Annotated in this window: 49 protein-coding genes (1 of these 49 running past the window's edge); 19 read left to right on the top strand and 30 right to left on the bottom strand. The window is 65.2% G+C overall.

All coding sequences use genetic code 11. The features are described 5' to 3' along the window. The 3 genes from U4Y90_RS18990 to U4Y90_RS18980 form a co-directional block, all read right to left on the bottom strand. Window positions 1-1,105 carry the 5' portion of an MFS transporter gene (locus U4Y90_RS18990; RefSeq protein ID WP_321796777.1) on the bottom strand. The gene continues 176 nt to the left of window position 1, outside the view, so 1,105 of the gene's 1,281 nt are visible here — the first part of the coding sequence; its start codon is at window positions 1,103-1,105; its stop codon lies off the left edge, out of view. A gap of 82 nt (window positions 1,106-1,187) precedes the next feature. Continuing rightward, the gene (locus U4Y90_RS18985) at window positions 1,188-2,039 is read right to left on the bottom strand and encodes an amidohydrolase family protein (protein WP_321796775.1); all 852 of its coding nucleotides are present in this window, start codon (window positions 2,037-2,039) and stop codon (window positions 1,188-1,190) included. Window positions 2,040-2,068: 29 nt separating this feature from the next. Beyond that, window positions 2,069-3,046 carry an ABC transporter substrate-binding protein gene (locus U4Y90_RS18980; protein ID WP_321796774.1) on the bottom strand — a complete coding sequence of 326 codons (978 nt, stop codon included), beginning with the start codon at window positions 3,044-3,046 and terminating at the stop codon, window positions 2,069-2,071. A 300-nt stretch (window positions 3,047-3,346) separates the two neighbouring features. On the opposite strand from U4Y90_RS18980, the gene U4Y90_RS18975 reads away from it, so the two are divergent. Then, window positions 3,347-3,793, top strand: a complete 447-nt coding sequence (locus U4Y90_RS18975; RefSeq protein ID WP_321796773.1) for a universal stress protein — start codon at window positions 3,347-3,349, stop codon at window positions 3,791-3,793. A gap of 17 nt (window positions 3,794-3,810) precedes the next feature. Here U4Y90_RS18975 and U4Y90_RS18970 read toward each other — a convergent pair whose 3' ends face one another. The 3 genes from U4Y90_RS18970 to U4Y90_RS18960 all read right to left on the bottom strand — a co-directional run bounded on the left by U4Y90_RS18970 (window position 3,811) and on the right by U4Y90_RS18960 (window position 7,381). After that, complete coding sequence (locus U4Y90_RS18970) at window positions 3,811-5,268, bottom strand: NAD-dependent succinate-semialdehyde dehydrogenase (RefSeq protein ID WP_321796772.1); 1,458 nt, start codon at window positions 5,266-5,268, stop codon at window positions 3,811-3,813. Between the two features lie 149 nt (window positions 5,269-5,417). Then, the gene (locus U4Y90_RS18965) at window positions 5,418-7,079 is read right to left on the bottom strand and encodes a cation acetate symporter (protein ID WP_321796770.1); all 1,662 of its coding nucleotides are present in this window, start codon (window positions 7,077-7,079) and stop codon (window positions 5,418-5,420) included. Beyond that, a complete protein-coding gene (locus tag U4Y90_RS18960; RefSeq protein ID WP_321796769.1) occupies window positions 7,076-7,381 on the bottom strand; it encodes a DUF485 domain-containing protein in 306 nt (101 codons plus the stop codon). The genes U4Y90_RS18965 and U4Y90_RS18960 overlap by 4 nt, the downstream gene beginning before the upstream one ends. 821 nt (window positions 7,382-8,202) lie before the next feature. Here U4Y90_RS18960 and U4Y90_RS18955 point away from each other — a divergent pair. From U4Y90_RS18955 to U4Y90_RS18915, 9 genes are all read left to right on the top strand, one after another. Continuing rightward, the gene (locus U4Y90_RS18955) at window positions 8,203-9,474 is read left to right on the top strand and encodes an efflux RND transporter periplasmic adaptor subunit (RefSeq protein WP_321796767.1); all 1,272 of its coding nucleotides are present in this window, start codon (window positions 8,203-8,205) and stop codon (window positions 9,472-9,474) included. A gap of 49 nt (window positions 9,475-9,523) precedes the next feature. Then, the gene (locus U4Y90_RS18950) at window positions 9,524-12,742 is read left to right on the top strand and encodes a multidrug efflux RND transporter permease subunit (protein ID WP_321796765.1); all 3,219 of its coding nucleotides are present in this window, start codon (window positions 9,524-9,526) and stop codon (window positions 12,740-12,742) included. A gap of 1 nt (window position 12,743) precedes the next feature. Further along, window positions 12,744-14,237 carry an efflux transporter outer membrane subunit gene (locus U4Y90_RS18945; RefSeq protein WP_321796763.1) on the top strand — a complete coding sequence of 498 codons (1,494 nt, stop codon included), beginning with the start codon at window positions 12,744-12,746 and terminating at the stop codon, window positions 14,235-14,237. Then, complete coding sequence (locus tag U4Y90_RS18940; protein WP_321796762.1) at window positions 14,234-15,520, top strand: paraquat-inducible protein A; 1,287 nt, start codon at window positions 14,234-14,236, stop codon at window positions 15,518-15,520. Before U4Y90_RS18945 ends, U4Y90_RS18940 begins: the two co-directional genes overlap by 4 nt. Continuing rightward, complete coding sequence (locus tag U4Y90_RS18935; RefSeq protein WP_321796760.1) at window positions 15,517-17,118, top strand: intermembrane transport protein PqiB; 1,602 nt, start codon at window positions 15,517-15,519, stop codon at window positions 17,116-17,118. Before U4Y90_RS18940 ends, U4Y90_RS18935 begins: the two co-directional genes overlap by 4 nt. After that, window positions 17,118-17,699, top strand: a complete 582-nt coding sequence (locus tag U4Y90_RS18930; protein ID WP_321796759.1) for a PqiC family protein — start codon at window positions 17,118-17,120, stop codon at window positions 17,697-17,699. Before U4Y90_RS18935 ends, U4Y90_RS18930 begins: the two co-directional genes overlap by 1 nt. A gap of 197 nt (window positions 17,700-17,896) precedes the next feature. After that, the gene (locus tag U4Y90_RS18925) at window positions 17,897-18,370 is read left to right on the top strand and encodes a type VI secretion system tube protein Hcp (protein ID WP_321796757.1); all 474 of its coding nucleotides are present in this window, start codon (window positions 17,897-17,899) and stop codon (window positions 18,368-18,370) included. Window positions 18,371-18,380: 10 nt separating this feature from the next. Next, window positions 18,381-18,818 carry an STM2901 family protein gene (locus tag U4Y90_RS18920; RefSeq protein WP_321796755.1) on the top strand — a complete coding sequence of 146 codons (438 nt, stop codon included), beginning with the start codon at window positions 18,381-18,383 and terminating at the stop codon, window positions 18,816-18,818. Next, the gene (locus tag U4Y90_RS18915) at window positions 18,811-19,218 is read left to right on the top strand and encodes a DUF1493 family protein (RefSeq protein ID WP_321796753.1); all 408 of its coding nucleotides are present in this window, start codon (window positions 18,811-18,813) and stop codon (window positions 19,216-19,218) included. The genes U4Y90_RS18920 and U4Y90_RS18915 overlap by 8 nt, the downstream gene beginning before the upstream one ends. A gap of 47 nt (window positions 19,219-19,265) precedes the next feature. Here the strand turns inward: U4Y90_RS18915 and U4Y90_RS18910 are convergent, their stop codons facing one another. From U4Y90_RS18910 to U4Y90_RS18870, 9 genes are all read right to left on the bottom strand, one after another. Beyond that, window positions 19,266-20,267 (bottom strand): hypothetical protein, encoded by a 1,002-nt coding sequence (locus U4Y90_RS18910; protein ID WP_321796752.1) that lies wholly within the window; start codon window positions 20,265-20,267, stop codon window positions 19,266-19,268. 2 nt (window positions 20,268-20,269) lie between these two features. Further along, window positions 20,270-21,052 carry an enoyl-ACP reductase FabI gene (gene fabI, locus U4Y90_RS18905; RefSeq protein WP_321796750.1) on the bottom strand — a complete coding sequence of 261 codons (783 nt, stop codon included), beginning with the start codon at window positions 21,050-21,052 and terminating at the stop codon, window positions 20,270-20,272. Then, window positions 21,049-22,251 (bottom strand): acetate/propionate family kinase, encoded by a 1,203-nt coding sequence (locus U4Y90_RS18900; protein WP_321796748.1) that lies wholly within the window; start codon window positions 22,249-22,251, stop codon window positions 21,049-21,051. Before U4Y90_RS18900 ends, fabI begins: the two co-directional genes overlap by 4 nt. Before the next feature lie 4 nt (window positions 22,252-22,255). Next, the gene (locus U4Y90_RS18895) at window positions 22,256-23,194 is read right to left on the bottom strand and encodes a phosphate acetyltransferase (protein WP_321796747.1); all 939 of its coding nucleotides are present in this window, start codon (window positions 23,192-23,194) and stop codon (window positions 22,256-22,258) included. Window positions 23,195-23,233: 39 nt separating this feature from the next. Continuing rightward, the gene (locus U4Y90_RS18890; protein ID WP_321796745.1) at window positions 23,234-25,558 is read right to left on the bottom strand and encodes a DUF3141 domain-containing protein; all 2,325 of its coding nucleotides are present in this window, start codon (window positions 25,556-25,558) and stop codon (window positions 23,234-23,236) included. A gap of 147 nt (window positions 25,559-25,705) precedes the next feature. After that, a complete protein-coding gene (locus U4Y90_RS18885) occupies window positions 25,706-27,400 on the bottom strand; it encodes a SulP family inorganic anion transporter (protein ID WP_321796744.1) in 1,695 nt (564 codons plus the stop codon). Between the two features lie 25 nt (window positions 27,401-27,425). Next, on the bottom strand, window positions 27,426-28,259 hold the full coding sequence (gene ppk2, locus U4Y90_RS18880; RefSeq protein WP_321796743.1) for a polyphosphate kinase 2: 834 nt from the start codon (window positions 28,257-28,259) through the stop codon (window positions 27,426-27,428). 95 nt (window positions 28,260-28,354) lie between these two features. After that, entirely contained in the window at window positions 28,355-28,612 is a 258-nt protein-coding gene (locus U4Y90_RS18875; protein ID WP_321796742.1) for an RNA-binding protein, read from the bottom strand. 60 nt (window positions 28,613-28,672) lie between these two features. Further along, the gene (locus U4Y90_RS18870) at window positions 28,673-28,885 is read right to left on the bottom strand and encodes a DUF2964 family protein (RefSeq protein WP_321796741.1); all 213 of its coding nucleotides are present in this window, start codon (window positions 28,883-28,885) and stop codon (window positions 28,673-28,675) included. Window positions 28,886-29,160: 275 nt separating this feature from the next. On the opposite strand from U4Y90_RS18870, the gene U4Y90_RS18865 reads away from it, so the two are divergent. Next, entirely contained in the window at window positions 29,161-30,087 is a 927-nt protein-coding gene (locus U4Y90_RS18865) for a hypothetical protein (RefSeq protein WP_321796929.1), read from the top strand. Window positions 30,088-30,094: 7 nt separating this feature from the next. Here the strand turns inward: U4Y90_RS18865 and U4Y90_RS18860 are convergent, their stop codons facing one another. From U4Y90_RS18860 to U4Y90_RS18810, 11 genes are all read right to left on the bottom strand, one after another. After that, window positions 30,095-30,478, bottom strand: a complete 384-nt coding sequence (locus U4Y90_RS18860) for an RT0821/Lpp0805 family surface protein (RefSeq protein ID WP_321796740.1) — start codon at window positions 30,476-30,478, stop codon at window positions 30,095-30,097. Window positions 30,479-30,490: 12 nt separating this feature from the next. Then, window positions 30,491-31,003 (bottom strand): hypothetical protein, encoded by a 513-nt coding sequence (locus U4Y90_RS18855; RefSeq protein ID WP_321796739.1) that lies wholly within the window; start codon window positions 31,001-31,003, stop codon window positions 30,491-30,493. A gap of 33 nt (window positions 31,004-31,036) precedes the next feature. Beyond that, on the bottom strand, window positions 31,037-31,624 hold the full coding sequence (locus U4Y90_RS18850; protein WP_321796737.1) for a hypothetical protein: 588 nt from the start codon (window positions 31,622-31,624) through the stop codon (window positions 31,037-31,039). 36 nt (window positions 31,625-31,660) lie between these two features. Continuing rightward, entirely contained in the window at window positions 31,661-32,134 is a 474-nt protein-coding gene (locus tag U4Y90_RS18845; RefSeq protein ID WP_321796735.1) for a glycine zipper family protein, read from the bottom strand. Window positions 32,135-32,212: 78 nt separating this feature from the next. Beyond that, a complete protein-coding gene (locus tag U4Y90_RS18840; protein ID WP_321796733.1) occupies window positions 32,213-33,127 on the bottom strand; it encodes a DUF2950 domain-containing protein in 915 nt (304 codons plus the stop codon). Between the two features lie 10 nt (window positions 33,128-33,137). Further along, window positions 33,138-34,349: a DUF3300 domain-containing protein gene (locus U4Y90_RS18835; protein ID WP_321796732.1), complete on the bottom strand. Its 1,212-nt coding sequence runs from the start codon at window positions 34,347-34,349 to the stop codon at window positions 33,138-33,140. A gap of 276 nt (window positions 34,350-34,625) precedes the next feature. Next, window positions 34,626-35,297, bottom strand: a complete 672-nt coding sequence (locus U4Y90_RS18830) for a VIT1/CCC1 transporter family protein (protein WP_321796731.1) — start codon at window positions 35,295-35,297, stop codon at window positions 34,626-34,628. A 10-nt stretch (window positions 35,298-35,307) separates the two neighbouring features. Beyond that, the gene (locus tag U4Y90_RS18825; protein WP_321796729.1) at window positions 35,308-36,303 is read right to left on the bottom strand and encodes a 2-hydroxyacid dehydrogenase; all 996 of its coding nucleotides are present in this window, start codon (window positions 36,301-36,303) and stop codon (window positions 35,308-35,310) included. Window positions 36,304-36,345: 42 nt separating this feature from the next. Next, window positions 36,346-37,935, bottom strand: coding sequence for an aspartate:alanine exchanger family transporter (locus U4Y90_RS18820; protein ID WP_321796728.1), 1,590 nt, complete (start codon window positions 37,933-37,935; stop codon window positions 36,346-36,348). A gap of 89 nt (window positions 37,936-38,024) precedes the next feature. After that, window positions 38,025-40,118, bottom strand: coding sequence for a glycogen debranching protein GlgX (glgX, locus tag U4Y90_RS18815; RefSeq protein ID WP_321796727.1), 2,094 nt, complete (start codon window positions 40,116-40,118; stop codon window positions 38,025-38,027). After that, window positions 40,105-42,603: a glycogen/starch/alpha-glucan phosphorylase gene (locus U4Y90_RS18810; RefSeq protein WP_321796726.1), complete on the bottom strand. Its 2,499-nt coding sequence runs from the start codon at window positions 42,601-42,603 to the stop codon at window positions 40,105-40,107. The genes glgX and U4Y90_RS18810 overlap by 14 nt, the downstream gene beginning before the upstream one ends. A gap of 245 nt (window positions 42,604-42,848) precedes the next feature. On the opposite strand from U4Y90_RS18810, the gene U4Y90_RS18805 reads away from it, so the two are divergent. The 3 genes from U4Y90_RS18805 to U4Y90_RS18795 all read left to right on the top strand — a co-directional run bounded on the left by U4Y90_RS18805 (window position 42,849) and on the right by U4Y90_RS18795 (window position 46,995). Further along, window positions 42,849-43,886: an amino acid ABC transporter substrate-binding protein gene (locus tag U4Y90_RS18805; protein WP_321796725.1), complete on the top strand. Its 1,038-nt coding sequence runs from the start codon at window positions 42,849-42,851 to the stop codon at window positions 43,884-43,886. A gap of 18 nt (window positions 43,887-43,904) precedes the next feature. Next, the gene (locus U4Y90_RS18800) at window positions 43,905-45,245 is read left to right on the top strand and encodes an SLC13 family permease (protein ID WP_321796724.1); all 1,341 of its coding nucleotides are present in this window, start codon (window positions 43,905-43,907) and stop codon (window positions 45,243-45,245) included. Window positions 45,246-45,339: 94 nt separating this feature from the next. Next, the gene (locus U4Y90_RS18795; RefSeq protein WP_321796927.1) at window positions 45,340-46,995 is read left to right on the top strand and encodes a SulP family inorganic anion transporter; all 1,656 of its coding nucleotides are present in this window, start codon (window positions 45,340-45,342) and stop codon (window positions 46,993-46,995) included. Between the two features lie 37 nt (window positions 46,996-47,032). Here U4Y90_RS18795 and U4Y90_RS18790 read toward each other — a convergent pair whose 3' ends face one another. Continuing rightward, the gene (locus tag U4Y90_RS18790) at window positions 47,033-49,708 is read right to left on the bottom strand and encodes a LuxR C-terminal-related transcriptional regulator (protein ID WP_321796723.1); all 2,676 of its coding nucleotides are present in this window, start codon (window positions 49,706-49,708) and stop codon (window positions 47,033-47,035) included. Between the two features lie 138 nt (window positions 49,709-49,846). Here U4Y90_RS18790 and U4Y90_RS18785 point away from each other — a divergent pair, with 138 nt between their 5' ends. The 3 genes from U4Y90_RS18785 to U4Y90_RS18775 are packed head-to-tail and all read left to right on the top strand — an operon-like array spanning window position 49,847 to window position 52,476. Next, window positions 49,847-50,605 (top strand): universal stress protein, encoded by a 759-nt coding sequence (locus U4Y90_RS18785; RefSeq protein WP_321796722.1) that lies wholly within the window; start codon window positions 49,847-49,849, stop codon window positions 50,603-50,605. 32 nt (window positions 50,606-50,637) lie between these two features. Next, complete coding sequence (locus U4Y90_RS18780) at window positions 50,638-51,618, top strand: quinone oxidoreductase (RefSeq protein ID WP_321796721.1); 981 nt, start codon at window positions 50,638-50,640, stop codon at window positions 51,616-51,618. Window positions 51,619-51,627: 9 nt separating this feature from the next. Beyond that, the gene (locus U4Y90_RS18775; RefSeq protein ID WP_321796720.1) at window positions 51,628-52,476 is read left to right on the top strand and encodes a TauD/TfdA dioxygenase family protein; all 849 of its coding nucleotides are present in this window, start codon (window positions 51,628-51,630) and stop codon (window positions 52,474-52,476) included. A 9-nt stretch (window positions 52,477-52,485) separates the two neighbouring features. Here U4Y90_RS18775 and U4Y90_RS18770 read toward each other — a convergent pair whose 3' ends face one another. Together U4Y90_RS18770 and U4Y90_RS18765 are read right to left on the bottom strand one after the other, a co-directional pair. Then, window positions 52,486-53,718: a Zn-dependent hydrolase gene (locus U4Y90_RS18770; protein WP_321796719.1), complete on the bottom strand. Its 1,233-nt coding sequence runs from the start codon at window positions 53,716-53,718 to the stop codon at window positions 52,486-52,488. 40 nt (window positions 53,719-53,758) lie between these two features. After that, window positions 53,759-54,706: a GlxA family transcriptional regulator gene (locus U4Y90_RS18765; RefSeq protein WP_321796718.1), complete on the bottom strand. Its 948-nt coding sequence runs from the start codon at window positions 54,704-54,706 to the stop codon at window positions 53,759-53,761. Window positions 54,707-54,835: 129 nt separating this feature from the next. On the opposite strand from U4Y90_RS18765, the gene U4Y90_RS18760 reads away from it, so the two are divergent. Together U4Y90_RS18760 and U4Y90_RS18755 are read left to right on the top strand one after the other, a co-directional pair. Continuing rightward, the gene (locus U4Y90_RS18760; protein WP_321796717.1) at window positions 54,836-55,630 is read left to right on the top strand and encodes an SDR family oxidoreductase; all 795 of its coding nucleotides are present in this window, start codon (window positions 54,836-54,838) and stop codon (window positions 55,628-55,630) included. 30 nt (window positions 55,631-55,660) lie between these two features. Next, the gene (locus tag U4Y90_RS18755; RefSeq protein ID WP_321796716.1) at window positions 55,661-56,422 is read left to right on the top strand and encodes an SDR family oxidoreductase; all 762 of its coding nucleotides are present in this window, start codon (window positions 55,661-55,663) and stop codon (window positions 56,420-56,422) included. Here the strand turns inward: U4Y90_RS18755 and U4Y90_RS18750 are convergent. Then, window positions 56,382-57,620, bottom strand: coding sequence for an MFS transporter (locus U4Y90_RS18750; protein WP_321796715.1), 1,239 nt, complete (start codon window positions 57,618-57,620; stop codon window positions 56,382-56,384). The genes U4Y90_RS18755 and U4Y90_RS18750 overlap by 41 nt on opposite strands. Window positions 57,621-57,671: the final 51 nt, after the last annotated feature.

The following is a 57,671-nucleotide window of genomic DNA, read 5'->3' as shown; positions in this document are numbered from 1 at the left end:
CCGCGAGACTCGTCGCGACCTGCTGCACGCCGGTGACGAGACCGATTGCCTGCTTCGGGATCAGCGTGAGGCGCGACAGCACGAGATTGTTCGCCGTGACGAGGCCGAGCAGCGAAAGCGACAGCACGTTCCAGAACAGCGCCATTTCGAGCGTCTGCGCATGAGCGCCGAGCAGAACCGTGCATCCGCCGATAAAGCCCGCGATCGTGAATGCCTTGCGCACGAGAATCGGATCGTGTCCGCGCGCGATGATCCGGTCCGCGGCCCATCCCGCGATAGCCGCGACGATCGCTATTCCCGCGAAGCTGAAGAACGTGAAGATGCCGGAACTCGATATCGACAAGCTGCGTTGCTCGACCAGATAAGCGGGCATCCACGTCATGCAATAGAACGTGAAATAGCCGTAACAGAAGTTGGTGGTCATGCCGCCCCACACGACCGGACTCGACAGAATGCTCGCGAGGCTGACGGTCCGCGCGCTGCGATCCTTCGCCGCGCGCTCGGTCTTCGACGGCAGATCGTTCTTCACCATCAGCAGCCAGGGCGCGAGCCAGATCAGGCCGGCGAGCCCCGTCGCGACGAACATCATCTGCCACGAATAGTTGACGATGAACCACGCACCGACAGGCGCGCCGAGCGCGGGGCCGAACTTGTTGCCCATCGCGAGAATGCCGACGGCGAGACCGTTCTGGCTTTCATCGAAGTTATTGCGAATCCAGCGATAACTCGCCGGAATCACGATAGCCTCCGCCATGCCGATGATGAGCCGCATCACGACGAGCGCCGAGAGCGCGGTGACGGCGCCCATCAACGCGGTGGCGATGCACCACGCCGCGAAGCTGATCGCGTAGGGCCACTTGACGCCGTAACGGTCGGCAACCCAGCCCATCGGCACCTGAAAGACGCCATACGACCAGAAGAAGGCCGCGTTGATCCAGCCGCGATCGATATCCGTCAGCGCGAAATGGCGGATGAAGTTGACGTCCGCCAGCGTCGACGAGATGCTGGTCCGATCGACGAACGAAATCAACACGCCGATCGCGAGGAGCGCGAGCACGGCCCAGCGGCCCGCGTCCCCTTGTCGTGCCGGTTTGCTTGTCTCCATGTGCTTCTTTCTCTTATGTTCGATTGATCGTCGCGCAGACCGCATTCGATGTTGATGCAGCCCGCGCGGACACGGCGCGGCCTCAGGCCAGGGCCGGATACAACTGCTGCGCGGTCTTGCCGAAAATCCATGCGCGGTCTTCTGCGCTCAGCGATGCGAGGCCCGCTTGCGCAGTCGCGAGAATGTCCGCGAGCGTGCCGGGCGAGGTCGGATAGTTCGAGCCCCACGCCATGCGTTGCGCGCCGAATGCATCCACCACGGCCGGAAAGAACGTCTCGGCGCTGGCATTCTCCTTCTTCACGTCGTCGAAAATTCGCGGCGTGAGTTTCAGATAGATATTGTCGAACGAAGCCAGATCGAAGAGTCCCTGCGCCTTCGCATACGGCATGCCATCGGCGACGTCGGGCCGCGCGAGATGATCGAGCACGATCGCCACGCTGGGGAAGCGCTTCGCAAGCCGCGTCACTTGCGGCAGGCCGGTCGGGCCAGTCTGAATGCACATCGGCAAACCGAGCTCGCCGCACAATTCCCACGCGGGAAACGAACGCTCGTCGTCGAGCTCGCTCGGATCGAACGCCTTGGTGCTGCCGCCGGTGAAGAGGCGCAAGCCCGCGAGCCCGAGTCCGACCCATTCGCGAATGCGTTTCGGCGCATCGGCTTGCAGCACGTCGACGGAGCCGATGGCAACCAGACGGTCGGCATACTGCGCGCAGCCATCGATCACATAGTTGTTATCGAAACCATAGGTCGTCGACGAATGCACCACGGCGGCTTTCGCGACGCCTGCCTGATTCATCGCGTCGATCAGGGTCTCGACGGTCGTCGGCCTCTCCTTCGACCACTCCGAGCGCTTGCCGAACAGCGGCGCCGGCGGATAGCGCGTTTCATCGTCGGAAACGATATGCGGGTGGATATCGATGATGTGCTCGATCATGCGTGTCTCCGTCGTCTTCTCTCGTTCGATCAGCGGGCGAGCGGGTCCACGAACAACTCGTCGACGGACAGGCGGCGCGGCGTGAGGCCCTGCTCGAACGCGGTGGCTTCGAGCGTTTCGATGGTCTTCAGGTTCTCGGCGAGACCGTAGGGCAGCGGATCGTAGCCGACGATCTTGCGCAGCGCGAGATACTTCTTGTCGCTCGGGCTGGTCGCATCGCCCGAATCGAGGCGTTGCAGCCATGCCTGTTTCGCGCGATCGAAGGCGTCGTAAATGGACTTCGCGACCCACGGATGCTCGGCCAGCACCGCGTCCTTCACGACGATCGTGCCGTGCATCGGGTAAACGCCGGTGCGCGCGTAGTAATCGGCTTCGAGTTCGGCTGCATCGGGCAGCAGATCGGGATAATCGGCCTCCACTTCCTGCCAGCCGCCCGTGGGCGCGCCGGTGCGTCCGATGCCCGCCGCCGCCGCGAAACCCGCCGCGAGCTCGCCTTTGGCCATCATGTCCGCGAGCGAGCTGCCAGCGGGTGCGTGGATCACGTTCGACGGCAGCTTCAGTTGCGTCACATGCTCCTCGTCATCGACGACCCAGGTCACTTTCGACGCATCGAGCCCGAACTCGTCGATGAGCACCTGACGCGTCCACACGCCCGTGGTGACGGAGTAAGCGCGCACGCCCACCTTCCTGCCTTCGAGATCCTTCGGCGTCTCGATGCCCGCGTCCGGGCGCACGAGCAGGCCGCCATGATGAAAACGTCGCACGACGAAGATCGGCAGCCCGACGAAGGGCGCACCATGAGCGCGCGCGATGATGTAGGTCGTCGGCGCGAGCTCGCAGACATCGAACTCGACATCGCGCACCATGCGGCGAAACGCGCCGATCTGCGGCTTGACAGTGATGAACTCGGCCTCCACGCCTTCGATGGGAATGGAGCCGTCGCGGATCGCCGACGTATGCGGATGTTCGGCGATGGCGATCTTGAGCGGGACTTTCCTGGTCAACATCCTCTCCTGTGGCTTGTTCGCCGGCGCTGATTCCGAAGCGGTTTCAGCGTCGGGCGAATTGTCTCGATGGGACAGAGAATAGAAGAGGACGCCGCGCGCGTCCCTATACAAAAGTCAGTTTCGATGGCACTTTTTTCTGGTTCGCGACCGATGCCCGGAAGCTTTCTACTGTGCCCGCGAGGGCATCGAAAAAATCCCGGCGGACATGATTTTTGTGCAGGGTATTCGGGCGCTCGCCTATACTTGAAAGGTCGTTTCGCGACTTTCTTTCATGTCCCCAGAGAACCGGAGGACGTCATCATGTTCAACCATCTGCTGGTCCCCACAGACGGCTCCGCGCTATCCGAAGCGGCGGTGCGCACGGCGGTCGCGCTCGCGAAAGAGAACAACGCGCGCATCACCGGTCTGTATATGGTGCGGCCCTTTCATATGACCGTTTATAGCGCCGAGATGGTTGGCGCGGATCAGGACGAGGCGCAGGCCGCCGATCAGGCGCGCGCCCGGCAGTATCTGGAGAATCTCAGGGATATCGCCGCGCAAGCGGGCGTGGCGTGCGATACGGAAGCGCCCACCGGAACGCATCCTTATGAGGCGATTCTCGATGCGGCGAAGACGCGGCATTGCGATCTCATCGTGATGGCCTCGCATGGGCACGGCGGGATTCGCGGGCTATTGCTCGGGAGTGAAACGCAGAAGGTGCTGACGCATAGCCATTTGCCGATTCTGGTGGTGAGGCCGCCGGAGTGAGCGGCCCGACCGCGCCCCTACCGCTCCAGATTCCCGAAGCAGACATACTTCGCTTCCAGATACTCCTCCACGCCCGACGACGCCCCTTCGCGTCCCATCCCCGATTCCTTGATGCCGCCGAACGGCGCGACCTCGTTGAACACGAGGCTGTCGTTCACGCCGACGACGCCGCATTCGAGCGCCTCCATCACCCTGAACGCGCGGCTGATATCCGCCGTGTAGAAGTAAGCCGCGAGGCCGGTGCGCGTGTCGTTCGCGAGCGTGATGACATCGTCCTCGTCCCTGAATTGCAGCACGCTCGCGATCGGCCCGAGCACTTCGTCGCCGCACACGCTCATCGACGGATCGACGCCCGTCAGCACCGTCGGCCTGAAGAAGTTCGATCCCGGCGCGACGCGCGAGCCGCCCGCCGCCACCTTCGCGCCGAGTCTGACCGCTTCGTCGACGAGGCTTTCGAGGCGCGTCACCGCGTCGTCGCCGATGAGCGGTCCGATCTGCGCGCCCTCGTCCAGACCGTCGCTCACCTTGAGCAACGCGACCTTCGAGACGAGCTTCGCGACGAAGCGTTCGTAGACGTCCTCATGCACGAAGAAGCGATTCGCGCACATCGCCGCCTGGCCCGAGTGACGAAAACGCGCATCGAGCGCGCCCTTCACGGCGAGGTCGATGTCCGCATCGCCGAACACGATGAACGGACAGTTCGCACCCAGTTCGAGCGACATCTTCTTCACCGTCGATGCGCACAGGCTCATCAGCCGCTTGCCCTCGTCGATGGAGCCGGTGAACGACACTTTGCGCACGTCGGCGCTCGCGAGCAGCGTGGTCCGGATCGGCTCGCCCTCGCCCGTCAGCACGGACAGCACGCCGCGCGGCAATCCCGCGTTCTCGCCGAGCACGCACAGCGCGAGCGCGGAGAAAGGCGTCTGCGGATCGGGATGATGAATGACGGTGCAGCCCGCCGCGAGCGCCGCGCCGACGCGTCGCGCGACCATCGACGAGGGAAAGGTCCATGACGTGATGGCGCCGCACACGCCGATCGGCTGATGCAGCACGCGGATGCGCTGATTGCGCCGCGGCGCGGGAATGTTGTCGCCGTAGATGCGGCGCGCTTCCTCCGCGAACCAGTCGAGATAGTTCGCGGCTTGCGTGATCTCGGAGCGCGCTTCGTGCAGCGGCTTGCCCTGCTCGTTGCACAGGATGATGGCGAGATCGTCGCGATGAAGTTCGACGAGACGCCCCCACTCTCTCAGCACCGACGCACGTTCGCGGCTGCTCCAGCTACGCCAGTCCTGCAGGGCCGCGTTCGCGCATTCGATGGCCTCGGTCACCTGCTCTGCCGTGACCTGCGGAACCGAGCCGATGATCTCGCCCGTGGCGGGATTGGTGACGGACACGCGCGGCAGCGAAGTACTATCGACCCATGCGCCGCCGATATAGGCCGACTGCTCGAAAAGACTCGGGCACTGCAATTCCATGGCTCGCTCCAATGCGTTTGGCGCTTCGTGCATTCAGGTGCATCGAGCTTAACGCATTTCCTGCCCGCCATTCCGGCATGTGCGGCATTTCCGGTATACGAATGCCGGCGGCGCCGCCACGATGCGCGCGCCGCCGCTTCGACATCACCTCAATGGCTCGCGCCCTCCACCGCGCCGATGCCCGTCTCGGAGCGCACCATCTGCGCTTCGAAGCCTGCCTTGTCGATGCGCGCGCGCGCCGATCTGTCGGTCACCGAGAAGAGCCAGATGCCGATGAAGCCGATCGCCATCGAGAACAGCGCGGGCGATGCATACGGGAACGGCGCATTCGCGTAGTGGAACACGTCGACCCACACGGCCTTCGAGAGGATCGTCATCACGACCGCCGAAAGCAGGCCGAGAAAGCCGCCGATCGCCGCGCCACGCGTCGTGCAGCCGCGCCACAGGACCGACATGAAGAGCACCGGAAAGTTGGCCGACGCCGCCACCGCGAACGCGAGCGACACCATGAACGCGATGTTCTGCTTCTCGAACACGATGCCGAGCACGACCGCGACGATGCCGAGCACGATCGTCGTCATGCGCGACACACGCAGTTCGCTCGCGCTCGATGCCTTGCCCTTCTTGAACACGGTTGCATAGAGATCGTGCGACACCGCCGATGCGCCCGCGAGCGTCAGACCCGCGACCACCGCGAGAATGGTCGCGAACGCAACCGCCGAGATGAAGCCGAGGAACACATTGCCGCCCACCGCGCTCGCCAGATGCACTGCCGCCATGTTCGTGCCGCCGAGCAGCTTGCCGCCCGCATCCTTGAACATCGGATTGGTGCTCACCAGTACGATCGCGCCGAAGCCGATGATGAACGTGAGAATGTAGAAATAGCCGATCCACGTCGTCGCCCAGAACACCGACTTGCGCGCCTCCTTCGCATTGGGCACGGTGAAGAAGCGCATCAGGATGTGCGGCAATCCGGCCGTGCCGAACATCAGCGCGATGCCGAACGAGATCGCCGAGATCGGGTCCTTGATGAAGTTGCCCGGGCCCATGATCGACGCCTTCTTCTCGTGCACGTCGACGGCCTTCGCGAACAGCGCCTCGGGGCTGAAGTGGAATTGCCACAGGACCATGAACGCCATGAACGAAGCGCCCGCGAGCAGCAGACACGCCTTGATGATCTGCACCCACGTCGTCGCGGTCATGCCGCCGAAGAGCACGTACACCATCATCAGCGCGCCGACGATCACCACCGCGATCCAGTATTCGAGCCCGAACAGCAGCTTGATGAGCTGGCCCGCGCCGACCATCTGCGCGATCAGATAGAACGCGACGACGACGAGCGTGCCCGATGCGGCGAACGCGCGAATCGGCGTCTGCTTGAAGCGATAGGCGGCGACATCGGCGAAGGTGAAGCGGCCGAGGTTGCGCAAGCGCTCCGCCATCAGAAACGTGATGATCGGCCAGCCGACGAGAAAGCCGATCGAATAGATCAGGCCGTCATAGCCGTTGCTATAGACCGCCGCCGAAATGCCGAGAAACGAGGCCGCCGACATGAAGTCGCCCGCGATCGCGAGACCGTTCTGAAAGCCGGTGATGCCGCCGCCCGCCGTGTAGAACTCCGCGGCCGAACGGGTTTTCTTCGCCGCCCATTTGGTGATGAAGAGCGTCGCGATCACGAACGCGATGAACATGCAGATCGCCGTCCAGTTGGTCGCCTGCTTCACCGCCTGTCCGAGATCGCCGCCCGCGGCGAAAGCACTGGCGGACGTGGCGAAGAGCGCGCCTGGCGCGAGGAAACGTTGCGGCTTCATGCGGCCTCCCGCTTGATCTTGTCGGTGAGTTCGTCGTACGTGCTGTTGGCATGGCGCACGTAGAGGCCCGTGATGACGACCGTGAAGACGATCACGAACAGGCCGATCGGCATGCCCCAGGTCATCACGCCGGCGCCCATCTTCGCGGCGAGAACGTCCTTGTTGAACGCGATGAGCAGCACGTAGCCGTAATAGACGACGAGCACGAGCGCCGTCAGCGTCCAGCCGAGCTTCGAGCGTTTTCGCACCAGTTCGCCGTACGCGGCGCTCGACTTGATTTTCTCAACGATCCTGAGATCCATATCCGTCTCCTGCATGAATGTCTCTTCTCCGGGTGCAAAGGCGCGCGCATCCGGCGCTGCGCGCGAACGATCAGCGATGCGTATGAACAGGGGAATCCCCGGACGGGGATGTCATGCGATGCTTTCGCGCAGGTCGTTCGAGGCGAGTTGTCTTTCCGATGCGCTGGAGACTAAGGTAAAAGCGTGCGCTTACCCGTTTCTTACGTGACGTATTTTCTTTTGACGGGGTTTACGCGGAGCATCGCGCGGCGCCAGGCGCCCGGCAGGCGATCGATCGTTCGCCCGGGCAGCGGGCACTTGTAAGCTGCGCGCGCCGCGCACGGAAACGCAAAGCGTCGAATTTTTCTTCAACGTTTCATAAACCGGCACGATGAGCCGGCGGCTTGCCAAGCTATCCAAAGCGTCCCCGCCGCCGGCGATTCGTCAGCCATCAAGGCGTTTCAGTAACCACTACGCCTTCCTGTCCCCGTGTTCAGTCAAAATGGCAATAAACGCTATGGCGTTTTCAGCCGTATTCAGCTATTAGTAGACACGTCACGCACGTCACGCTACACAGTGGCGAACCATGAGCATCTCTGGCTATAACTCGATCGCCAAAACCGGAGGCAGCTACGACACATCACAAGCACCAGGCTCGCGTTCGTTGACATCGCCATAAAGTCCAGTCCCGCGCGATTTCATCGCATGGCGAAGGCTTCCCGGGGAGCGCGCTTTCCAGGCACGCTTTCGCTTGAACGCACACCGCGAGCATTGTCGTGGCGAGGCGCCTCGCGGGCGCGCTCGCTCATCTACGATCGGCCATCCCAACGGGGGAGGCGCCTATGGCGTTCGTGTCGGAACAGGTATTGGACTGCTGTTCGCTCGCTCAACCGTCGCGCTTCACGCGCGCGCTGCGTCTCGTTGCGGTCGCCGCGATCGCGTCGCTGTCGCTCGTCGCGTGCAAGAAGCCAGCGCCCGAAACGCAGAAGCCCGCCGTCGATGTCACCGTCGTGACCGTCACGGCGCAATCGACGCCCGTCGACTTCGAATTCACCGCGCAGACGCAGAGTTCGCGCGAGGTGGAAATCCGCGCGCGGGTCGACGGCTTCCTGGAAAAGCGGATGTACACCGAAGGCTCGCTCGTCTCGGCGAACCAGGTGATGTTCATCATGGACAAACGCCCGTTCGAAGCGGCGCTGCAAACGGCCAAAGGCTCGCTCGCGCAGCAGCAGGCGCGCCTGCTCGTCACTCAGCAGAATCTCGCGCGCGTGAAGCCGCTCGCCGCGATGAACGCGTTGAGCAAGAAGGATCTCGACGACGCCGTCGGCAACGAGAAAAGCGCGCAGGCCGCCGTCATCGCCGCGAAAGGCGAAGTGCAGACCGCCGAGCTGAACCTGAGCTACACGACGATCCGCTCGCCGCTCAAAGGCCTCTCCAGCTTCGCGCGCGTGCAGGAAGGCAGCTACGTGACGCCCACGCAAGGCGGCCTGCTCACCTCCGTCTATCAGCTCGACCCGATGTGGGTGAACTTCAGCATCTCGGAGAATGAGCTGCTGACCTATCGCGAGCAGATCAAGAAAGGCCAGTTGCACTTTCCGCCTGACAACAAGTTCGATGTGACCGTCATACAGGCGGACGGCTCAGTGTTTCCACAGACCGGGCGCATCGACTTCACGAATCCGGCCTTCAGCACGGAGACGGGCACCTTCCTCGTGCGCGCGGTGTTCGCGAATCCGCAAGGCACGCTGCGCCCCGGTCAGTTCGTCAAGGCGCGCGTCGCGGGCGCGGTGCGGCCCAACGCGATTCTCGTGCCGCAGCGCGCCGTGCTGCAAGGCGCGAAGAGCCATTACGTGTGGGTGCTCGACGAGCAGTCGAAGCCGCACCAGCGCGTGATCGAAGTCGGCGAATGGCATGGCGACGACTGGTTCATCACGAGCGGCCTGAAAGCGGGCGAGCGCGTCATCGTCGACGGGGCGATACGGGTCGGCGCGGATTCGCAAGTTCGCGTCGTCGCCGCGCCCGCTGCGCCCGCCGCGGGCGGCGCGCCGGCGTCCGGCGCGCAGGAGGCTTCGCTCGGACAGACGAAGAACGCAAGCGGCGGGACCGAAAAGTGAAGTGATTTGATCTGACGACTATCGCAAGCGCGTCGCGCGGAAGAGGCCAATGAACATTTCACATTTCTGCATTGACCGTCCGATTTTCGCGTCGGTCATATCGATCATCATTACGCTGGGCGGCGCGCTGACGATGCTCGCGCTGCCCACCGCGCAATATCCCGACATCACGCCGCCGCAGATCACGATCTCCGCGACCTATCCCGGCGCGAGCGCCGACGTGGTCGCGAACAACGTCGCCGCGCCGATCGAGCAGCAGGTCAACGGCGCGGACAACATGATCTACATGAGCTCGTCGAGCTCGTCGACCGGCAATCTGACGATCAACGCCTACTTCCAGATCGGCACGAACCCGGAGCTCGCGCAGGTCGACGTGCAGAACCGCGTGAACCTCGCATTGCCGCAATTGCCACAGTCGGTGACGAATCAGGGCGTGCAGGTGCAGAAGAAGTCGCAGGCGTTCATGATGGTGATCGCCATCTATTCGCCCGACGAGCGTTACGACGCGACGTATATCGCGAACTACGCGAACGTCTATGTCCTCGACGCGCTCAAGCGCATTCCCGGCGCGAACCAGTCCGCGATCTTCGGCACGCCCGATTACGCGATGCGCATCTGGCTCAAGCCCGATCGCATGGCGCAGCTCGGCATCACCGCCGCCGACGTGCAGCGCGCCGTCGCCAACCAGAACCAGCAATTCGCGGTCGGACGCCTCGGACAGTCGCCGACGGGCGCGCCGGTCGAACAATCCTTCGCGGTGACGACATCCGGGCGCCTCACCGAACCCTCCGAATTCGAAAACATCATCATTCGCGCGCAGTCGGGCGGCGCGGCGATCGTGCGCCTGAAAGACGTGGGACGCGCCGAGCTCGGGCAGAAGGACTATTCGATCCGCAGCCGCTTCCAGGGCAAGTCGGCGACCGTGCTCGCCGTCTATCAGCAGCCGGGCGCGAACGCGCTCGACGTGGCGAAGCAGGTGCGCGCGACGCTCGCGGAAATGAAGAAGACGTTCCCGCAAGGCATCGACTACGAGGTCGCGATGGACACGACGGAGTTCACGCGCGCGTCCATCTCCGACGTGGTGCACACGTTCTTCGAAGCGGTCGTGCTGGTGGTGATCGTCGTGTTCGTGTTCCTGCAAAGCCTGCGCGCGACGCTGATTCCGGTGCTCGCGGTGCCGGTGTCCATCGTCGGCACGTTCATGGGCATGGAAGCGCTCGGCTTCTCCATCAACATGCTGACGCTGTTCGGCATGGTGCTCGCGATCGGGATTGTCGTGGACGACGCGATCGTCGTGATCGAGAACGTCGAGCGCAACATGACCGTGCACAAGCTCGATCCGAAGACCGCGGCCAAGAAAGCGATGGACGAAGTGGCCGGGCCGGTCGTGGCCATCGTGCTCGTGCTGTGCGCGGTGTTCGTGCCGGTCGCGTTCCTCGGCGGCATCACCGGGCAGATGTACAAGCAGTTCGCCATCACCATCGCGATATCGGTGGTGATCTCGGGCATCGTCGCGCTGACCTTGTCGCCCGCCCTCGCCTCCTTGCTGCTGAAGCCGGGGCATCACGAGAAAAAAGGTTTCTTCCGCTGGTTCGACAACCAGTTCGCGCGCATGACGCGCGGCTATACGCGCGCGGTGCGGCTCGTCATCAAGCGCTTCGTGATCGCGCTCTTGCTGTTCGTCGGCATGATCGCGCTCGCCGTCGTGATGATGAGAGACATTCCGACAGCGTTTCTGCCGCCCGAGGATCAGGGCTATCTGCTCGGCGCGGTGATCATGCCCGATGCCGCGTCGCTCGACCGCACCGGCGCGGTATCCGACCGCGTCACCGAATACTTCATGAAGCAGCCGGCGGTCGGCAGCATCACCACGGTCGATGGTTTCAGCATTCTCGATAGCCAGAACAAGAACAATTCGTCCACTTTCTTCGTCGGCTTCAAGAGCTTCGAGGAGCGCTACAAGTCGGCGAATATCCGCACGCAGAACGCGCGCGCGGTGCTCATCGACGCCTACAAGAATCTGTCGCAGATCAGGCAGGGCATCGTCGTGCCGCTCAATCCGCCGTCGATTCCCGGTCTCGGCACGACGGGCGGCACCGAGATCTGGATTCAGAGCAAGGGCGATGCGACGATCGCGCAGTTCGCCGGTGTCGTCGACGACTTCGTCGCCAAGGCGAAAGCGCGGCCCGAGCTGACGGGCGTGACGAATACGTTCAACGCGTCGTCGCAGCAACTGCTCGCCGATGTCGACCGCGACAAGGCCGAAACGCTCGGCGTGCCTGTCGAGGACGTCTATAGCGCGATGCAGACGATGTTCGGCTCGCTGTATGTGTCGCAGTTCAACCGTTCGAGCCGGCTCTGGCAGGTGATCCTGCAGGCCGAGCCGCAGTATCGGCTGAAGCCGGACGACCTCACGCAGATCTTCGTGAAGAGCAAGTCCGGCGAGATGGTGCCGCTCAAGGCGGTCGTCAACACCCACTACGTGACCGGGCCGGACCTGATCACGCGGTTCAACAACTTCCCGGCGGTGAAGATCACGGCGAACGCCGCGCCCGGCTATGCATCGGGCCAGGTGATAGCGGCGCTGGAGGACATCGCGAAGGATTTGCCGTCCGATTACGGCATCGGCTGGAGCGGCGAGGCGTATGAGGCGAAACAGTCGGGCAGCAGTTCGGCGCTCGTCTTCGTGTTCGGCCTCGTGATGGTCTTCCTGATCCTCGCCGCGCAATACGAGAAGTGGAGCCTGCCGTTCGGCGTGCTGATGGCGGTGCCGTTCGCGATCTTCGGCGCGCTGCTCGCGATCCTGCTGCGCGGGCTTAACAACGACGTGTACTTCCAGATCGGCCTCACGATGCTCGTCGCGCTCGCCGCGAAGAACGCGATTCTCATCTTCGAGTTCGCCGTGCTGAACCGCGAGGCGGGCGCATCCGTCTACGACGCCGCCATGACCGCCGCCGAAGAGCGCCTGCGCCCGATCGTGATGACTTCTCTCGCGTTCATTCTCGGCTGCGTGCCGCTCGCGATCGCGACGGGCGCGTCGGCGAACAGCCGCCATTCGATCGGCACCGGCGTGATCGGCGGGATGCTCGGCGCGACGGTGATCGCCGTGTTCTTCATCCCGATGTTCTTCTGGGGACTGGAAACGATGTCCTCGCGCTCGAAGAAAAAGAAGGGCGACGAAGCGGCCGCCGCCGATGCGAAGCCGCCCCAGAACGCCTCGGGAAGCGGCCCGAATGCCTCGCCGTCCGCTCCGGACAAGGGAGAATGACATGCGGCGCGCCAGGCTCGTTCTTTCTGCTTCAGGCGTCGCCGCCGCGCTGACGCTGTCCGGCTGCCTGCTCGGCCCGAACTATTCGCGCCAGCCGGTCGACACCCCGGCGACCTATCGCTTCGCCGCGACCGAAGTCGCCGACACCGCGAATACCGAGTGGTGGCAGCAGTTCCAGGACCCGGTCCTCGACCAGTTGATCTCGACCGCGCTCGCCAACAACAAGGACGTGAAGATCGCGGCGGCGCGCGTCGATCAGTTCATGGGCCAGTTCGTCACGACGCGTTCCGCGCTGTTCCCGCAGCTATCGGCGGGCGCGGCGGCGTCGCGGCAGCGCGCTTCGGCCGCGGGACCGCAGCCGCTCAACGGCTTCGGGCCGGTGTACAACGACTTCCAGGCGTCGGTCTCGGCGTCGTGGGAGCTGGATCTGTTCGGCCGCAACCGGCGGCTGACCGAGGCGGCCCGCGCGAACCTGCTGTCGAGCGAGGAAGGACGGCGCGCGACGATCCTGTCGCTGGTGGCGTCGGTGGCGTCGTCGTATCTGAATTTGCGCAGCCTCGACAAGCAGCTCGAAATCGCCAAGGCGACGACGGAAAGCCGCGCCGAGTCGGTGCACGTCTTCACCTTGCGCTTCGAAGGCGGCGAAGTCTCGCAGATGGAGCTCGCGCAAAGCCAGTCCGAATACGAAGCCTCGCTCGCGACGATTCCGCAGCTCGAAACGCAGATCGCGCAGCAGGAAGACGCCCTCTCGGTGCTGCTCGGCGCGAATCCGGGGCCGATCGTGCGCGGCCGCACGCTCGGCGAGCTCGCGACGCCCGTCATTCCCTCCGGTCTGCCTTCCGACCTGCTTGAGCGGCGGCCCGATTTGCTGCAGGCGGAACAGGATCTGGTGGCGGCCAATGCGCTCATCGGCGCGGCGCGCGCGCTCTACTTTCCGCAGATCTCGCTGACGGGTCTGCTCGGCACCGCGAGCGGCCAGTTCTCGTCGCTCTTCACGGGGCCGTCGCGCGTCTGGTCGTTCGCGGGGCAGATCACGCAGCCGATCTTCACGGCGGGCAATATCTCGGGACAGGTGCAATCGGCCGAGGCGCAGCAACAGGCGGCGCTGCTGACGTACCAGAAGGCGATCCAGGTCGCGTTCCAGGAAGTCGACGACGCGCTGATCTCCTCGGAAAAGCTGCATGAGCAACTCGAAGTGCAGATCCGCCAGGTCACGGCGCTCGCCACCTATTCGCGTCTCGCGCGGGCGCGCTACGAAGGCGGCTACACGAGCTATATCGAAGTGCTCGACGCCGAGCGCAGTCTGTTCAACGCGCAGCTATCGGAGACGCAGACGCAGGCCGCGGCGCTCGTGTCGTTCGTCACGCTCTACAAGGTGATGGGTGGCGGCTGGGTCGTCACGGCCGACAACATGACGACGCAGCAGCAGTCCGCGACGCCTTCCCCCGATCCGGGCAAGCCGGGCCAGCCCGCCGTGCCGACGACAGTGCAATGAACACGGTCACATCCGACGATCGCCACGCGCGGCCGCTGATCGCGTGCCACGAATGCGATCTGATGCAGCGCGAGAGCGACGTGCCGCCCGGCGGCACGCTGCGCTGCTGCCGCTGCCAGGCCGTGCTGTACCGGCGCCGGGGGCGCGGCTTCGATCGCGCGCTCGCCTATGCGCTCGCCGCATGCGTGCTGTGGCTGATCTCGAACGCGTTTCCGATCGTCGGCCTCGCGGTGAACGGCGATCTCGTCGAGACGACGCTGATCGGCGCGGTGCGGGTGCTTTATCGCGACGGCATGTGGCCGCTCGCGGGCCTCATCTTCGTCACGACGATCCTGATGCCCGCGCTGCAGGCGCTCGGCATGGTGTGGCTGTTGCTGCCGCTCCATCTGAATCACAGGCCATGGCGCGCCGACGCCGTGTTCCGGCTGCTGCGCATCGCGCGCGACTGGGGCATGACCGAAGTGCTGATGCTCGGCCTGCTCGTCGCGGTCGTGAAGCTCGCGCATATCGCATCGGTCGTGACAGGCCCCGCGCTGTGGTCGCTCGCGGCGCTGATGCTGCTGCTCGTCGCGGCGGCATCGTCGTTCGACGAACGCGCGATGTGGCAGCGCATCGAAGGCGCGCCGCCCGGCATGCCCGCCGACACGCCGCTCAAGGGACGCACGGCGGCGGAAAGCGGCATCTGCGTCTGTCACGATTGCGGCCTCTCCACGCCCGGCATACGGCGCCATGACCATCTGTGCTGCCCGCGTTGCGGCGCGCGCCTGCATCTGCGCAAGCCCGCGAGCCTGTCGCGCACCTGGGCGTATCTGATCGCGGCGGCGATTCTCTACGTCCCGGCGAACCTGCTGCCGGTGATGAACACGAGCTCGCTCTTCGGCGCGCAGAAGGACACGATCATGAGCGGCGTCGCGTATCTGTGGCAATCCGGCTCGTGGCCGCTCGCGATCATCGTGTTCATCGCGAGCATCGCCGTGCCGATGCTGAAGATTCTCGCGATCGGCTATCTCGCCGCGACCGCCAATCTGCGCATGACGCAACGCAGTGTGCAGCGCGCGCGCATCTATCGCGTCGTCGAGCTGGTGGGCCGCTGGTCGATGCTCGATATCTACGTGATCGCCGTGCTCGTCGCGCTCGTGCAGTTCAGCGCGATGGCGACGATCGAGGCCGGGCCGGCGGCGATCGCGTTCGGCGCGGTCGTCGTGCTGACGATGTTTGCGGCGATGTCGTTCGATCCGCGCCTCATCTGGGATTTCTCGCCGCCTCGGGAAGGAACGCGATGAGCTCGCCCGACAACATGCCCGATGCCGAAGTGGTGCCGAAAAAGCGCTGGCGCATTCCATGGATCTGGGTCGTGCCGGCCATCGCGGTGGCGGTCGGCATCTGGCTCGCGGTGCAGGCCGTGCTCGCGCAGGGCCCGACCGTCACCATCAGCTTCAAGACCGGCGAAGGGCTCGAGGCAGGCAAGACGAAGATCAAGTTCAAGGATGTGGACATCGGCCTCGTGAAGTCGGTGGCGCTTTCGAAGGACTACCGGCACGTGATCGCAACGGCCGAGCTGACGCGCGACGCGACCAACATGCTCGTCGACGACACGCGCTTCTGGGTCGTGCGTCCGCGCGTCGCGGGCGGCTCGGTGTCGGGCATCGGCACGCTGCTGTCGGGCGCGTACATCGGCATGGATATCGGCCGCTCGAAGCAGGACCGGCGCAACTATACCGGGCTCGAAACGCCGCCGGTCTTCGCGAGCGACGTGCCGGGGCGGCAGTTCGTGCTGAAGGCGACCGATCTCGGCTCGGTCGACGTCGGCACGCCGATCTATTTCCGCCGCCTGCAAGTAGGCCAGGTGACTTCGTTCGAGCTCGACAAGGACGGCAGCGGCGTCACCCTGCATGTGTTCGTCAACGCGCCCTACGACCGTTACGTGAACGCCGATTCGCGCTTCTGGCAGGCGGGCGGCATCGACGTGACGCTCGGCACCGACGGGCTGAAGGTCAACACGCAATCGCTCGTCTCGATCCTGATCGGCGGACTCGCGTTCGAGACGCCCGCCGTGTCGCTCACCTGGGCCGAGGCGCCCGCCAACACGATCTTCACCCTGCATTCGACGCGCGCCGATGCGCTGCGCGTGCAGGAGCACATCGTCGACAAGTACGTCTTCGCCTTCGAAGGCTCCGTGCGCGGCCTCGCCGTGGGCGCGCCGGTGGAATTCCGCGGCATTCAGATCGGCGAGGTGGCGGCGATCAACACGCGCTTCGATCCGGTCACGAAGCGTATCAGCATACCCGTCGAGGTCAATCTCTATCCGGAGCGCTTCACGTCGCGCTTTGCGACCGTACCGAAAGGCGGACGCCTCGCGAAGGACCGCAAGGAACTCGCGGACCTGCTCGTCGAGCGCGGACTGCGCGGGCAGTTGCGCACCGGGAGCCTGCTGACGGGCCAGTTGTATGTTTCGCTCGACTTCTTCCCGCACGCGAAGAAGGCGAGCATCGACTGGAACCGCACGCCGCCCGAAATGCCGACCACGCCGAGCGGCCTCGACTCGCTGCAGGATTCGATCAACCGCATCATGACGCGCATCGACAAACTGCCGATCGAGCAGCTCACCGCGAGCGCGAGGCAGACGCTCGACAGCACGACCACGCTGATGAGAAGCCTCGACACGCAGGTCGTGCCGGAAGCCGCGACGACCCTCGCCGCCGCGCGCGCCGCGCTCGATGCCGCGCATTCCACGCTGATGCCGGATTCGGGCCTGCAGCAGGACACGGCCGAGGCGGTCCGCGAACTGACGCGCACCGCCGTTTCGTTCCGCAGTCTCGCGGATTATCTGCAGCAGCATCCGGAAGCGTTGCTGCGCGGCAAGCCGGAGGACAAGAAGTGATGCGGCCCGTACTCGTGTCTCTCATCGTTTCGATGGCGATGCTCGCCGGATGCAGCTCGCCGCGCGCGAGCTTCTACCGGCTGAGCGCCGATCCTTCGCTCGCCGCGGCGGCCGCGCGTGCGAACTCGCGGCCGGTGATCGTGGGACCGGTGACGGTGCCCGACCTCGTCGACCGGCCGCAGATCGTCACGCGCAACACGAACAACGAAGTCGCGCTCAACGAATACGCGCGCTGGGGCGAGCCGCTCAAGAGCAGCATCGCGGATGCCATCGCGGCGGACCTCGCGTTGCTGCTCGGGTCCGACAAGGTGGCGCCCGCCTCGCGCGCGATCGCGGACCCGGACGCATGGCGCGTGCGCGTCGATATCCAGCAGTTCGAGTCCGTTCCCGGCGATGCCGTCGCCATCGATGCGCACTGGACCGTGCGCCGCTTCGGCGACGACAATGCATTGAGCGGCCGCTCGCTCGTGCGCGTGCCCGTGGACGGCAGCGACTGGAATGCGCTCGTGGCCGCGCACAGCCGCGCGCTCGCGAGCGTGAGCCGCGATATCGCGAATGCGATCCGGGGCAGCGTCCATTAGTCCATTGAACCGGATGAATGTGCCGGAAATCGGCGGATGCCGCGCACGATCTTTCTGTGTATATCCTTCGTTATGCTTGGCAAGAGTTTCGTGGTGACGTCGCGCTGGATACGCTGCGACGAACCTAACCATATTTTGCAGATTTGGCCGCGAAAGCGAGGTACTCTGAACATTCCAAAACCACGATTGTCACAACGATGGCAGACATGTTTATCAAGATCGATGGCATCGCTGGCGAATCGCAGGATGCGACGCATTCAGAAGAAATCGACGTGATTGACTGGACGTGGAAGGTTACGCAGCAATCGAGCATGATGTCCGGCTCTGGCGGTGGCGCTGCGAGGGCGAGTGTATCGGATCTTGAATTCACGCATCAGCTCGACAGGGCTACCCCAAACCTTGCTCGATACTGCTTTACCGGGAAGCACATTCCACAAGCACGGCTCGTCATGCGCAAGGCGGGCGGAATTCCGCACGAGTACCTGCGGATCACCATGTATGACGTGATCATCTCCCACGTTGAACCCTTCGCCGACGCGAACGGTGCGATCGAATGCGTGCGCCTGTCTTTCGCGAGAATGAAAAAGGAATACATTCTCCAGAACGCGCTTGGCGGTGTTGGCGGGACAATTACGACCTTCCTTGATGTCAGAGAGAACGTGACGAAGTAAGGCGCATCGCATGAGCAACAACGTCTATGCGTTTCAAGGTTATCGCGGGTTGTCGTCCGCTGAGCTATTTCTCTGGGTCTCACTGGACCAGACGAAAAGACAGCTAGGATTCGCCGACCTCGCCGCCACCGCGACCTGGCTTCTCAGCGACAACGATGTTCCCATTCCCGGAAAGATGAAGACGGCTTCAGAGGGAACGTCGGTCATGTCTATTTTTCTTCGGAAAGTCATCAACAAACGAACCGAACGACGGCTTGCAACCATCACCTGGAGAAGCTTCAGCGCGAAGGGATTCAAGTTCGTCTATACGCGTCACCTTGGCGCCTTCGTCGGTCGATGGATTCCTGTCGTCGACCTTGTGTTTCTCGGCTACGATGCAACCGCAATCGTATATCGATCGATTCAAAGGTACAACGCAATGGTCAAACCGGAGGACAGGATTGGATGACGCGCTCTGGACCGCAATCGTCGGCTTCACCCGCGAAGAAATTGGGCGTCCGTGGCTCGGCAAAGAACCGTCGCTTACGCCGTCAACCCACGTGTTCGAGGACCTCCGAATTGATGGCGACGACGCGATTGAATTCGTAGACCGGTTCTTCGAAAAATTCAATGTCAAGGGCGACTTCCCCTATGCGCGATACTTCGGCGGTGAGGGGACAGCGGGTCCCGCGCTTCTCTTCATCCCCTTTTTGGTTTTCGCGCCGTTTCGCGCGCTGTTTCGGCTAGAACGCGCGAGCAACGCGAATCCGGAGTATCGCTCGCTAACGCTCGGAATGCTGTATGAAGCAGCCCGCATCGGACATTGGGACGCTAAAGCGATTGAAGCGGCGCAGTGGCCACAGCCCTAGTCCATCGAACGGACACGACGTGCGTAATGGACTAGTGATCTTGCATATCACAAAACAAACCGCGCGGCATCGGCGAACGCCGCGCCCGCAGGCGGCACATCGCGACGCGCGACGCGCACGATCTCGACGGCGCGTGTCTGCGGCGGCTGCGTCGGAAGCTGCGCGAGATGAATGGCGATATCCGCGTGAGGTTCGTCGCAGCGCTCCTCCATCAGCAGATTCATCTGGTTCAGGCACAGCGTGCGCTCCGTGACCGAAATGAGCGCCGAAGGCTGGTCGAGCAATTCGATGATGGTCTGAATCTGCGTCTCGATGGAATCGGCGAGTGAGCCCAGCGCCGCGAGCGCCGCCTCGTTCTCTTCGAAATCGCGCTGAAGACGCGTGGCGTCGCCGGCGAGATCGGTCGACGCGATCAGGCTGCTCATGCCCGCGCCGCGCCGGCCGAGCATCTGCATGCGGGCGCTCAGCAACGCGCGATATTCCTGCAGCGCATCGCGCCGCGCTTCCTGGCCCGCAACCCGCGCCACCGCTTCGAGCGCGAACTGCTCGACGATCCGCTGCACGAGTTCCCGCCTGAGCGCCTCGTCCGTCTCGCTGCAAAAGCGCATGCGCTTGTCGTCGAAACTGACCGCCGTGCGCGCCACGTCCGAGCGCATCACGCCGCCTTCGAGCGCCGCGACGAGCACGCCGCGCTCGACGAGCGTCGCGCCGAGCACCGCGAACGCATGGTCCGCGGCGATGTGTCCGTCGAACCAGTCACGAACATCGTGCGACTCGCCGATCACATGCGTGATGTCGTCCGGCGTCGCGAACTTCGCGCGCAGACAGGGATCGCTCGCCCATGCGCCGGGCGTGGCGTCGCGCGGCGCGGGCAGCGCGGCGACCAGTTCGCGCGCGTGGTCGATCGTCCTCGCGACGGCGGGCACGAGGCGCGACTCGTAGCGATTCGCGAGCCGCACTTGCGGCGCGACCGCGACGATGCGTGCGAGCGCCTGCTTGACATCCTCACGCGAGCTTTGCTGATCGCGCCTGAAAAGCCAGTTGAACATGCTCATCCCATGATGTGCACGCCACCGTCCACGTAAAGCGTTTCGCCCGACATGCGGCGCGCGAAGGGCGTTGCGAGAAAAGCGCAGGTGTAACCGACATCCATGATGTCGACCAGCTCGCCGAGCGGCGCGCGCGCGGCGGCTTCGGTCAGCAGCAGATCGAAGTCCTTGAGCCCCGATGCCGCGCGCGTCTTGAGCGGCCCCGGCGATATCGCATGCACGCGAACGCCCTGCGGACCGAGCTCATAGGCGAGATAGCGGGCGCAGGCTTCGAGCGCGGCCTTCACCGGGCCCATCACGTTGTAGTTCGCGACGACCTTGTTCGCGCCGTGATAGCTCATCGTGAACATCGCGCCGCCGTCCTTCATGAGCGGCGCCGCGAGCCGCGCCATGCGCACGAACGAATGACACGAGATGTCCATCGCCTTCGCGAAGCCTTCTGCCGAGCAATTCAGCAGGCCGCCCTGCAGATCGTCTTTCGGCGCCCATGCGATCGAATGCACGAGGATGTCGAGCTTGCCCCACTCGCTCGCGATGCGCGCGAACACGGCTTCCAGCTCGTCCTCGCTCGATGCATTGAGCGGCATGAAGACCGGCGCGTCGAGGTCTTTCGCGAGCGGCTCGACATAAGGACGCGCCTTTTCGTCGGCATAGGTGATGGCGAGATCTGCGCCCAGTTCGCGAAACGCCTTCGCGCAACCGTAGGCGATCGAATGCTCATTGGCGATGCCGGTCACGAGCGCTTTCGCGCCCTTCAATACGGGTTGCGGGACATCGAGCGTCATGCGGATGCTCCTTCGCGTTTGTCGCCGATCAACGCCAGGGCATGGCGCGCGATCATCAGTTCCTCGTTGGTCGGGAGCACCCAGACGCTCACTTTGCTCGACGCGGTGCTGATGCGCGGGCCGCCGCTATCGTTGGCTTTCGCATCGAGTTCGATGCCCCACCACGCCGCCTGCTCGCACACGCGCCGCCGTATCTCTTTCGAATGCTCGCCGATGCCCGCCGTGAACACGATCGCATCCAGCCCTTGCAGCGCGGCGCTCATCGAGCCGAGTTCGCGGCCGATGCGATACACGTAGAGATCGATGGCGAAGCGCGCGCGCTCGTCGCTGCTAGCAAGGAGCACGCGCATGTCGCCCGATACGCCGGACACGCCGAGCAAGCCCGACTGCCGATACAGCACGTCTTCGACATCGCGCGCGTTCATGCCGAGCTCGTCGATCAGGTAGAGGATCACGCCCGGATCGAGATTGCCGCAGCGCGTGCCCATCATCAGGCCGTCGACGGCGGTGAAGCCCATCGTGCTCGCGACGCTCTTGCCCGCATGCATCGCGCACAGGCTCGCGCCGTTGCCCAGATGCGCGACGACCGTGCGCCCGCTCGCCGCGTCGGGCGCAACGGGCTTCAGCGCGCCCGCGATGTATTCGTACGAGAGGCCATGAAAACCATAACGCCGCACGCCGTTCTTCGTGATCGACTCGGGCAGCGCGAACGCCTGCGCGATCGGCGCTTGCGTCGCGTGAAAGGCGGTGTCGAAGCACGCGACTTGCGGCAGCCCGGGATTGCGCTCGGCGATGATCCGGATCGGCTTCAGATTGTGCGGCTGATGCAGCGGCGCGAGCGGCGTGAGCTTGTCGAGCTCGTCGAGCACTTCGGGGCTCGTCAATACCGGCTTCGTGAAGCGCGCGCCGCCATGCACGACGCGATGCCCGACGCCGATCATGCGATGCCCTGCATCGTGCCCGCGCAAAAAAGCGCCGAGATGCGTGATCGCCTCGGAATGCTCCAGCCGCACGCCTTCGCCCCATGAATGCTCGCCGCTCTTTTCGCCTTTCGCGTTGTACGCGACGAAATGCGGCGCGCTGAACAGGCCTTCCACTTGCCCGTGCGTGATGAGCGCGAGTTCGTCGCCTTCGATATCGAATGCGCTGAACTTGATGCTCGACGAACCGGCGTTGAGAACCAGAATGACATCGGCCATGAGCTCACCCCATCACTTGCGCTTCTTCGCGGCGCTTGGCCGCCACGAGCGATGCGATCGCGCACGACGCGAGCCGCGATTGCAGCGAATCGGCGCGGCTCGTCAGGATGATCGGCACGCGCGCGCCGAGCACGATGCCCGCCGCGTCCGCATTCGCGAGAAAGGACAGACTCTTCGCGAGCATGTTGCCCGCTTCGAGATCCGGCACGATCAGCACGTTCGCGCGCCCCGCGACCGGCGAGTCGATCTTCTTCGTCTGCGCCGCCTCGAGATCGATCGCGTTGTCGAGCGCGAGCGGACCGTCGACGAGCGCGCCCGTGATCTGATGACGGTCGACCATCTTGCAGAGCGCGGCCGCCTCCAGCGTCGACGGCACTTTCGGGTTCACCGTCTCCATCGCCGAGAGAATCGCGACGCGCACCTCGTCGAGCCGCAATGCGTGCCCGAGATCGATCGCGTTCTGCAGGATGTCGACCTTGTCGGCGAGCGTCGGCGCGATGTTGATCGCGGCATCGCTGATGATGAGCACGTTGTCGTGGCCCGGCACATCCATGATGAAGCAATGCGACACGCGCCGTTGCGTGCGCAGACCGCCATCGCGCTTCACGACGGCGGCCATCACCTCGTCGGTGTGCAGGCTGCCTTTCATGAGCGCCTCGGCCTTCGCCTCGCGCACGAGCTCCACCGCCGCTTCGGCGGCCGCATGGCTATGCGGCGCATCGATGACTGGAAAGCCCGCGATGTTGAGGCTGCATTCCTCCGCGACCTCGCGGATACGATCGCGCGGCCCGACGAGAAGCGGCGCGATCAGGCCCATCTCGTGCGCCTTCACCGCGCTTTCGAGCGATGTCCGGTCGCAAGGATGCACGACCGCCACGGTGAGCGGCGGCAGTGTCCGGCAAACCGCGATGAGCCGTTCATACTTTTCATGCGGATGATTCATGTCGCCTCCCGTGTGAACGTGAGATGCGCCGCCGACGCTTCAATGCGCGGGCGCGGAACGTCTTGACGTGCGCGCGGCCTTGACGGGCAGCGCCGCGCGAATGCGCGCCAGCATGTCCTGCTGGGCGGCGGTCGGCTCGAAGCCCTGCATGCGGCTGTCGGCATGGAGCTTGTCGAAGAGCGTGAGCAGCCTCGCGCGGTCCTCGTTGTCGTTGAGCAGATCGGGCAGGCTCGACAGCGCCTGCTCCGGCTCGTAGCGCACGATGATCTCCTGTTCGCCGCGAATGCGCCGCCATTCATCGCGCGGCATCTGCGGCAGATAGTCCGCGTAGTCGGCCGCGAGTTCCTGCCGCAACACCATGCGCGCGAGCGGCAGCGGCTCATCGTGACGCGCCAGCAGACACGCGACGCGCGCGACCGCTTCCGCATAACCGCCATGCGCGACGGACGCGAGCGCTTCCTGAACGAAAGGCAGATCGCGCGGATCGGCTGGCTGCGCGGACGCCGCCTGCTCCTCCTTGTGATGCGCCGAGAACATGTTGCCGTACACGGAGAAGAACATCGCTTCCGTGGCCGCATCGCGCATCGCGCGATAGAAGTCGAGGCCCGCGCTGATCATGTCGGAACCGCAATGCTCAGCGCGGCGCAACACATCGCGTTCGGAGTCGGGCTTGCGCGCGGCCTTGACCGCTTGCGCCGCGGGACCGAGCCACGCGAGCCACGGATTGAGATCGGAGAACATCCAGCGTTGCGCGCGCAACGGATGAAACGCGCGCAGCATCGTCGCGGTGGTGTCGTTGGCCATCGCCTGCACGAAGGGCTGCGCGAACAGTTCATACGCGCGCTGATTGAAATCGGATACCTGTTTCACCGCTTCGAACGGCAACTCGTCGACCCGCTCGAACCGGTTGAAGCGCGCGGCGACCTCTTCGAGACGGCGCTCCTGAAAGCTCACGTCGTACTCGATCTTGCCGTTCTCGCCTCGACGTTCGGCGATTTCCATGCCATACAGCCCCGGCGGAAACGTTTCGATCGCTTCCAGCACCGATGCGATCTGCGTGTACTCCTTCTTCGCGACCTTGCCGCTCACGAAGATGCCCAGATGTCCGATGCTCTTGTGCATCAGTCCGACGATCACCTGGCCGCGCGCCTTGATCTCGTCGGTGCTGCCGTAGATATCGGCGACCCAGTTGAACGCCTGTTGCGGCGGCGTGATGTTGTCGCCCATCGACGCGAAAAGAACGATCGGCGACTTGATCGTGCGCAGATCGAACGATGCGCCCGACACGCCGCGCACTTCACCGGACCAGAGCTTGTTGCCGACGAAGAGATTGCGCGTGATCCATTCGATCTCTTCACGGTTCATCAGGTAATAGCCGCCCCACCAGCGTTCGAAGTCGAGAAAGCGCGGCGGCTCGGTATCGATCTTGTCGAACAGCGTGTAGTACTTGTCCCACAGGCTGTTCGCCGGATTGAGGTTCTCGAAGTTCTCGACGAGATACGCGCCGTCGAACTTGCCGTTGCCGAGATCCGCCGTCAGCGATGCGAGCCATGTGCCGCCCAGCATGCCGCCCGAATAGCGCATCGGGTTGTCGCCCTCGCCTTCGCTCCACGCACCGCTCCAGTACGACATCGGCGCGCCGTTGATGACGAGCGGGCCGGTGTCGTCGGGCTGCGAGCTCGCGAGCATCATCGCGGCCCAGCCGCCCTGACAGTTGCCGACGATCGCGGGCTTCGGGCTGTCGGGGTGCAGCTCGCGCACGTGCTTCACGAAACGCTGCTCGGCCGCGCATACGTCGAGCAGCGTCTGGCCGGGCTGCGGATCGCGGAAGAAGGTCACGAAGTACACCGGATGGCCCGCGCGCAGCGCGACGCCCACTTGCGAATCGTCCTTGAATCCGCCGATGCCGGGACCATGACCCGCACGCGGATCGATGATGAGATACGGACGCTTCAGCGGATCGATGATGACGCCCTCCGGCGGCACGATGCGCAACAGCGCATAGTTCACGGGCCGCTCGAAGGTGCGGCCGTCGATCAGCATGTCATGCGCGAAATGCAGCACCGGTTCGAGACCGCGCTTCGTTTGCTCGACGAAATTGTTGCCGCGCTCACGCAGCGTGTCCCAGAAGAGAATCGATCGCTGCATGAGATCGACCGCATAGGCATAGCCGTTGAACTGGCCCGTCGCGTCCGCGCCCGCATCGCTGAAATGATCGGCGCCGCCGTTGCTGAAAAGACGCATGCCCGCATCGCGTGCGCGCTCGCTGAATTGCCGCTGCGCGAGCTCCGCGCGCTTCTGAAACACCCGCGTGACCTTGTCCGCGATGTCCTGGCTGCGCGCCAGTTGACCTGCATACGTCATGACGTGACCTCCGCGACGAGAACGTTCAGGGGAAAACGCTGGAAGCAGATGCATCGGCCGATGAGAGGAACGCGTGGACCGATGAATTGAATACCATCATTAAAATATATGCGCAACGTGCGACAGGGAAGTGGCAAAAATCGCGACTTATCGACGCGCGAGATCGTCGCCCTTGCGCGAAACAATCTCCTGATACTTGCTCACGACATGTTCGAGGTTATAGAACATGCGCGATTCGCCGAGCAGCTCGCCGAGCGGCGAGCGCCGCACCGCCGCGAGCACGCCCGGATTCAGACCCGCGAGCCAGAGCGTGGTGCCGCTCGCCGCGAGACGCGCTTCGGCTTCGAGCATCATCTTGAGCGCGGTGTATTCGATGTCGAACACGCGGCTCAGATCCAGCACGACGATATTCGCGCCGGACTCGCGCACGAGCGGCCGGATCTTTTCGGCGACGCGTTGCGCGTTGGCGAAGAAGATTCGTCCCTCGAGACGCAGCAGCAACAGGCCGGGAAACGCTTCGTCGTCGGGGTGCCGCGACGAAGCGCGCCGGAACACGTTCGTTCCCGGTATCCGCCCCAGCGCATACACCGGCGGATTCGACACCTGATGCGCGAGCGCGAAGAGCGACACGACGATCGCGACGACGATGCCCTCCAGCGTGCCCAGCAGCACGACGCCCGCGCATGCCGTGAGCGCCCAGACGAATTCGGTCCGGCGAATCTTCAGGATCGCGCGGAATTCGGCGGGACTGAAAAGCCCGATCGAATAGAACACCACGACGGCGGCGAGCGTCGCGTGCGGCATCAACGCCATCAGCGGCGCGAACAGCAGCATCACGGCGAGCGCGAGCGCCGCCGTCACGAGTCCCGCGAGTTGCGTGCGCGCGCCGGCTTGCCGGTTCACGGCGGTCTGACTGGTTCCGCCGCCGGAGCTCATCGCGCCGAAAAACGCGCCGCCCGCATTCGCGAGGCCGGTCGCGAGCAGTTCGCGGTTCGCATCGGGCACGGGTTCGTCATTGCGCGCGAACGCACGTGCGGCCGCGATGCTTTCGGTGAAGCTCATCAACGCGATGCCCAGCGCGTCCGGCCATAGCTTCAATGCCAGCGACAGATCCGGCTTCGTCCACGACGGCAATCCGGCGGGCACCGCGCCGACCGTTTCGACGCCGTGCGCGCGCAGATCGAACACCGCCACCGCGACGATCGCCGCCGCGACGACGACGAGCGGCGCCGGCACGCGCGGCGCGAAACGTTCGAGCAGAACGAGCGCGGCGAGCGTGAGCAGCGCGAGCGCGAGCGTGCTCGCCGACAGATGCGGCAAACCCGCGACGAACGCACCGACGTTGTGAAAGAACGAGCCTTTCGGGTAGTGCATGCCGAACAGTTTCGGCAACTGGTCCACGACAATGACGATCGCGACGCCCGCCTTGAAGCCGACGAGCACCGGCTCGGATATGAAGTTTGCGACGAAGCCGAGGCGCAGGCACGCCGCCGCGACGAGCATCGCGCCGACGAGCATCGTCAGCGTGGCGTTGGCGACGGCGAGCGCATGCGGATCATCGTTGCCGACGGCCGCGGCGAGCGCGTTCGCGGCGAGAATCGCGAGCGTGGTCGTCGTGCTGACGGAAAGCGCGCGCGACGATCCGGTGAACGCGTAGACGATCATCGGCACGCATGCCGTGTAGAGGCCGACCTGAACCGGCAGGCCCGCGATCGTCGCGTAGGCGAGCGCCTTCGGTATGACGACGGCGGCGGCCGTCAGCCCGGCGACGATATCGGCGCGCGCCCACTGTTTCTCGTAGTGAAACAGCCATTCAGGGGCCATGGTCGCGCGGTTCGACATGACGATTCCGTGCGCCGATAGCGCTTTAGAAACGCTCGGGCACGTAGCGCAGCGGCCGGTCGCTCTCGCGGTAACCCTCCGGCTTCTGGCGCTTGGGCAGCTTCACCTTTTCTCTCGGCACCGCCTTGTACGGAATGCTCGCGAGCAGATGCGTGATGAGGTTCAGCCGCGCGCGGCGCTTGTCGTCGGAACGCACGACGTACCACGGCGCATCATCGTTGTCGGTCGCCTCGAACATGTCGTCGCGGGCGCGCGAGTAGTCGTACCAGCGGCTGTACGAGCGCAGGTCCATCGGCGAAAGCTTCCAGATCTTGCGTTCGTCGTGAATGCGCTCTTCGAGACGCCGCGTCTGTTCCTCCTGACCGACTTCGAGCCAGTATTTGAGCAGAATCACGCCCGAATGGATGATCGCGCGCTCGACGAGCGGCACGCCTTTCAGAAAGGTTTTCGCCTGCTCGTCGCTGCAGAAGCCCATCACGCGCTCGACGCCCGCGCGGTTGTACCAGCTTCGGTCGAAGAGCGTGATCTCGCCCGCCGCCGGCAGATGCGGCAGATAGCGCTGCACGTACATCTGCGTCTTCTCGCGCTCGGTGGGCGCGGGCAACGCAATGACGCGGAAGATGCGCGGACTCACGCGCTCGGTGATCGCCTTGATCGTGCCGCCCTTGCCCGCGCCGTCGCGTCCCTCGAACACGATGCAGATTTTCGCGCCCGTATGGACCGCCCATTCCTGCAGCTTCACGAGTTCGACATGCAGGCGCGCGAGCTCCTTCTCGTACTGTTTCCGCCTCAGACGCTCATGCGGGCCCGCGCCTTCGCGCGCGCTTTTCGGCTCACTGACAGCCTTGTCTTCTTTCATCGTGGTCTCCCCATGCTGTTCGATGCAACCCGCGCGTCCACGCGGAAGCCGCCGTCGCGGCGATGCGCGCGGCACGCGCCAGGGTCGCGACGCCGTCAGGTTTCGTTGCGCTCGGGCACCACCTGCACCACGAGCGTGCGATTCTTCCAGAACATATTGTGGATGCGCGGCTGAAACGTGCGCAGCACATGCGGTTCGACCGAATTGAAACTCACGACCGCGGCCGGATGCTCGCCGGTGCCGGGCACGCGCTTGATCGAATCGTACGGAGGAAAACCGTAGTTGCACAGAAACTGCCGGATTTCGTCGTCGGTCGTGGACTCGTCTACATTGCCTAGCCAGAGATCACCCATTGCCAAATTCTCCGTTGAGTTTTGCGGTTCCTCTTTCGATCTAATACACCATCCGGCGGTTCAGGACGATTTGTCGCGCTTGCGCGGCCCACGCTGCGCGAGCGGATTCAGCGCGACGACAAAGATCAGGATGCCGATGCCGAGCGCCCACATGCCGTAGCGGAATTCGAGCTTCAGGTCATACAGCAGACCGTGGATCGTGAAGTAGAGTCCGGCGAGCCAGATGAAAACACCGATGGCTGCAACCACCATGCGCGGCTCGTTCAGTCTCATCGGTCACTCCCGGATGCGCTGCACACGATAGCTTCAGTTTAGGAAATTCTGGGTCGCCGTGTGGACACACGCGTGCGCAACGAGCTTGGCGCGCGGCGAACGTTAAGCTACATTTCGGCGTATGACCGTGAGATCGGGCAACGGCTCCGCGCACGCAAAGACCTGCCGGCGGAGCAGCCGAATGCAACGTACGACCAACCAGCCGTTCAACATTCTGGCACGCTCTGCACATGCGAAAGCCGATCGTTTCTACGCGCCTGTTGCGACACTTCTCGATGCTCGCCGTCCTCGCCGCCGCGCCCGGCCTCGCGCAGGCACAGGCCGCGCCGGATCGCGCGGTGGTCGGCACGAACGTCAAGAACTACGCGAACGCGGTGCTCGCGATCATGTCGTACACCGCGGTGCCCGACGTCACGACCAGTTCGCTCTCCATCAACAGCGGCGCGAGCGGCAATCCGGGCTTCGGCCAGACGCAACTCGGCGGCGGCTTCACCATCAGCAGGACATTTCCGCTCTATCTCGAAGGCACCGTCGCGTATAGCCGCTATGATCCGACCTTCGTCGCGACCGACGGCAATCAGGAACGTCCGGTGCCGGCGAAATGGAACACCGCGAGCACGACGATCGGCATCGGCTGGGACTTTCCCATCACCAACGAGCTGCGCTTGCGGCCGATCCTCAACGGCATGATCGGCCGTGTCGCGAGCGATCTGCGCGTCGCGCAGACCGTGTTCAATCACCTCGCCAACACCAATCTGCAGTTTCTCCAGGACGGCGCGCTCAATGCCTACGGTCTCGGCGGCTCGCTGATGCTCGATCTGGAGCACTATCGCGAGCACTATGAAATCGACGTCGAACTCCGCGCAACCGATATCTATCTACGCAGCTTCGGCAGTTCGTCGGAAGCCGTGCAGGGTTCCGCGACCGCGCAGCAGTTCAGCCTGTGGGCGCGCTGGCGTGCGCCGACGGGCCTCTCCGCGCTCGACCGGCCGGTGCGCTACGTGCTCGAAACCGCGTACTCGCATTACTTCGGCGACAGCGCGGGCGTGCTCGGCTTCAACGATCTGACATCGCTCGGCGTGGGCCTGGAACTGGACAGCAGCAGATATCCCGTCGTCATCACGCGCACGCGCGCGATGGTGCGCTACGTGTTCGGCCACAACGTGCACGGCGTGTCGTTCGGCTTCGCCGTCAGCTTCTAGCGCGAGCTCACTGCTTCTTGATCTGCCACTGGCCGCCGCCTTTCTTGCAGGCGGTCGGCGTCCAGGTCTGCGTCTGACCTTTGGCCACCGCGGTGAGCGTGACCTTGCGGCATGTCTCACCTTCGCTCTTCACCGTGTCGCGCGGCGTGACGGTGCCTTCTATGGGCACGGTGTTGCCCGTGCCTTCGTTGTTCCATCGAACCGTTTCGCCGTCTTTCTTCGTGTCGAGCGCGCGCTGCGCGGCGCGATTGAGCGCCTGGCGATCGGCGGGCTTCATGTAGCTGATCGGCGTGTCCTTGAGAAAGTTCAGGTTCGCGGCCTGAACGCACGTGCCTGAAAGCACGAGCGCGCCCAGCACGCTCCATGCAAAACCGCTCGGTCTCGCGCGCATGACGGTCTCCGTTCAAAGCACGTTGCGCTGGCTCGGATCGTATTTCGGGTCCGGCTGCTTCTGCGTTTGCCGGAGCACGCCCTGAGCATCGAAATAGAAATGGAACAGCATGTGGTCGATGTTGTTCTCCATGTATCGATACGACCACACTTCACGATCCATCCGCTTGAAATACGCCGTCTCGAACGGACGCCCGAATGCGACCATCACGTCGTTGCGCGTCCACTTGCCGACTTCCGCCCGATAGAACTCGTTTTCCTGAAGCACTTGCCGAACACTGACGGTATTGCCGGACGCATCGATATCGACGGCGATGGTCGTCGATCCCATCGGCTGCGTGGGCCACATGAGGCGCTTGCCGCCGTTGGGCAGGTCATAGGTCTCCTTCGGCGGCCCCAGCTTCGCGACGACCGCCTGCTGATCCATGCCCGGCTGCACGCGCTGCTCGGGTTGCGCGCAACCGGCGAGCGCGAGCGCAACGGCGCACGCGCCATGCGTCAACGCGAATGCAAAGCGTTTTTTCATTGGTCTCTCCCGCGCCTGCCACGCGCGTGTTGCTTATTTCGTCGTCGCCGGTTCCACGGATATCGCGAATGCTTCCGTGTAGACCGCTTTCACCTGATCGCCCTTCTTCACGCGCTTCAGGCGTTCGGGGTCCTGCACGTGCAAGTCCACCGTGTTGCCGCGTGGGCCGCGCAACGTGACGGTCTTCGCATGACGATCGACGGCGACCACATCGGCGATGATCGTCACTTCGCGGCCGATCTCGCCGCCCGGTTTCGCGCCGCGCGGCGCGCGCTCGGCCGTCTCGCTTTCGGACCGCGATGCTTCTGCCTTCTTGTCGAGCAGACTCAGCGTCAACGACTCCCGATACTGCGCGGTGACGACATCGCCGACCGCGAGCTGGTCGAAGTTGCGCGCTTCGTTCGTGACTTCCAGTTCCATCACCTTGCCCGAACGCGTTTTCAACGTGACGGTGCGCGTCGCGGGATCGATGCCGACGATCGTCGCCGTGACCTTCGCGACGCCCTGCACCGTGGCGCCGTCCGGGTTCTGCACGACGCTCACGTCGGTTTCGGGCTGGGCGGACCATGCGCTTGCGGAGATCGCAAGGCATGACAAGACAACGAGGCCAACGCGCTTCATGATCGCGCTCCTTGTTTTAACGACGCTGCAACGACGTTACTGGATCGAATAACCGCGTCCCTGCATGCACGCTGCCCACGCACGATAGTACGTCGACATCGCGCCCTGGCTCTGCGCCTGCGCATTGGCTTCCTGCGCGCGCTTGTTCTGACGCGCGCGCACGCCGCCCGCCATCGTGCCCGTCGCCGCGCCGATGGCCGCACCCTTGCCCGCATCGCCGGCGATCGCGCCGATCACCGCGCCGCCTGCCGCCCCGCGCGCGGCGCCGCCCACACGCTCGCCGCCGCCGACTGCCGGACCGCCTTGCGGTGGCGGCGCCGCCGACGCGGTCGCCGGGTCGATGCCCGTATTGCTCTTCGCCCAGCTATAGCACGCGCCGTCGTCCTTTTGCTGCTGCTGTGCGCTTTGACCTTTGGACGGATACGCGATCGGCTTGCTCTGCGCGATGGCATCGAGCGCCATCACGGCGATCACGATGGCGCAGCCCGCACGCAATCTCTTTGCATTCATGGCGACTCCTTGCCTCATATCGAGAGTTCAAGCGATTCAAGATGCCGGCGATTCCACGAGATCTGCGCCCGTTCTGTCTTAAGGCTCCTGCACACGGGTCCAGGATGCGTCGGGATCGAATTCCGTCAGCGGCGGCGCTGCGGCACCGCGATTCTTTTGATACACGACGCCGTTGTTATTCACAATGAATGTCATCACGCCGCTCGCGCCGTATTGCGCGGGATACGCGGCCATCGCGAAACCCGCCAGCATGCGCCCGTTGATGATATAGCTGAAAGCGCCGCCCCGGGCATGCTTTCCTTGCTTCGTGAGGATGCGAAAGTAGTATCCGTGATAAGCATCGCCCGGGTTTCGATCCTTGAAATAATTCGCGCTCGCCGCGATCAACGGACCGAAGGGGCTCGACTCTTCGCCCCTGGATTCATCGGCGGGCCAATAGAGTCCGTCGCGCTTGCCGGGCGAACTGCCGAGCTTGCGCGCGTATTGCAGCACGCCGTCTCCCATGCGATCGACCGTCGCGTACTCGCGTTGCGCATCGAGATAGGCGTGCAGCACCCTGATCGCCTCGCGCTCGTTCGCGCCGATGCGCCGGTCCAGCACTTCCTGCTCGCCCTCTTCGGTTGCGAAGCGCCACGCGCCGTGCTCGCGCACGAGGGGGATCGGCATGGGCCACGCTTCGTCGCCGATACGCAGAACGCGCCGGTCGGGCGACGTCTCCTCCAGCATGTGAAAAGCATTGAATTCGGCGAGCGCATTGGCGCGTAGCTCGCGATTCTCGGCTTCGTCGGGCGTCACGACGAGCCGCTTGTGCGCGTCGCCGAATACCGCGATGAGCGCGGCGTCATCGTTCGATTTCAGCGCCTGTTCGAGCGCGCTCACCGCTTCGTCGGGCGTCGCGAAAGTCTGCTGCTGTTGCGCGGCGCAAACCCATGGCGGCGCGAGAAACATCGCGAGGGTGGCGCACGCAAGCACTATGCGAGTCGACATGTTCATGACACGGCTCCTATCGGCGTCCGCCGCCGCGGCCGCCGCCGCCGAATCCGCCGCGACCGCCTCCCGAGAAGCCGCCGCCGCCGCCCTGGAAGTTGCGGCCGCCCGCCCCCGCGCCCGACATCGACTGCCGGCTCGCCGCACCGCGCGCGCTGTCCGCGCGTGCGCTCTGCGCGGAGCCATAGCCGCTGAACGCATCGCCGCCGCGTCCCTGGAAGTTGCCGGTATTCTGCGCGCGCGGCGTGTTTTGCGTGGCCGTCGGCGTGCGCGCCGCTGCACGCTGCGCGCCGCCGCCCGATGCGCCGGCGGTGCCGCTGCCCGTGCGCGATGAAGCATCGCCCACGCGCGATGTCGATGTGCGTCCGCTCGTGCCCGACACTTGCCCGGGCTTCTTCTCGGAACGCCACGCGCTGGACTGCGCCGATCCCGTTCCACTGCGATTCGCCGCGCGATTGCTCAACTCGTTCTTCACCTCGGTGCGATTGACATTGCCCTCTCGATTGATGTTGATGGTGTTGTTGCCGCCGCTGTAGTTCGTCTCGTAGTGGCCGCCATGCCACGCGGCCGTGATCGCCGCGCCCCAGATGAGGCCCGTCGCGAACGCGGCGCCGGGCGCATACGGATAGTAGTAAACGGGATAAGGCGCGGGCGCGTAGGTATAAACAGGCGTCGGACTGCTCACGACGACCGTCGTCGGGTTGTACTGCGGCACATAGATGACTTCGGGATTCGACGGCACGATCTTGATGACTTCCTTTTCGACGACGACCGTCTGCTTGTCATCGCTCTTCAGATTGCCCACCGACTGCGTCTGCCGTCGAAAGCGCTGCACCGCCTGCAACACGCCGCTCTGATCCGCGACGACTGCCTCGCCGAGCGCGACGGTCCAGTCGAGATCGGTGCTCATCTTCTTCACGATTTCCGGATAATTGAGCAACGCCTTCACGGGGTCCTGCCACGCGTCGTTCACAGGCAAGTCCTTGGCGGTCTTGCGGCGTTCGAGAAATCTGTCTGCCTGCACGATTTCGATCGGATACGTCGATGCCGGCAGAATGATCGCGATGAGATCGTCGGGATATAACGCTATCGGTCCGACGAGCTTGTCCAGGTCAGCCGGATTCATCGCGACAGGCGCGGCGCCGCTCGCCGCCGGTGCCTGCGCGCACGCGTTCGCGCCGCATGCGAACGCGGACACGACAAGCAGCACGCTTATGAAATTACGCATCGTCTCGTACCTGCATCGGGCCGTGAGGCGGCCGATACGGCGCCGCGATAGTCGGCAATACAGACCACTCCAAATTCAGGAATCGAATGCGTGAAAAGCCTGTGACCAAACCAGCGTATTTATATTCTCGAATTGCCGTTTGTAGCTCGGTGCGCGCCGACCGTCGAGCCGCGCCAAAAGCGACTGCCATTCGAAGATATGCGAACCCTTTAGCGATTTCAAGAATCGCCGCATAGGTGTTTGTTCGATCGTTCGCCGGGCGCCTTGCGCTTTTAACTATCCGCCTAAAGCGATGATCGCCATCGTCAGAAGCACGCCCAGGGCCACCATCGAAAGGCCCGCTTTCCAGCCGCTCCAGCCTGCGTAACCGCCCAATGCGAAGCCGCAGCCGAACAGCATCGCGAGGGTCAGCGCGCGCGAAATGAGCAGGGCCGTCGGAACGTGATTGACAAGGACAAAAGGCACCGCGACCGGCAATGTCGACAGCACGATGATGAGGAAGATGCCCAGCGCCGCGAGAAAGTCATCGCGCTCGAAGCGTGCGCGCTCGGGCAGGCTGGCGCTCGCGGCGATGCGCTTGCGTATCGATTCGAGATCGGCGTCGGAGAAGAACGGATCGAGCGCCGCGGGCAGCCTGGCGCGCAACGTGCGCACGCCCGCGGCCGCGTCGCGCTCGCGATGAATGGCGAGCGCCAGCGCATGCCTGCGCGCGCGGTCGGCGATCGTGCGAACGAGATACATGACGGCGTCGGCGAGACCCCATGCGAGATTGCAGCCGAGCGCCGTGTACAGCATCTTGCGCCCCGCGCCTTCGCCGCCCGTTGCCGCCGATACCGTGCCGACGAAGGTCAGCGCCATGAACAGGCCGAAGCACAGCTCCGATACGCGATCGACGGTGTCGAGCACGGGCTCCCGCGCACGCTCGCCGGGCGGATGCTCCGCTTGCATGGGCGCGCGCCTATCCGGCTTTCACCTCGTTTTCCAGCGGCTGATTCTTCTCGAACGCGGTGATGCTCTGCAGCGTCGTCTCGCAGATGGTCGTCAGGGCTTCGCGCGTCAGATACGCCTGATGCCCGGTCACGATGACATTGGGAAACGAAACGAGCCGCTGAAAAATATCGTCGGTGATGATCTCGCTGGACAGATCGCGGAAAAAGAGATCGGCCTCCTGTTCATAGACGTCGATCGCGAGGCCGCCCAATTGTCCCGTCTTCAATGCCTCGATCACCGCTTCGGTGTCGATCAGACCGCCGCGGCTCGTGTTGACGAGCAACGCGCCGGGCTTCGCGCGCTTGAGCGACTCCTTGTTGATGATGTGATACGTCTGCGGCGTCAACGGACAGAAGAGCGCGACGATGTCCGCCCGCTCGCCGATCTCGCCGGGCGTCGCATACTTCAGCCCGAGGGCCTCGAATTGCGGCGACGGATAGGGATCGTAGCCGAACACGTGGCAGCCGAAGCCCTGCATGATCTTCGCGAACACGCAACCGATCTTGCCCGTTCCCACCACCGCGACCGTCTTGCCGTAAAGATCGAAGCCGATCAGTCCGTCGAGCGAAAAATTCGAATCCCGCGTGCGGTTGTATGCGCGATGCACCTTGCGATTGATCGCGAGAACCAGCGCGACCGCGTGCTCCGCCACCGAGTTCGGCGAATAGTTGACGACGCGCACAACCTTGATGCCGAGCTTCGCGGCGGCCGCGAGATCGACGTTGTTGAAGCCTGTGCAGCGCAGCGCGATCAGGCGCGTGCCGCCTTTGTGCAGTGCTTCGAGCACTTCGGCATCGGCCTTGTCATTGACAAAGATGCAGACCGCGCCATAGCCCGCCGCGAGCTCGACGGTGTCCATGTCGAGCGACATGTCGTGGTACTTGAGCTTGTGCTTCTCGGTCTCGTTCGCCTTGTCGAGATACTCGCGCTCGTAAGGCGTCGAACTGTAGATCGCCACTTCCATGATGCGCTCCTTGAAACGTTTGATGGCATGGTGGGGCAAAGCCTAACCCGCGGCAAGCGATATGGCGATCTGCACGAATAGCACCTTGACGATGGTCATCGACGGAAAAATCATCGCGTACATGATGTCGGGCTGATCGGTCGGCGCGACGCGATTGGCGAACGCAAGAATCGCGGGATTGCCGGTCGCGCCGCAGATCACGCCGATCGACGTGTCGAAGGGCAGCTTGAAGATCCACAGGCAGCACACGGCCGTGACGGCCACGAGAACCAGCAGCGTGATGACGCCGTAGATCAACAGCAGCGGCCCCGCGGTGCCGACGGTCGCGACGAACTTCGGTCCGCATGAGATGCCCACTTGCGCGAGGAAAATCGTGAGACCGAGATTGCGCAACACGAGATTCGCGGAAAGCGGCATCACCCAGACGAACGGCCCGTTGCGACGCGCCTTGCCGAGGCACAACGCGACCAGCAGCAATGCGGCGAGGCCCAGGCTGAACGCGCCGAGACCCGGCACCGGCAGCGGAATCGCGCCGACCAGCAAACCCACGGCAGCGCCGATGCCGAGGCAGATGAAGCTCAGATCCGCGGTGCCCTTGATCGAATCGCCGAAGAACGTGCGCATCGTCGCCTGATGCGCGCGATTGACGAGCAGGCCGACGCGGTCGCCCGCTTCGAGGATGAGATCGGGCGTCGAGATCATGTCGGCGTCGCCGCGGCGCACATGCGCGATCGCGCAATTCACGCCATCGGGAAAGCGAAGGTCGCCGAGCGCCATGCCGACGACCGCCGGGTTCGATGCGAACACGCGCATGTAGTCGAGGTCTTCGCGATGACTCGACATCCGCCCCGGTTGCGACTCGCCGCACAGCGCGGTGGCTTCGTCGAGCAGACGGCGATCGGTGGCCGTGGCGAGCAGCACGTCGTCGGCGCGCAGCGTGAAGTCGGCCGTGGGCAACTGATTGTGATGCGCGCGCCGCACCGCCGCGATCACCACGCCCGAAGGCAGACGGCTCGATAGCTCCGCCAGCGTGAGCCCGAAGAGACTCGCGTCGCGCAGCGCGATTTCCGCTGTTTCGAGTATTTTCGCGGGCGGCTTCTGGATCTTTACCTTGAGCGCAACGTTCAGCAGATAGATGAACAGGATCGGCCCGGCGACGCCGAACGGATACGAAATGCTGTAGGCGACGGCGGCGTCGTTGTTCTTCATCGATGCGATCGCGACCTGCAGGCTCGCCGTGCTGGTCCCGCTGCCGGCGAACATGCCGAGCGCATCGGCGAGCTTGATGCCGAAGTGAATGAAGCCGCACGACACGAAGCCCGCGACGACCACGCCGATGCACGCGGCGATGTTCGCCTTCACGCCCTCGCGGCTCGTCAGTCCGCGAAAGAACTGCGCGCCGTACTGAATGCCGATGCCGTACAGAAACAACAGCAGCCCCAGTGTGCCGAGCAACGGCGGCGGCGCGGACTTCGGCGCGAACGCGCCGATCGCGAGTCCGACGAACAGCACCGCGCCGGAGCCCAGCGCCACGCCCTTGATGTTGATCTCGCCGATCAGATAACCCAGCGCGATCGTCAGAAAGAGCGCGAACAGCGACTGATTCTCGAGGAAGGTCCTGACTGCATCCATGCCGCCTCCTGTGGGTGGACAAAGCAACGCCGCAGTACACGAACATTAAAGGCGCTTTGCGTCTTACAGTCCAGCATCGTCGTGCGCTTTCAATGCGATTCGAGCACGACGACGCTGCGCGCCCCGACGCGGCACGCGCCGCGCTCGGTCCCCGCCATTTCGCCATCGGGAACAATGTCCTGCGGCGATTCGGCGGCGGTATCCACGATGCGCCGCCAGCTTTCGTTGTCGAGGACGGGAAGCGCGACATCGCGCGCGTCGTCGTTCATGTTGAGGACGATGTGCAGCATCGCCTCGCCCGGCGCGTGCCCCGCGAGCGTGAACGCGACGAGGCGCGCGCCGGGGTCGTGCCACGCGGGTGCGTCGAGCCGTTCGCCGTGCCATGCCACATCGGGACGCGTCTGCCCGTGTGCCGGCTGACCGGTCAGGAAGCGCCGGCGGCGCAGGCTCGCGTGGCGCTTTCTCAGCGCGATCATCTCGCGCACGAAGCGCAGCATGTCGAGCGCGTCGTCGCCCGGATGCCAGTCCATCCACGAGAGCGGGTTGTCCTGACAGAACGCGTTGTTGTTGCCGCGCTGGCTGCGCAGGATTTCGTCGCCCGCGAGCAGCATCGGCACGCCCTGGCTCAGCAGCAGGATCGCGATGAAGTTGCGCGCCTGCCGCAGACGCAAGCCGATGATCGCGGGATCGTCCGTCTCGCCTTCCGCGCCGCAATTCCAGGAGAAGTTGTCGTTGCTGCCGTCGCGGTTGTCCTCGCCGTTCGCCTCGTTGTGCTTCGCGTTATGGCTGACGAGATCGCTCAGTGTGAAGCCGTCGTGACACGTCACGAAGTTGATGCTGTTCGCGGGCAGGCGGCCATCGTCCTGATAGAGATCGGCGCTGCCCGCGATGCACGTGCACACCTCGCCGACGATGCCCGGATCGCCGCGCACGAAGCGCCGGATCACGTCGCGATAGCGCCCGTTCCACTCGGCCCACGCCATGCCCGGAAACGCGCCGACGTGATAGAGCCCGCCCGCGTCCCACGCCTCGGCGATCAACGGCACGCGCGCGAGCACCGGCGATGCCTCCATCGCCCACGGCAACGGCGGCGTGCGCAGCAATTCGCCGTGCTCGCCGCGCGCGAACACGCTCGCGAGATCGAAGCGAAAGCCGTCGACGCCGAGTTCGCGCACCCAGTATTCGAGGCAACGCATGATGAACGCCGACACCAGCGGATGATTGCAATTGACCGTGTTGCCGCAACCCGTGTAGTCACGATAGTGCCGCGCATCCTCGGGATCGACCTGATAGAAGGCGTCGTTGGCGAATACCTTGAAGTGGATCACCGGCCCGTTCTTGCCCGCCTCCGACGTGTGATTGAACACGACATCGAGCAGCACGCGAATGCCCGCAGCATGGAAGGCATCGACGCACTCGCGGAATTCGCGCGGCGCGCACGCCGGCTCCACGCAGTAGCGCGGATGCGGGCTATGAAAGCTGTGCGTGCTGTAGCCCCAGTAGTTGCGCAGTCCGCGTTCGGCGGCAGAGGCGGGCACGTCCTGTTCGTCGAAGGCCATCACCGGCAGCAGTTCGACATGCGTGATGCCGAGCGCCTTCAGATAAGGGATTTTCTCGATGAGACCGGCGAACGTGCCGGGATGACGCACGCCGCTCGACGGATGCCGCGTGAAGCCGCCGACATGCAGTTCGTAGATGATCGCGTCGTCGAGCGTGCGGATGGCTATATCCTCGGCCGGCCGGTCGAGCGGCTCCGTCACGATGCCCCTGAGCGACGCATGTCGTGCGGCATCTTCGCCGGCGGCGCGCCCGCGATCATGGAAGCGGTCGCTCACGGCACGCGCGTGCGGATCGAGCAATTCCTTGCGGCTCGCGGCTTCGTCGCTCATCTGCGGCACGCCGAGCGGGCCATATGCGCGCCAGGTATAGCAGCAGCGCGGCTCGAGTTCCTCGACGAACACATGCCAGAAGCGATACGTGCGGTTCGCCTCGCTCGTCAGCGCGATGATCTGAAACGGCTCGACGCTGTCTTCCGATGCATACAGCAGCAACTCGACGCGCGTCGCGCGCCGGCAGAACATGCAGAAGTTGACGCCGCCCGGCACGACGGCCGCGCCGAGCGGAAAACGCGAGCCGGGCCGCGTGCGATAGCCTTCGCGACCGTGCGCGTCAGGATTGGGCAAGATCGATCCTCACGGGACGCGTCTTCCAGATGCGTTCGCAGTACTCGCCGATCGAACGGTCCGACGAGAACTTGCCCGAGCGCGCCGTGTTCATGACCGACATGCGCGTCCATTGGCGCGCATCGCGCCAGGCTTCGCTCACGCGATCCTGACAAGCGACGTATTCGGCGAAATCGGCGAGCACGAGGAAAGGATCGTGATTCAGCAGGTTATCGAGCAGCGGCCGGAACATGTCCTTGTCGCCGCGCGAGAAGCGGCCTTGCGCGATCTGATCGAGCGCATCGCGCAGATCGTCGTTGCCTTGCGCGTAGTCCGAAGGACGATAGCCCGCGCGCTTGCGTTCATCGACTTGCTGCGCGGTCAGGCCGAAGAGAAAGAAGTTCTCCGCGCCCGCCTCTTCGCGAATCTCCACGTTCGCGCCGTCCAGCGTGCCGATGGTCAGCGCGCCGTTGATCATGAACTTCATGTTGCCGGTCCCGGAGGCTTCCTTGCCCGCCGTCGAGATCTGCTCGGAGAGATCGGCAGCGGGATAGATCCAGTGCCCGTTCTTCACGTTGAAGTCAGGATAGAAGACGATTTTCATCCGGCCTTTGATGCCCGCGTCGTTGTTCACGACTTCCGCAATGCCGTTGATCAGGCGGATGATGAGCTTCGCCATCGCGTAACCGGGCGCGGCCTTTCCGCCGAAGATGAAGCAGCGCGACGCCGTATCGAGATCGGGATTGCGGCACAGCCGGCGGTATTGACTGATGATGTAGAGCGCATTCAGATGCTGGCGCTTGTACTCGTGAATGCGCTTCACCTGAATGTCGAAGAGCGCGCCCGGATCGACGTCGATGCCGGTCGCGCTCCGGATGCGGGCGGCGAGCGCAGTCTTGTTGTCGCGCCGTATCGCGCGCCATGCGTCGTGCAACGCGGCATCGTCGGCGTGCGCGGCGAGAGCGTCGAGCCGCGAGAGATCGCTGCGCCAGCCATCGCCGATCGTCTGATCCAGAAGACGCGCGAGTCCCGGATTGCTCAGCATCAGAAAGCGGCGCGGCGTGACGCCGTTCGTCACGTTAAGGAAACGCTCCGGAAACATCCCGGCGAAGTCGTTCAGCACGGTCTGCCTGAGCAGGTCCGAATGCAGCGCGGCCACGCCGTTGACCGCATGCGTGCCGAGCGTCGCGAGATGCGCCATGCGCACTTTCCTGTCGCCCGTTTCGTCGATGAGCGACATGCGTCTGACGCGCGCTTCGTCGCCCGGATATCGGCGGCGAATGTCATCGACAAAACGGCGGTTGATTTCGTAAATGATTTCGAGCGGACGCGGCAACAGGCTTTGAAAGAGCGGCAAGCCCCAGGTTTCGAGCGCCTCGGGCAACAGCGTGTGATTCGTATAGGCGAGCGTACGCTGCGTGATGTCCCACGCCGCGTCCCACGACAGCAGACGCTCGTCGACCAGGAGGCGCATCAGTTCCGCCACCGCGACCGACGGATGCGTGTCGTTGAGCTGCGCGGCGAACAGGTCCGCGAAATGTTCGATCGGCGTGCCCTTCGCGTCCATCAGGCGCAGCATGTCCTGCAGCGAGCACGAGACGAAGAAGTACTGCTGTGCGAGCCGCAGGCGCTTGCCCGCTTCGGGTTCGTCGTTCGGATAGAGCACTTTCGACAGCGTTTCCGACACGACCTTTTCCTCGACCGCCTCGTAGTATTCGCCCGCGTTGAAGTCCTGAAAGTCGAAGGACTCGACCGCTTCGCTCTTCCACAGGCGCAGGATGTTGCAGGTATCGACGCGATAGCCCTGCACCGGCATGTCGCATGCCACGCCCTTCACTTGCCGCGCCGGAATCCAGTGCACGCGCAAGCGGCCTTCGCCATCCGTTTCGCTCTGCGTATGTCCGCCGAACGACACGTAGTGACTGACATCCGGGCGCACGATTTCCCAGGGATTGCCCTTCTGGAGCCACTTGTCCGTGATTTCGGCCTGCCAGCCGTCGCGGATCTCCTGATCGAAGATGCCGAACTCGTAGCGGATGCCGTAGCCGATGGCGGGGATTTCCAGCGTCGCGAGCGAATCCAGATAGCACGCGGCAAGACGCCCGAGGCCGCCGTTGCCGAGGCCCGGTTCTTCCTCGATCGCAAGCAGGTCGTCGAGGTTCTGGCCGAGCGCGTGCAGCGCTTCGCGCGCTTCGGCTTGCATGTCGAGATTGAGCAGGTTATTGCCGAGTTGCGGGCCGATCAGGAACTCCGCCGAAAGATAGCAGGCGACCTTCACGTCCTTCGCCGCGTACGCTTTCATCGATGCCGCCCAGCGCGCGAGCATGCGATCCCGCACGCTGAAGGCGAGCGCCATGTACCAGTCGTGTGCGGTGGCGATGTCGGGATAGCGCGCCTGCCGGCAGATGAGATTTCTCACGACGTCATGCTGAAACGCATAACCGGCTACGTCGCTCGCGGCGGCCTTCGCGTTCGCGAGGGCATCGATTGCAGGAACATCGCTCATGGTCGTCCCCCGCTTCGGTTCGTCACACTGAGCAAGGATATGTTAGGCGGCGGCGATTACAAGCCTGCGGCATCGGCATTTTTTTGTCCTGGACAGCGCTCCCGCGCGTGCGGCGCATCCAGCAAAGCCCTCCTTGAACTGGACCCAGTTTCATCTACAACTTATTTGCACGAGAGGGTCCTGACATCATGCGCAGCACGCCACATAACGGGATGCGGCGAAACCAAATCGTCGGGCAGAAAAAAATGAAGAGGCCAACACGAAGCTGCGTCGCGCTCGTCTGCGCCGCGATGCTGATGTTGCAGATCATGTCGACGAGCGTCGCCGCCGCCGATTCGACGACGCTCGCGCATGTCAAGGCGCGAGGCGTTCTGCGATGCGGCGTCAGCGACGGCATCGCCGGCTTTTCCCTGAAGGACGCAACGGGACGCTGGTCGGGCATCGACGCGGATTTCTGCCGCGCGGTGGCCGCCGCCGCGCTCGGCAATCCGGAAAAGGTCGAGTTCGTCCCGCTCAAGGCGTCCGCGCGCTTTCCGGCGCTCAGAACCGGCCGGATCGACCTGCTCGCACGCAACACCACCTGGACGCTGCTGCGCGAAGGCACCCTCCGCGTTCAGTTCGCCGGCGTCCTCTTTTACGACACCCAGTCCTTCATGGTATGGACGAAGAGCGGCGTGCGCGCGCTCGCGTCGCTCAAGGGCGCGACCGTCTGCGTGCAGCGCGAGACGTCCAGCGAGCTCAATCTCGCCGGCTACTCGAACGCGAACGCGCTCGACCTGAAACCGCTCGTCGTCGGGACGGTCGCGGAACTGGAGCAGGCGTTCCTGTCCGGCCGATGCCCCGCGCTGACGGCCGACGCGTCCCTGCTCGCCGCGCTGCGCAGCCGCGCGGCGGACGGCGCGGCCGCCATGACGATCCTGCCGGAACACATCTCGAAGCAGCCGCACGCGCCGGCCGTGCGCGGCGACGATGACGCCTGGCTCGTCATCGTGCGCTGGGTGCTGTTCACGCTGATCGCCGCGGAGGAACTCGGCGTGACCGGTCAGAATGCGACCGAGCGCCTGCGCGATCCGCTGGTCGCCCGCGCGCTGATTCCCGACGCGAGCGTCACTGCGACGCTCGGCATCGAGCCCGGCTGGACGGCGCGCGCGCTCGCGAGCGCCGGGAATTACGGCGAAATGTTCGAGCGCAACTTCGGCACAAAAAGCCCGCTGCAGATCGAGCGCGGCCTCAACAACCTGTACACGCACGGCGGCCTGATGTATGCGCCGCCGATGCAATAGCGCGCGGGCCGGGTCATCATGAGCGACTGGCAAATCTATCTCGTGGTCGGCGTGTTCGCGGCGGTGATCTTCGTGATCGCCTTCGATCTGATCGACATGGCCGTTGCCGCGCTGGTCGGCGCGAGCGTGCTGATCGCGCTTCGCATCATCGACGAGCAAGACCTGATCGCCACGGCGAAAACCGCGGCGGGACCGATCAGCCTGCTGTTCGGCGGCATGGTCGTCGCGCGGATCCTCGCGACCACGGGCCTGTTCGATCTCGTCGGCGAATACTATCTCCGCGCGACGGCAGGCAGCGGCAAGCGCTTCCTGCTTCTGCTGATCGTGATCGTCGCGCCGCTGTGCGCGCTCCTGCCCAACGCGACGACGGTGATCCTGCTCGCGCCGATCATCATTCGCGTCGCGCGCGCGCTCGACTTCGACATCGTGCCGCCGATGATCCTCACCGCGATCCTGAGCAACGCGGCCGGGCTTCTGACGCTGGTCGGCGATCCGGCGACGTTCCTCGTCGGCAGCTCGGTCGGCATGAGCTTCGGGGAATATCTGCGTCGCGCGAGCCTCGGCGGCGTGCTCGCCATCGCCGTGGTGATCCCGCTGCTCCCCGTCATGATGCGCGACATCTGGCGCAGCGCCCGGCCTCTGCCGCCGCGCGGCGCGCCGGTGAAACTGAAGAGGCCGGTCTATGCCGCGCTGGCGCTCGGCGTGCTCGCGCTGATGATGGTGCTGTTCGTGCTCGGCGAGGAGTTGCCCACGCGCATCGTCCCGCCCGTGGTCGCGGTGATCGCCAGCGCGCTCGCGCTGCTCGTCGCCTATGCGTTCAGGATCGAACCGACCGATCGCGTGCTGCGCGATGTCGACTGGAAAACGCTGCTGTTCCTGCTCTCCATCTTCTGTCTCGTGCAGGGCATGGCCAAGACGGGGCTGCTGCAGGTGATGTCGCTGAAGCTGTACGACGTGTTCGGCACGCGCCTCACGCTCGTCGCCCTGGCGATGATCGCGGGCATCGGCCTGCTGTCGTCCGTGCTCGCCAACGTGCCCGTCGCGGCCGCGTCCATCGTGATGGTCAAGGGGTATCTCGTCACGGCCGAACTCGTTCCGGAAGCGGCCCTCTCCGACCAGTTCACGCAATGGCCGGTCACGGTCATTCCGGTCTTCGTCGGCATGATGTACGGCGCGACGCTCGGCGGCAACGCGACGCTCGTCGGCTCGGCGGCCAATATCGTCGCCGCCGGAATCTGCTCGCAGGAAGGCACGCCGGTCAGTTTCGGCCGCTTCCTGCGCTACGGCCTGCCGATCACGGTAGGCCAGCTCGCCGTCACGGCCGCCTACGTGATCGTTCTCGGCCACTTCCTGCGTTGAGCGTCGCTCCGTGCCATCCGATCGACCACCTGATCCACGCGAGCGCGCCGGCGGCATCGTGCGAGGCTGGTCGCGCCATGTGCCGGGCATCGCGATGCTCAGGGACTATCGCGCGGGCTGGCTGAGGAACGACATCGTAGCGGGCCTCGTGCTGACGACGATGCTCGTGCCGGTCGGCGTCGCGTATGCGCAAGCGTCCGGCGTGCCCGGCGTATGCGGCCTGTACGCGACGATCGTTCCGCTCATCGCCTACGCGATCTTCGGCCCGAGCCGCATTCTCGTGCTCGGCCCCGATTCGGCGCTCGCGGCGCCCGTGCTCGCGGTCGTCGCGCTGAATGCGACGGGCGATCCGGCGCGCGCGATCGCCGTCGCCGGCATGATGGCGATCGTTTCCGGATGCGTGTGCATCGTCTTCGGATGGCTGAAGCTCGGCTTCGTCACGGAACTGCTGTCCAAGCCGATTCGATACGGTTACATGAACGGCATCGCGCTGACGGTGCTGATCAGTCAGTTGCCGAAGCTCTTTGCGATATCGATCGACGATCGCGGGCCGCTGCGCGATTTCGCGAGTCTCGCCAAAGGCATCGCCGAGGGCCGATCCAACTGGTACAGCTTCGCCGTCGGCGCAGCGAGTCTCGCGCTCATTCTGCTGCTCAGGCGCTTCGACAAGGTGCCGGGCATTCTCATCGCCGTCGTGCTCGCGACGCTGTGCGTGAAGGTGTTTCAGTTCGACCGGCTGGGCGTGAAAGTGCTCGGCGCGATTCCGCAAGGATTGCCCGCGCTTTCGCTGCCGTGGCTGAGCGATGCCGACTTCATCCGCATCGTGCTGGGCGGCTGCGCGGTCGCGCTCATTTCCTTCGCCGACACGAGCGTGCTGTCGCGCACCTTCGCGGCGCGCGCGAACGTGCGCGTCGATCCGAACCAGGAAATGATCGGGCTCGGCGTGGCCAATCTCGCGGCCGGGCTCTTTCAGGGCTTTCCGATCAGCAGCAGCGCGTCGCGCACGCCCGTGGCCGAAGCGGCGGGCGCGCGAACGCAGGTGACGGGCCTCGTCGGCGCGCTGGCGGTGGCGGCCGTGCTGCTCGCGGGCCCGAATCTGCTGCGGCATCTGCCGAGCAGCGCGCTCGCGGCCGTCGTCATCGCGGCGGCCATCGGCCTCTTCGAGTTCAGGGATCTGAAACGCATCTATCGCATCCAGCAATGGGAGTTCTGGCTGTCGATCGGCTGCTTCGTCGGCGTGGCGGTATTCGGCGCGATTCCCGGCATCTGCATCGCCGTGGTGATCGCGGTCATCGAATTTCTGTGGGACGGATGGCGGCCGCACTACGCCGTGCTCGGGCGCGTGGAAGGCTTGCGCGGATATCACGACATGAAGCGCTACCCGGACGCCGAACAGATCCCGGGCCTTCTGCTGTTCCGCTGGGACGCGCCGCTCTTCTTCGCCAACGCGGAGCTTTTTCAGCAGCGCGTGACCGAAGCGGCGATGCAGGCGCCGACGCCGGTCGCGCGCGTCGTCGTGACGGCCGAGCCGGTCACGAGCGTCGATGTCACGTCCGCCGACATGCTGCGCGAACTGCATCGCGTGTTGCAGGAGCGCGGCGTCGCGCTGCATTTCGCGGAGATGAAAGACCCGGTGCGCGACAAGCTCAGGCGCTTCGAACTGACGTCGATCTTTCCCGACGCGATGTTTCATCCGACCATCGGCAGCGCCGTCGATGCCTACCTCGACGGCCGGACGCCCGCCGCGTGAACATTGACGACGCATGCGCCGAAACGCGCCGCGAACGCTACTGCACGCCTTCGAGCAGGCCGAGCGCGATGGCGCGGCGCACCGCGTGCTTGCGCGAGCTGGCGTCGAGCTTGCCGAAGAGATTCTTCAGATGCCACTTGACGGTGCCCTCGCCGACCGCCGCCGCCAGCGCGATTTCCTTGTTGCTCAGATTGCGCGCGAGCAGTTCGAGAATCTCGCGCTCCTTCGGCGTGAGGATCACGCTCGGCAACGCGCGCGGGCCGCCCTCGCCGGAACGCGGCGGCACGCGCACCACATGCGGCGGCACGACCGGACGTTCGCCGGGCGTCGCGTCACCCGTTTCGCTCACGCGCCGCGCCCAATCGGCAAGCTCGGGATGCGCGTCGATCACCACGCGTCCGAGCCGATAGGTGCGCGCGAGGTTCAGCGCTTCGAGAAACGGCGCACGCCCTTCGCCCGTCGCGCGTTCCTGCGCCAGCGCGCGCAAGGCCATCAGTTCGATGCTCTGGCGGCCGAACTTCATCGTCGCGGCGATCTGTTCCGCGTGCGCGAGCGGTGCGATCGCGGCCGCCCAGTCCTGCCGCGCGAGCGCCGCGCTGCCGTGCGCCATCGACTGGAGCATCTGCACCGACCGGTTCCAGATCGGCCCGCGCCCGGCGATATGTTCAGCGACGATCGCATCGATGCGCTCGACCAGCGCGTCGCAGGTTTGCGCGCGATAGCGCCCCGCGTGCGCGCTCACCTGGTCCGCGAGGCTCGTCAGGCAAAGACGCGGCAGATCGCGCGCAACGCCCATTGCGTACAGCATTTCGAGCAGATCGAGCGAGCGATGCTCGTCGCCGCGCAAGGCCGCGATGCGCGCCGCCGTGCGATACGCGAGCACGACGGTCTCCGGCAGCGCCGCGCGCTCGAGCACGTCGAGACGATTGGCGAGCAGCGCGCCGGCCTCGTCGATGCGATCGCTTTCATAGGCGATCGACGCGCAGGTCGCCGCAAACATGCACGTGAGCGGATGACGCCGGCCGAGATCCTCCTCGGCGCTCGCGAGCGCGGGAAACAGCACGCTTTCGGCGAGCTTCACCTGCCCTTCGCGCAGCCATGTGAGGCCGACCATGTGATCGCCCCAGCGCACCACGTAACCGAGTCCCTTGCCGATCTGCGCGCGCGTCACCGCCTGTTGCAGACGCCGCGCCTGCGCCGGCTCGCCGAGCAGCATCGCGCGGGCGGCGAGGCGGTTCGCGTGCGCTTGCGCGAGCCACGAATCCCTGGGCGGCGGCGTCTGCGCCCAAGGCTCGAAGAGCGCGAGAAAACGGTCGGGATCGTCGGCGTACCACGCGGCCGCGCTCAGGATCAACGCGCATTCGTAGCGCAAGGCATCGTCGGCGCCGGGCGATGCGAGCACGCGCTCGACCTGTCGCTGCGCCTCGGGATGACGCTCGCCGAGCGCGAGCGCCCACGCGACGGCGAGGCACAGGCGCGGGCGTTTTTCGAGCTCGGCCTCCGGCAGACGCTCCAGCCAGTCCAGCACGGTGCCGAGCTGGCCCTGCTTCACGGCGTCGTGCAGCGATTGCTCCGCGAGTTCGTACGCATGTTCGCGCTCGCCCGCCGCATGCGCATGGCGCGCCGCCTGTTCGAGCATGCCGCGCGCGCCGAGCCAGCGCGCCGCGCGCCGATGCAGTTGCGCGCGTTCATCGTCGGCGAGCGCGCTGAAGCGCGTCTGCAGCACGTCGCGCACGAGCGGATGCAGACGGCACCAGTCGCTTTCCTCCGCCGTGACGAAGACGGGCGTATCGCGGGTGAGACGCGCGAGCCGCTGCGGCGCATCGGCGTCGCCGGTCAGGTCGGCGCACAGCTCCGGATGCAGCACGTCGACCACGCTGATGGCGACGAGAAAGCGCTCATCGTCGGATGAAAGCTCGCTCAACAGCGCCGCGACGAGCGGCTCGCGCAGGCCGCGCGGACCCGCCGCGAGATTGTCCAGCGCCGCGCGCGGATCCTGCGCGCGCGCCATCGCGGTGAGCGCGAGTTGCAGGCCGAGCGGCCAGCCATCGGTGATTTCGAAGAGGCGCGCGCTGGCATCGGCGTCCACGCGCACGCCGAAGCGCTGCGTGACGAGCGCGATGGTTTCATCGACGCGAAAGCGCAGCGCGTCCGGCCCGACGAGTTCCGCCTGCCCGTAAGCGAGCAGCTCGGCCGCCGGCTTGTCGAGCCCCTGCCGGCCCGCCGCCACGACGCGCAGATTCTGCGGCGCATTGTGCATCACGTAGTCGAGCATGTGCGCGCCCGCTTCGGGCAGACGGTCGGCTTCATCGACGATCAGCACGACGTCCATCGAAAGCTGCGCGAGCTCGGCGAGCCACGCGGTGGCGAGATCGGTTGCGCCGCCGGGCGCACCCGGGCTCTCGGCGATGAAACGCCCGAACGACGGGCGCGCGCAGCCTGTGCGGATCGCGTGGACGAGCCCGCGCAGAAAGCGCTCGGCGTCGTCGCGGTCGTCGGCGAGCAGCCACGCGACGGCCGCGCCGCGCGCGAGAAACTCGCGCCGCCATTGCGCGAGCAGCGAGGTCTTGCCGTAGCCCGCGCCCGCCTGCACGAGCACGGTCTGACTGCGGGCGGTCTCGGCGTTCAGGCGCGCGCGCGCGACGAGGCCCGCGGGCGCGCGCGGCGCCATCGTCTTCAATACGAGTTCGGTGGATGGGGAGTCGGTGGGCATCGGGAGCTTTTTTCTGATCCGACTAGGATGGGTCGTAAGACGCGCACGCGTCAAGCCCCTCCCGCCGCGAGAGGGGCGCAGAGCCGATGCCCGCACTACGATTCACTCAATCGTGCAATCGCAACCCGAAGGATCATCATGTACCGACATCTGCTCGTGCCCGTCGAGCGCAGCGACGCTTGCGTCGAGGCGATTGGCCATGCGACCGAGCTCGCGCGATCGCTCGGCGCGCGCATCACGTTCGCCTGCCTGCATGTGAGCGCGAACGACGATGCGGCGCAGCATCGGCGCGCCGCGGCGCTGCTGGCGCGCGCCGAAGCGGCGGCGCACGCGCAAGGCGTGCCGGCGTCGGTGCTCGCGGTGAACGGCACGGCAGCATTCGACCACCTCGGCCAGCAGGGCGCGCGCGACTACGATCTCGTGTGCATCGCGCAGGGCAGCGCGGTGCCGCCCGTGCCCGGCGTCGCCGTGCTCGTGTGCCCGTGCGACGCCCGTCCGATGGTCGCGAAAGCGGCCGGCGCGCTGTTCGCCGTGCATCGCATGCGCTCGGACGCTTACGACGACGCGCTGCGCACGGCGCAACCCGATGCGCGAACGATCGAACGTCTTCGCGAAGTACATCGCGAAGAAAACGCGCTGACGACGGCATTGCGCGAGCGCACTTCCACGCTCGATGCCGAACTCGACGAACTCGCGCGCCTCGCCGAGCGTGAAGCGGCGCTGCTCGCGCGCGTCGCCAGATCGATCATGGACGGCGAGCCCGTCGACGACACATTGCTTGCGTGCGCGCGCTTCGCGTGCGAACGCATGGGACGCATCGAAGGCGTCGTGCTGCCGGCCGCGCGCCGCTATCTGCGCGACGCCGACTGGAGCGCGCTCGCCGAAGGCGCGCGCTGAACGCAACCGAACGACACGAAGGAGACGAAACAATGGCATATGCAATCCGCTTCCACGAAACCGGCGGCCCCGAAGTGCTGCGCTGGGAAGAAATCGGCGTGGGCGAGCCGGGGCCGTCCGAGGTCCGTCTGCGTCATGAGGCCGTCGGACTCAATTTCGCGGACACGTATTTCCGCTCGGGCCTCTATCCGGTGCCGCTGCCTTCGGGCATGGGCGTCGAGGCGGCGGGCGTCGTCGAGAAGGTCGGCGCGAACGTCACGCATCTGAAGGAAGGCGATCGCGTGACCTACACTGGTTTCATCAACACGCTCGGCGCGTACAGCACGGAGCGCATCATTTCCGCCGCGCCGCTCATCAGGCTGCCCGATGCGATCGACTGCACGCGCGCCGCCGCGATGACGATGCGCGGCCTGACCGCCGCGTATCTGATGACGCGCATCCGCCGCTTCGAGCGCGGCGACACGTTGCTGCTGCACGCGGCGGCGGGCGGCGTCGGCCTGATCGTGTCGCAATGGGCGAAGCTGCTCGGCGTCACGGTGATCGGCACGGTGTCGAGCGAAGAGAAGGCGCGCGTGGCGCGCGAGCATGGCACGACGCACGTAATCGACTACAGCCGCGAAGACGTGGCCGCGCGCGTGCGCGAGCTGACCGACGGCAAGGGCGTGAACGCGGTCTTCGACAGCGTCGGCAAGACGACCTTCAATGCATCGCTCGATTCGCTCGCGCGGCGCGGGCTGATGGTCTGCGTCGGCACGGCGTCGGGGCCGATTCCGCCGTTCGATCCGCAATTGCTCGCGATGAAGGGCTCGCTGTATCTGACGCGGCCCGCGCTCGCGGATTACATCGCCGATCCGGAGGAGAAGAACGCGCTCGCATCCGAACTGTTCGATCACGTCGCGAACGGGCGCATCCGCATCGAAATCAATCAGCGTTATGCATTGCGAGATGCCGAGCAGGCTCACCGCGATCTCGAAACGCGCAAGACCACGGGTTCGTCCGTGTTCGTCGTCTGAGGAAACATCATGCGTATTGAACAACTCACCTGCGCGATCGGCGCCGAACTCACGAACGTGAATCTCGCCGATGCGATTCACGACGACGGCCTTTTCGCCGAGATCCGCGCCGCGCTGCTCGCGCATCGCGTGCTCTTCTTGCGCGATCAGGAGATCACGCGCGCCGAGCATGTCGCGTTCGCGCGCCGCTTCGGCGAGCTGGAGGATCACCCGGTCGCGGGCAGCGATCCGGAGCATCCGGGGCTCGTGCGCATCTACAAGTCGCCCGATCAGCCGAATGACCGCTACGAAAACGCGTGGCACACGGATGCGACATGGCGCGTCGCGCCGCCCTTCGGCTGCGTGCTGCGCTGCGTGGAATGTCCGCCCGTCGGCGGCGACACGATGTGGGCGAACATGGTGCTCGCGTACGAGAACCTGCCCGCGCACGTGAAGGAGCAGATCGCCGATTTGCGTGCGCGCCACAGCATCGAGGCGAGCTTCGGCGCGGCGATGCCGATCGAAAAGCGTCTCGCGCTCAAGGCGCAATTTCCCGATGCCGAGCATCCGGTCGTGCGCACGCATCCGGAAACCGGCGAGAAGGTGCTGTTCGTCAACGCGTTCACGACGCACTTCACCAACTATCACACGCCCGAGCGCGTGCGCTTCGGGCAGGACGCGAATCCCGGCGCAGGGCAGTTGCTCGCGTATCTGCTGAGCCAGGTGTATATCCCCGAATATCAGGTGCGCTGGCGCTGGGCGAAGAACAGCATCGCCATCTGGGACAACCGCAGCACGCAGCATTACGCGGTCATGGACTACCCACCGTGTCATCGCAAGATGGAGCGCGCCGGGATCATCGGCGACGTGCCCTTCTGAGCGCCGGCGTCAGGCCTGAAGGCTCCGGAGAATAGTCGCCGCCGCCCTCGCCGCCACTTCGCAGCCGAGGACGATATGCGCCTCGGCCGTATCCTCGATGAAGTCGTGGCTGACTCCGCCGATGCTCGGCACGAACAGCATGCACGCCGGCACATGATGCGCGATGACCTGCGCATCGTGCGACGCGCCGCTCGGCATGCGTTCCCATTGCCCCGACGCGAGCGCTTCGGCCGCGTCCGCGAGATGCGCCTGCAATGCGGCGTCCATCACGACGGGCGCTTCGGGCGGCTCGCTGTCCGTCATCGCGACGCTGACTCCGCCTTCGGCGTTGAAGTCGCGGATGAGCGCGGCGAGCGCGGCGTCCATCGCGTGCAGGCGTGCGGCGCTGGCGTCGCGGAATTGCAGGTACATGTCCGCCTTGCCCGGCACCACGCTGAACGAGCCGGGATCGAGCTCGATGCGTCCGACCGTCCACACGGTATCGGCGTCGGCGATGTCACGGAACGCCTCGTCCATGCGCGCGATGAACGAGACCAGCGCCGCGCCCGCGTCGCGCCGGATCGACATCGGCGTCGTGCCCGCGTGATTGCGTTGTCCCGTGAAGCACAGCTTCATTTCGCGTATGCCGACGATCGTCGTCACCACGCCGATCGACTTGCCGTGCGCCTCCAGCCGCCCGCCCTGCTCGATGTGCGGTTCCAGATACGCCTTGTGCCGCGTCTCGTCGACGCGCACGCGCGGCGTGCCGGCGAGCCCGGCGCGTTGCAGCGCATCGGCGAGCAGCATGCCTTCGCGGTCGCGAGCGCCGCGCACGATTCCATCGACGTTTTCGCCGACGAAGCTGCGGCTGCCGAGAAAGCCTGAAAACGTGCCCTCCTCGTCGATCCACGAAGCGACGTCCACCGCGAAATGCCGCGTCTCTTCGCATTCGGCGAGCGCACGCGCAATTTCCAGGCCGTAGATGACGCCGAGCGCGCCGTCGAGCCAGCCGCCGGTCGGCTGCGTATCGGTATGCGAGCCGATCAGGAGCGCGGGGCCCGCATTGCGCGAGCGGCCGAACACGGTGCCGACGCCGTCGATCGTCGCGGTGAGTCCCGCTTCGTTCATGCGGCCGGCGAGCCAGCGGCGCGCATCCATATCGACGGATGACAGCGACAGGCGCACGACGCCCGGGCCGTTCGCGCCGAACGCGCGCAGATGGCGAAGGTCTTTCAGCAAGCGGGCAGGGTCGATCTTCAACACGGCATGTCCTCGACGTTGTAGTGCTCGAAAAAGCAGGGTATCAGCCCGACGCCCGCGCCTCGCGCCGCACTTCCTGCGGCGGCACGCCGAAGCCGCGCATGAACGCCTCGCGCATATGCCGCCGGTCCCGGAAGCCCGTCTCCTGCGCGATCGTTTCGAGCGAGTGACGGCTCTGCTCGATCATCAGACGCGCCGCTTCCAGCCGCAAGCCTTCGACGGCCTTCGCCGGCGACTGCCCCGTCTCCAGCGTGAACACGCGGCTGAACTGCCGCGGGCTCAGATGCGCCTCGCCCGCGAGTTCCTCGACCGTCAAAGGCCGGCTCAGATGCTTGCGCGCATAGTTCAGCGCGTTCTGGATGCGATCCGATTTCGGCGCGAGATCGAGCATCTCCGAATGCTGCGATTGCCCGCCCGCGCGACGCTGATGCATCACGAGCTTGTGCGCGACCGAGCGCGCGATCTCCGCGCCGAGATCCTTCTCGACCATCGCGAGCGCGAGATCGAGCCCCGCGGTCATGCCCGCCGAGGTCCAGATCGGGCCATCGACGATGAAGATGCGGTCTTCTTCCACGCGCACATCCGCGAAGCGCTGCTGCATGTCGCGCGCGTAGGCCCAGTGCGTGGTCGCGCGCCGGTTCGCGAGCAGGCCCGCTTCCGCCAGCACGAAGCCGCCGGTGCAGATGCCCGCGATGCGCCGCGCGCGCTTCGCCGTGCGGCGCAGGAACGCGAGCACGCCGGCGGGCGCGGGCGACGCGAGCGGATCGTTGACGCCCGCCGCGATCCACGTATTCATCGCGGTGCGCGGAGTGATCGGCCGCGTGTCGATTTTCATGCCGAGCGACGAGCGCACTTCTCCGCCCGCCGTCGAATAATTTTCGATGCTGTAGAACGCTTCGCCCGCCGTGTGGTTCGCGTACTCGAACACCGATTGCGATGCGAGCGCCATCACCTGGAAGCCTTCGCTCAACAAATAGCCGACGCGATGCATGTTCGTGTCCGTGTCCGTTTGTCCGCGTTGATGTCCTGAAAACGTACCATATACGTCATTTGCGCCATCGTCAATCCGGGCCAGAATTCACTCACGCAAACACCTTTTGTTTCCAGACGGAGTGAAATCATGACGCAGACATACCTCGGCACGGCGCTCGTCACGGGCGCGTCTTCCGGAATCGGCGCGGTCTATGCGGAGCGCCTCGCGCGCCGCGGCTACGACCTGATTCTCGTCGCGCGCAATCGCGATCGTCTCGCGACGCTCGCCGAGCGCATCACCAACGAGACGCGCCGCAGCGTGGAGATCCTCGACGCCGATCTGAACGACCGTCGCGCGCTCGCCGCCGTCGAAGCGAAGCTGAAGCAGGACGCGAGCATCACGCTGCTCGTGAACAACGCGGGCATCGGCACGCATACGCCTTTGCTCGACAGCGACGTCGACGCGATGACGCGCATGATCGATCTGAACGTGACCGCGCTCACGCGACTCACGTATGCGGCGGCGCCCGCCTTCGTGGCGCGCGGCAAGGGCGCGGTCATCAATATCGCGTCGATCGTCAGCATCGCGCCGGAGATTCTCAACGGCGTGTACGGCGACACCAAGGCGTTCGTGCTGGCGTTCAGTCAATCGTTGCATCGCGAGCTGGCCGCCAAGGGCGTGCGCATTCAGGCCGTGCTGCCCGGCGCCACGGCGACCGACTTCTGGGAAACGGGCGGCCTGCCGCTCGAGAATCTCGACAAGGCAATCGTGATGTCGGCAGGCGACATGGTCGACGCGGCGCTCGTCGGATTCGATCGCGGCGAACTGGTGACGATTCCCTCGCTGCACGACGGCGCGAAATGGGACGTCTACGAAGCGGCGCGGCAGGCGATGGCCCCCGAGCTGTCGACCGACACGCCAGCCGCGCGCTACGCCGCCTGAATCATCCCGCGAGCCACGAGGACTGACATCATGGACATGACGGGAAACACCATTTTCATCACGGGCGGCACGTCGGGCATCGGGCGGGCGCTGGCCGAAGCGTTTCATCGGCTCGGCAACAAGGTGATCGTCGCGGGGCGTCGCCGTGCGTTGCTCGACGAAGTGGCGAGCGCGAATCCGGGCATCGACACGATCGAGCTCGATATCGGCGATGCGCAGCAGATTCGCGCGGTCGCGCAGCAGTTGATCGCACGCTATCCGGCGCTGAACGTCGTCATCAACAACGCGGGCATCATGCCGTTCGACGATGCCGCCGGCCCGCTCGACGACGCGGGGGCCGTGCGTCTCGTCGAAACGAATCTGCTCGGCCCGGTGCGCGTGAGCGCTGCTTTCGTCGAGCATCTGAAGACGCAGCCGCGCGCCTGGATCGTCAACAACAGCTCGGTGCTCGCGTTCGTGCCGCTCGCCGCGACCGCGCTGTATTCGGCGACCAAGGCGGCGATCCATTCGTATTCGATGTCGCAACGCTTCGTGCTGCGCGACTCGAACGTGCGCGTGCTCGAAATCGCGCCGCCGTGGGTCGATACGGACCTGATCCACAAGAGCGGCGATCCGCGCGCGATGCCGCTCGATGCGTTCATCGCCGAGGTGATGACGAAGCTGCCCGAAGCGACGACGGAAGTCGTGGTCGACGCCGCGAAGCCGATGCGCGACAACGCCGGACCGGGCGAACACGCGTTCGTCGAGCAGTTCAATCAGTTCGTGACGGAGAATCCGATTCCGGTGGCTTGAGCGCGGCGAGCGAGCGCGGCGTCACGAGGCACATGACCAGCGGCACCAGCGCGAGCGCGGCGCCGGTGAGGAAGGTCGCCGGCGCGCCATGGCGATCCCAGATCCAGCCCGCGATCGCGCCGGACAGCACCATGCAGACGCCGCTCGCGAGATTGAACACGCCGAATGCCGTGCCGCGCAGCGAAGGCGGCGCCGATTCGGCGACCATTGCCGCGAGAATGCCCTGCGTGAAGCCCATGTGCAGGCCCCACACGGCGACGCCCGCGAACAGCGTGAGCATCGACGATCCCGCGCCGAGCAGGACATCGGCCGCGATCAGCAGCGCGAGGCCGCACGCGAGCAGTGCGCGCCGGCCCCATCGATCGGACAGCACGCCGACCGGATAGGCGCTCGCCGAATACGTGAGGCTCATCACGACCATCACGGCGGGAATCCAGGCGATATCGAGCCCGGTCTGGCGCGCGCGCAGCACGAGAAACGCCTCGCTGAAGCGCGCGAGCGTGAAGATCGCGCCGATTCCGACGACGTACCAGTAGCGTCCCGGGAATGCGCGCATCGAATGCCAGTGAAGCGGCGAGCGGAACGTCGCGCGTGGCGCGGGCGCACCTTCCGCGTCGCGCACGCCGAAGAGAATGATGACGACGGCGACGAATGCCGGCACCGTCGCGAACCAGAGCACCGTGCGGATGTCGTCGGAGAACGCGAGCATCAGCACGATGGCGAGCATCGGTCCGGCGAACGCGCCTATCGTGTCCATCGACTGACGCAGGCCGAAGCAGGCGCCACGGATCCCGGGCGGCGCGACGTCCGCGACCAGCGCATCGCGCGGCGCGCCGCGAATGCCCTTGCCGAAGCGGTCGACGAGACGCGCGGTCACGACCACCGCGGGTGTTTCGGCGAGCGGAAAAAGCGGCTTGGTCAATGCGGCAAGACCGTAGCCGAAGAGCAGCAGGCCCTTGCGGCGCCCCAGCCAGTCGCTCAGCGATCCGGAAAACACCTTCACGATCATCGCGGTCGCTTCGGCGGCCCCTTCCAGCATGCCGAGCGCGGCGACGCTCATGCCCATCGTCGTGACGAGGTAGACCGGCAAGAGCGCATGCACGAGCTCCGACGACAGATCCATGAAGAGGCTGACGAGGCCCAGCGCCCAGACGGTGCGCGGGATCGACGGTCGTTGCGATGGCGTAAGGGGCGGCATTGGCGCGGATCCGGCGGGCGGGTGGATTCGATGTCATCGTGCCAAAAAAAT

It is taken from the genome of Caballeronia sp. J97 (genome assembly GCF_905220305.1).
Classification (GTDB): domain Bacteria; phylum Pseudomonadota; class Gammaproteobacteria; order Burkholderiales; family Burkholderiaceae; genus Caballeronia.
Note: the sequence above shows the minus strand (reverse complement) of the source record. Positions and strands in the feature narration are given on the sequence as shown.

Coding starts and splice junctions, on each gene's coding strand:
- U4Y90_RS18855 (WP_321796739.1), bottom strand. CDS start 31,003: ATGAAAAAACGCTTTGCATTCGCGTTGACGCATGGCGCGTGCGCCGTT.
- U4Y90_RS18795 (WP_321796927.1), top strand. CDS start 45,340: ATGCTCAGGGACTATCGCGCGGGCTGGCTGAGGAACGACATCGTAGCG.
- U4Y90_RS18935 (WP_321796760.1), top strand. CDS start 15,517: ATGAGCTCGCCCGACAACATGCCCGATGCCGAAGTGGTGCCGAAAAAG.
- U4Y90_RS18970 (WP_321796772.1), bottom strand. CDS start 5,268: ATGGAATTGCAGTGCCCGAGTCTTTTCGAGCAGTCGGCCTATATCGGC.
- U4Y90_RS18785 (WP_321796722.1), top strand. CDS start 49,847: ATGTACCGACATCTGCTCGTGCCCGTCGAGCGCAGCGACGCTTGCGTC.
- U4Y90_RS18875 (WP_321796742.1), bottom strand. CDS start 28,612: ATGGGTGATCTCTGGCTAGGCAATGTAGACGAGTCCACGACCGACGAC.
- U4Y90_RS18790 (WP_321796723.1), bottom strand. CDS start 49,708: ATGCCCACCGACTCCCCATCCACCGAACTCGTATTGAAGACGATGGCG.
- U4Y90_RS18765 (WP_321796718.1), bottom strand. CDS start 54,706: ATGCATCGCGTCGGCTATTTGTTGAGCGAAGGCTTCCAGGTGATGGCG.
- U4Y90_RS18950 (WP_321796765.1), top strand. CDS start 9,524: ATGAACATTTCACATTTCTGCATTGACCGTCCGATTTTCGCGTCGGTC.
- U4Y90_RS18890 (WP_321796745.1), bottom strand. CDS start 25,558: ATGACGTATGCAGGTCAACTGGCGCGCAGCCAGGACATCGCGGACAAG.
- U4Y90_RS18885 (WP_321796744.1), bottom strand. CDS start 27,400: ATGTCGAACCGCGCGACCATGGCCCCTGAATGGCTGTTTCACTACGAG.
- U4Y90_RS18750 (WP_321796715.1), bottom strand. CDS start 57,620: ATGCCGCCCCTTACGCCATCGCAACGACCGTCGATCCCGCGCACCGTC.
- U4Y90_RS18895 (WP_321796747.1), bottom strand. CDS start 23,194: ATGAATCATCCGCATGAAAAGTATGAACGGCTCATCGCGGTTTGCCGG.
- U4Y90_RS18870 (WP_321796741.1), bottom strand. CDS start 28,885: ATGAGACTGAACGAGCCGCGCATGGTGGTTGCAGCCATCGGTGTTTTC.
- U4Y90_RS18925 (WP_321796757.1), top strand. CDS start 17,897: ATGGCAGACATGTTTATCAAGATCGATGGCATCGCTGGCGAATCGCAG.
- U4Y90_RS18910 (WP_321796752.1), bottom strand. CDS start 20,267: ATGTTCAACTGGCTTTTCAGGCGCGATCAGCAAAGCTCGCGTGAGGAT.
- U4Y90_RS18800 (WP_321796724.1), top strand. CDS start 43,905: ATGAGCGACTGGCAAATCTATCTCGTGGTCGGCGTGTTCGCGGCGGTG.
- U4Y90_RS18865 (WP_321796929.1), top strand. CDS start 29,161: ATGCTCGCCGTCCTCGCCGCCGCGCCCGGCCTCGCGCAGGCACAGGCC.
- U4Y90_RS18965 (WP_321796770.1), bottom strand. CDS start 7,079: ATGAAGCCGCAACGTTTCCTCGCGCCAGGCGCGCTCTTCGCCACGTCC.
- ppk2 (WP_321796743.1), bottom strand. CDS start 28,259: ATGAAAGAAGACAAGGCTGTCAGTGAGCCGAAAAGCGCGCGCGAAGGC.
- U4Y90_RS18850 (WP_321796737.1), bottom strand. CDS start 31,624: ATGAAGCGCGTTGGCCTCGTTGTCTTGTCATGCCTTGCGATCTCCGCA.
- U4Y90_RS18780 (WP_321796721.1), top strand. CDS start 50,638: ATGGCATATGCAATCCGCTTCCACGAAACCGGCGGCCCCGAAGTGCTG.
- U4Y90_RS18805 (WP_321796725.1), top strand. CDS start 42,849: ATGAAGAGGCCAACACGAAGCTGCGTCGCGCTCGTCTGCGCCGCGATG.
- U4Y90_RS18760 (WP_321796717.1), top strand. CDS start 54,836: ATGACGCAGACATACCTCGGCACGGCGCTCGTCACGGGCGCGTCTTCC.
- U4Y90_RS18930 (WP_321796759.1), top strand. CDS start 17,118: ATGCGGCCCGTACTCGTGTCTCTCATCGTTTCGATGGCGATGCTCGCC.
- U4Y90_RS18980 (WP_321796774.1), bottom strand. CDS start 3,046: ATGTTGACCAGGAAAGTCCCGCTCAAGATCGCCATCGCCGAACATCCG.
- U4Y90_RS18820 (WP_321796728.1), bottom strand. CDS start 37,935: ATGGATGCAGTCAGGACCTTCCTCGAGAATCAGTCGCTGTTCGCGCTC.
- U4Y90_RS18830 (WP_321796731.1), bottom strand. CDS start 35,297: ATGCAAGCGGAGCATCCGCCCGGCGAGCGTGCGCGGGAGCCCGTGCTC.
- U4Y90_RS18960 (WP_321796769.1), bottom strand. CDS start 7,381: ATGGATCTCAGGATCGTTGAGAAAATCAAGTCGAGCGCCGCGTACGGC.
- U4Y90_RS18940 (WP_321796762.1), top strand. CDS start 14,234: ATGAACACGGTCACATCCGACGATCGCCACGCGCGGCCGCTGATCGCG.
- U4Y90_RS18985 (WP_321796775.1), bottom strand. CDS start 2,039: ATGATCGAGCACATCATCGATATCCACCCGCATATCGTTTCCGACGAT.
- U4Y90_RS18755 (WP_321796716.1), top strand. CDS start 55,661: ATGGACATGACGGGAAACACCATTTTCATCACGGGCGGCACGTCGGGC.
- U4Y90_RS18920 (WP_321796755.1), top strand. CDS start 18,381: ATGAGCAACAACGTCTATGCGTTTCAAGGTTATCGCGGGTTGTCGTCC.
- U4Y90_RS18900 (WP_321796748.1), bottom strand. CDS start 22,251: ATGGCCGATGTCATTCTGGTTCTCAACGCCGGTTCGTCGAGCATCAAG.
- U4Y90_RS18845 (WP_321796735.1), bottom strand. CDS start 32,134: ATGAATGCAAAGAGATTGCGTGCGGGCTGCGCCATCGTGATCGCCGTG.
- U4Y90_RS18860 (WP_321796740.1), bottom strand. CDS start 30,478: ATGCGCGCGAGACCGAGCGGTTTTGCATGGAGCGTGCTGGGCGCGCTC.
- U4Y90_RS18835 (WP_321796732.1), bottom strand. CDS start 34,349: ATGCGTAATTTCATAAGCGTGCTGCTTGTCGTGTCCGCGTTCGCATGC.
- U4Y90_RS18840 (WP_321796733.1), bottom strand. CDS start 33,127: ATGAACATGTCGACTCGCATAGTGCTTGCGTGCGCCACCCTCGCGATG.
- U4Y90_RS18810 (WP_321796726.1), bottom strand. CDS start 42,603: ATGAGCGATGTTCCTGCAATCGATGCCCTCGCGAACGCGAAGGCCGCC.
- U4Y90_RS18975 (WP_321796773.1), top strand. CDS start 3,347: ATGTTCAACCATCTGCTGGTCCCCACAGACGGCTCCGCGCTATCCGAA.
- U4Y90_RS18775 (WP_321796720.1), top strand. CDS start 51,628: ATGCGTATTGAACAACTCACCTGCGCGATCGGCGCCGAACTCACGAAC.
- U4Y90_RS18945 (WP_321796763.1), top strand. CDS start 12,744: ATGCGGCGCGCCAGGCTCGTTCTTTCTGCTTCAGGCGTCGCCGCCGCG.
- fabI (WP_321796750.1), bottom strand. CDS start 21,052: ATGACGCTCGATGTCCCGCAACCCGTATTGAAGGGCGCGAAAGCGCTC.
- U4Y90_RS18955 (WP_321796767.1), top strand. CDS start 8,203: ATGGCGTTCGTGTCGGAACAGGTATTGGACTGCTGTTCGCTCGCTCAA.
- U4Y90_RS18825 (WP_321796729.1), bottom strand. CDS start 36,303: ATGGAAGTGGCGATCTACAGTTCGACGCCTTACGAGCGCGAGTATCTC.